This window comes from Mesorhizobium shangrilense, assembly GCF_028826155.1.
Lineage (GTDB): Bacteria > Pseudomonadota > Alphaproteobacteria > Rhizobiales > Rhizobiaceae > Arvimicrobium > Arvimicrobium flavum.
Window position 1 is genome coordinate 4527501 of the sequence record NZ_JAQGPN010000001.1, and the last position, 56707, is coordinate 4584207.

The window sequence follows — 56707 nt, forward strand, 5'->3', positions numbered from 1 at the left end:
CTCTCAAAAAACGTGTCCGCCAAAGTCTCGTTCGGACCCATCACTGCGAGGATTTGCATCCCCGCTCCGGGTCCAGCAGAACTCTGCCGCCCACGTTTCTCTTTCTTCAATATTCAATTGTCAAAGAACAGACACCGCTTCGCGCAATGTCGCAGCCCGTTTCGCGTCTTCGCTCCAGGGCCTGTTGAGGTCGCTCACGCGGCTCTCGAGATTTCGTCCAACTCAGCGATACTCAGAAGCGAACTTCTTTCTCGCCAGCAGCGTCGCCGCCGTCGTTGGTGAGGCGTATATAGGCCACGCCCCTTCCAAGTGTCAACAGACATTTCCCGCTTTTTTGAAGTTTTTGCGACAAGCCTCGCAACTCCAGGCAGACCCTGCGTCAACCGACGCAGCCCCAAATTTCAACGCCTCGCGCGCGCGCTCGTGCCTAATGTTGGCGGCAACTCAGGCGGATCTCAAGCACTGCGTCATCCCTCTCCCGCAAACGTCGAATGCCCACCACGAAGCCAATCAACCTGAACCGTGCGACCTGTGCTGAACTCCATATCCGAGGGCAGTCGACACCGGATCACGATGCTCAGCCTAACGGCTGGAGGCGGCTCACGAGCCCTATTGCCGCCTTATTGCCGTCGCATGCCGTTTGTGAGCCATGGGGATCGCCGGTTCGCCGGCGGTGGGTTCTTTTGAGGAGAGGTCGGCAGCCGTCCGTCGGATTCGTTGACTTCACGCGCCATGACAGGCAATTGTCGCGGCAATAAACAAAGTGCGGACCGGGGATGAAGTCGCCCGTTTAATGGACGATACCGAGGGAACCATAGCCGAACTGGGTCACGAGCCGCCGCTGATCGCGGACGGACGCTCGCGTCCGCCGGATCGCCGCGAGATTTCCGCGCGCTGGCTCTCCGGGACTTTCCTCACGGGCGTCACATCCAGCATATTGATGGGCGTCGCGCTGTTCGCGGCGCTGGACGGCCGCGAGCAGCTCGCCACGCCACCGGAGATCGCCGACATCGCCGCCGTCGGCCTCGCCAATGAAGGCGCGATCGCCAAGGCCGCACGCATCGCTCCGCCGCGCCAGATCGCCAAGGCGAGGGACCGGCGCAGGTTCGAAGTCTCGACAGTCAGCCGGGTCGGCGATCGCGACGTGATCCGCATGACGCCCTTCATCAATGTGAGCATGGCGCTCGCCGCCGGCCACACCACCAGCAAGAGCTATCCTCCCTTCGATCCTCTCGACGTCTTCTCCGAAGACGGCGTCGAGGCCGCCAACCCGCCCTCGTTGACGGGCCAGATCTACGGCGAGAAGGTGGAGAGCGAAGTCAGCCTGAAGAGCGTCGCCTTTCCCATCGCGACGGCCTCCTTCGACCAATCCAACATCCTGTCTACCGCCGACGTGGAGAAGGTGGTGCGCTCGACCAGCGCGGAGCTGAGCGACGGCGCCGTCCAGGTAGCGTCGCTACACTACGTCGACCCCGAACGTTTCGGCGATTCGCTGGCAGCGCAGGCGTTGACGGCGTCGCTCGGGGTGCGAATCGTCGAAGAAAATGTCTCCGTTGCTCCCCGCGAACTGGTTGACGACGACGCGATGTCCTACGCCGAGGACATCATTCCTTTCATGACCGAGCGCGACGTCGCCGAGGCCTTCGCCGAATCGGGCTACGATGGCGACGATGCCGTGCGCATGTCGCAAGCCATCGCCAAGCTGATGCATGCCGACAGGCTGAAAGCCGGGACCGTGTTGCGCGTCGGCCTCGAAGTGCGCGGCGACCGGGCCGAGATCAGGCGCGCCAGCGTCTACGACCGCGCCCGCCATCTGGTCACCATCGCCGTTGACGACAAGAGCCAGCTGGTGCCGGCGGCCGAACCTGAGCCCAGCCCGGATGTCGCCGCCGCCTTCGACGATCGACTGCCGGTGACCGTCCGCGGAAACCTGCCCAGCGTCTATGACGGCATCTACCGCGCCGCCTATTCCTACGGCGTGTCGAAGGACATGACGCGCCGCCTTGTCCGGCTGCTGGCTTCCGACGTGGATTTCCAGTCGCGCCTCAACCCGGCCGACCGCATCGAGGTCCTGTTCTCGCAGCCCGACGAAGACGATCGCGTGACCGAGGATTCCGAACTGCTCTACGTCTCGGCGACCCTCGGCGGCAACACGCGCACGCTCTACCGGTTCCAGATGGAAGACGGCGCCATCGACTATTTCGACAAGGATGGCCGCAGCGCCAAGCAGTTCCTGCTGCGCAACCCGGTTCCGAACGGACAGTTCAGCTCCGGGTTCGGCGCCCGACGCCATCCGATCCTCGGCTATTCGCGCATGCACACCGGCACCGACTGGCGGGCGCGCTCCGGGACGCCGATCATCGCGTCGGGCAACGGCGTCGTCGAGAAGGCCGGCTGGGCCAGCGGCTACGGCAAGCAGATCATGATCCGCCACGCCAACGGCTATCAGACCTCATACAATCACCAGAGCGCCTTTGCCAAGGGCATCAAGCCGGGCGTGCGCGTGCGGCAGGGCCAGGTGATCGGCTATGTCGGCTCGACCGGGCTGTCCACTGGCGCCCATCTCCACTACGAGCTCATCGTCAACGGCAACAAGGTCGATCCGATGCGGGTGCGCCTGCCGACCGGCAAAGTGCTCAAGGCGGTTGAACTCGAGGCGTTCCAGCTCGAACGCAATCGCATCGACGCGCTGCTCAAGGAGCAGGAGCGCAACGCGCTCACCATCGCCAGCGTCAAGGTTTCCGGCTGAGCGCGGCCGCGCTTGGGGACGCTCGTCGCCGGGGCCGTCGCGGAGACTAGTCCAAGAACTCGACCATCACGCCCGGCTTGACCAGCTTGGCGAGTTCGTGCGCGTCCCAGTTGGTGAGGCGCACGCAGCCGTGGCTCTCCGTCTTGCCGATCTTGGAAGGTTCCGGCGTGCCGTGGATGCCATAGGTCGGCTTGTCCAAGGCGATCCAGATCGAGCCGACCGGGCCGTTCGGCCCCGGCGGGATGGTGAGGACCTTGTCGTTGTTGCCCTGCTTGAAATTGATCTTCGGATTGTAGGTGTAGTTGGGATTGAAGGCGATGCGGCTCACCGCATGATTGCCGGTCGGCGACGGGTTGTCGGCCGACCCGATGGTCGCAGGATAGACCGCCACCATGCGGCCGTCCTCGCCATAGGCGCGCACCTGCTTCCTGGCCTTGTCGGCGACGATGCGCGCCACCGGCGTCGACACCAGCCGGCCGAAATTCGCCACCTTGACGATGGTACCGGGTCTGTTGAAGTTTGCGTCGGGGTTCAATCTCTTCAGATAGGCCTCGTCCATGTGGAAGCGCTCGGCCAGCATCTCGGTGACCGACGTGAAGCTCATCCGCTCGAGCCTGGCTTTCTCGCTGTAGTCCTCCGGCACCGATGCGACGTAGGGCCCGGCAGCGTCTTCCGCGGTGATGACATAGTCGGCGAAAGCATCGCCGCCGCTCTCTGCGAGTCGCCGCTTGATGCCTTCGACGTCGGTCGACTTCAGGTTGTCGCCCGACAACTCCCGGTAGGCAGCCAGCGCCTTGTCGACGTTCGAGCCGAACCGCCCGTCGATCACGCCCGGCGACGCGCCCATGCGGTCAAGCAGGATCTGAAGTTCGGCTACCTCCTTGCGGGCGCTGAAGGACGGCGTCGGCTCGATGCCTGCCGCCGGCGGGACGAACGCGTCTTCGGCCGGCGGGGTCGCCCCCGTGGAGAGCCCGCCTTCGGGCTCGACCGCCGCGGTCTCGGTGCCGTCGTCACGCATCGCCGGCGCCTCGCCGAGCGGCCTGCGCTCGACCGGCTGTCGCGTCACGACGGTCGGCTCCTCGCCTGCCCCGTCGCGCGGCGGCTCAGGAAATTCCTCGTAGGCTTCGCCCGGGTACTCCGGATAAACCTCGTCATAGCCGCCGCGTCGTTCGCGCAGCAACCGCGGCCGCTCCAGCACGACCCCGTCCTCGTAGCCGTCGTCCTGGAAGATCTGGCGCTCGCGCTGCATGCGGCGCCATTCGCCGCGGGTGAGACGCCGCGGCTCGACGGCGATCACCTGGCCGGTCTGCGGATCGACCAGCACCTCACGCCCATAGCGGTCGTAGTAGACCTCGACCTCGCGCATCTGTGCCATCTGGATGCCGGCAGGGGCCTTCGCCACATAGATGCGATCGGCTTGCATGTCGGGCACCGCCGCCACCGCCGCGCCGCTCAGCGAAGCAACCGCGAGCATTGCGACAGCGGGCAACATCAGGCGCTTGGCCAGCATTATCCATTTCTCCAGTCTGCGCTGCCGACGCCGACAGCCGCCGTCCATGACGGCATCCCACACGCGGGAAATGCCGATTCGAAGTTATTCGTTCCATTATGAACGGGGCGTGAAGATGGCCGAAAGCCTTGCCCGGGCGAAAGTCCGTCGCGTCGCACCGCAGGGTTGCGCTCACATCGCCGTGAGGCCGAGCGCGGTCCTTGCCTTGGCGGTGAGCTTGGCCGCCACCAGCCGGTGGCTTTCACGCAAATAGTCCCTCAGCGCCGCGCCGTCCATCGTTTCCGACGTTCGGCGCTGGATCCACTTCATGCCGCGCGAGGCCAGATAGGGCGCTGGCCGCAAACCGGGCTGATCCTTCAGAATGTCGTAAGCCGCGTCGGAAACCTTGAAGGTCACCGCGACCTCGCGGCCTTCATCCCAGCCGGCTATGGCAAAAACCTTGTCGCCGACCTTCCAGACATGTGCTCCTCCCCACTGCACGACATGCGAGGTTGCCGGGAGCGCGGCGCAGAAGCGGTTGTAGTCGTCGAGTGTCACTGGCTTCTTCGGGAGCGGTTTTGCTTTTCTTGGGCTTGGCTCGACGCGAAGGTGACCTTCGAAAAGGGGTTGGACCTTTCCGAAGGGCCGTCGCCAGATCAAGCCCTTATTTATCTTTTGGCACGGGGAGACGGCCAAGCATTCCGGTTCCCGGCGCGCCGCCCGCCAAATCGGCTATTGGGCTTCCTGGCACGCGCGCAGAGACTTGAACGCCGCGTCCGTTCCCTTGAGGCTCAGCACGATCGGCTCGCGGCCCTTGGGCGTGATGGTCAACGTGTTCTTCTTCGCCAGATCGTAGATGAAGTCGATATTGTTGACCGGGACAAAGGCTCCCCGGAAACCTTCCATGCGCTGACCGGTCGCATTTCCCGAAAACTGCTGGCCGTCGACGTCGAAGATCACGGAAAGCTTCTCGCCGGAAGCGACTGCTGCATCCTCCTTCGTGTACAGGGCGATGTAGCCGCGCAGATCGGCGGTCGCGTCGATGCCCATCACGACCTGGGCTTCGGGGGAGAGTTTGCGGGCGATCAGGCAACCAGGCCCCATGTCAGTATTGATGAATATGTCCCACCCGGCTTCAGAGCCGAATTTCTTGGTCTCGGCGCTCGCGCCGAACGTAACCGATGTCGCGACTGCCAAAACCGTCCCGAACCAAGCGAACGTCTTCATGTTTCTCTCCTCTCTTCTTGTCTATTCACCTTTCGAAATACGAGAGCCCGACGCGGTGCGAAGCACAGCGTCATCTGGAATTACTATGAGGATCCACGGAGATATCGACCGCCATCATGGCCGCAGCTGATCGTCATACGCGCTTCTAATCCTCGCATAGACCGCCCAGCCTTGATACTGTGCATATCATGTCTGGCGCTCGTGCTCCAGAACATCCCGGACTTACTTCGAAGACACTCGGGAAGATTTATCCGGCGACGGTCGTCATCCGCCACTGCATGTCACCATCAGGCGCGACCTCACCGATTTCCGTTCTGAAACGCCATTGCCTTTGCCTGTGAGGGAGAGACCCATGGACAAGCAGACCGTGAGGAACCTGTTCGCGCATCTCGAGCAAGGCGACGGGGCTGGTTTCTTCGAGCACGTCGCCGACGACGTCGACTGGACGGTGCAGGGCACGCACCCGCTTGCCGGCCGCTACCGTTCGAAACAGGATTTTCTGGCGGGCACCTTCGCGAAGCTGGCAAAGGTGTTGCCGCAGGGTGCACAACTGTCGACCGAAAACGTCCTCATGGATGGCGACTGGGCGATCGTCGACTCCGTTCGATGGCGACGGCGCGGAACGGCATGCGGTTCGACAACCGCTATTGCTGGCTGTGCCGCTTCGCGGATGAGCGAATCGTCGAAGTTCGCGCCTATCTGGATAGCTGGCTGGTCGGCGAACTGTTCCGGCAGAACCCGGTCTGACGGGGGCGCCGCATCTCATCGGCTTGTGAAGAACCTCTCCCCCGGTTGCGGGGGAGAGGAGATAGTGATCGCGACGCGTTACGCGGCTTCGGCTTCCCCGTCCTTCTCGACCGCAGCCTGCTTCGCACGGAAGTTCAGGCGGTCGGAACCGGCGGTGATCTTCACCGTCGCGCCATCCTTGACGTCGCCGAGCAGGATCTTTTCGGCGAGCGGATCCTGCAGTTCCTTCTGCAGCACGCGCTTCAGCGGGCGCGCGCCATAGGCGGGGTCGTAGCCCTTGGCGGCAAGCCACTCGATGGCGTCGTCGTCGAGCGCCAGGGTGATCTTGCGATCGACGAGCAGCTTCTCCAGCCGCCCGAGCTGGATGGTGACGATCTTGTCCATGTCCTGCCGGCGCAGCCGGTGGAACAGGATGATCTCGTCGATCCGGTTCAGGAACTCCGGCCGGAACGAAGCCCGCACCACGCCCATCACCTCGTCGCGCACGTCGTCGACGTCCTGGCCCTCGCCGAGATTCACGAGATACTCGGAACCCAGGTTCGAGGTCATGATGATCAGCGTGTTGCGGAAGTCGACGGTGCGGCCCTGGCCGTCGGTCAGGCGACCATCGTCCAGCACCTGCAGGAGCACGTTGAAGACATCCGGATGCGCCTTCTCGACCTCGTCGAACAGCACGACCTGGTAGGGCCGGCGGCGGACCGCCTCGGTGAGCGCGCCGCCCTCCTCGTAGCCGACATAGCCGGGAGGCGCGCCGATGAGGCGGGCGACCGAGTGCTTCTCCATGAACTCAGACATGTCGATGCGCACCATGGCGTGCTCGTCGTCGAACAGGAACTGGGCAAGCGCCTTGGTGAGTTCGGTCTTGCCGACGCCCGTGGGCCCGAGGAACATGAACGAGCCGAGCGGTCGATTGGGATCCTGGAGCCCGGCTCGCGCCCTTCGCACGGCCTTGGAAACCGCCTGCACGGCCTCGCCCTGGCCGACGACGCGCTTGCCGATCTCGTCTTCCATGCGCAACAGCTTCTCGCGTTGGCCCTCCAGCATCTTGTCGACCGGAATGCCTGTCCAGCGAGAGACCACATGGGCGATGTTGTCCGGCGTCACCGTCTCCTGCACCATGCCGCCCTTGCCGTCCTCGGCCTCGGCCTCCTTCAGCTTCTTCTCGAGTTCCGGGATCTTGCCGTAGGCAAGCTCGCCGGCGCGCTGGAACTCGCCCTTGCGCTGCGCGATGGCGAGCTGGTTGCGCGCCTCGTCGAGCTCCTTCTTGAGGTCCGCGGCCAGGCCGAGCTTGGCCTTCTCGGCCGCCCAGGCAGCCGACATCGCGGTCGATTCCTCCTCGAGCGAGGCAAGCTCCTTCTCCAGCCGGACCAGGCGATCCTTCGAAGCCTCGTCCTGCTCAAGCTTGAGCGCCTCACGCTCGATCTTCAGCTGCAGGATGCGACGGTCGATCTCGTCCAGCGCCTCAGGCTTGGAATCGACCTGCATGCGCAGCCGCGACGCCGCCTCGTCGACGAGGTCGATCGCCTTGTCGGGCAGGAAGCGGTCGGTAATGTATCGGTTGGAGAGCGTGGCGGCCGCAACGAGCGAAGAGTCCGAGATGCGCACCTTGTGATGCTGCTCGTACTTCTCCTTGATGCCGCGCAGGATCGAGATGGTGTCCTCCACCGTCGGCTCCTCGACGAAGACCGGCTGGAAGCGCCGTGCGAGCGCGGCGTCCTTCTCGACATGCTTGCGGTACTCGTCGAGCGTGGTGGCCCCGACGCAGTGCAGTTCGCCGCGCGCGAGCGCCGGTTTCAGCAGGTTGGACGCATCCATGGCGCCGTCGGCCTTGCCCGCGCCGACCAGCGTGTGCATCTCGTCGATGAACAGGATGATGCCGCCGGCGGCCGCGGTGACCTCGGACAGGACGGCCTTCAGCCGCTCCTCGAACTCGCCGCGATACTTCGCGCCGGCGATCAGCGCGCCCATGTCGAGCGCCATCAGCGTCTTGTCCTTGAGGCTCTCCGGCACGTCGCCATTGACGATGCGGAGCGCAAGGCCTTCGACGATGGCCGTCTTGCCGACGCCCGGCTCGCCGATCAGCACCGGATTGTTCTTGGTGCGGCGCGACAGCACCTGGATAGTGCGGCGGATCTCGTCGTCGCGGCCGATGACCGGATCGAGCTTGCCGCTGCGCGCCTCCGCCGTGAGGTCTCGAGCATATTTCTTCAGCGCGTCGTAGTTCTGCTCGGCGCCCGCCGAATCTGCGGTGCGTCCCTTGCGGATGTCATTGATGACCTGGTTCAACGCCTGCGGAGTGACGCCGGCCTTGGACATGATTTCCGACGACTTGGCGGATTTTTCCATCGCCAGCGCCTGCAGCAGGCGCTCGACCGTCACGAAACTGTCGCCCGCCTTCTTGGCGAGGTCCTCTGCCGTGGAAAAGACCTTTGCCAAAGGCTGGGCGAGGTAGAGCTGGCCGTTGCCGCCCTCGACGCGCGGCAATGCGCTGAGCGCAGATTCGACGCCCAGCCTCACGGCCTTCGAATCTCCGCCGGCGCGGTCGATGAGCGAAGCGGCAAACCCCTCCTCGTCATCGACGAGGACCTTCAGGATGTGCTCGGGGGTGAACTGTTGGTGGTTGCGCGAGAGCGCCATTGTCTGCGCAGACTGGATAAAGCCGCGCACGCGCTCGGAATACTTCTCGAGGTTCATATCTGTCTCCGTTCTGCAGACTGCCCGCTTTGCGGCACAGCCTAGCCAAGGGTGACGGGCCTGCTCATTGAGCCAGGTCCATTTCACGGCAGATATGGGATAGCGGGTCGCACCTCTCAAGACGCCGGAGGGCAGTGCCGGAAAAGAAAACGGCGGGACCGCAGGCCCCGCCGTCAATACTCTGTCAAGCGACCGAAAAAGGTCAGTTCTCGACGGTTTCCATCGCAGGCCCGTCGGACGCCGCTACCGGCGACGCCTCGGCCTCGCCCTGCTCGCCGGCGGCTTCGGCGCCCTCGCCACCCGCAGGACGGGCACGGCTGCGGCGCGGCCGGCGCGGACGCCGCGGCGCGGCTTCGCCTTCTGCCTCACTGGCCTGATGGGCGTCCTTGCCGTTCACGACCGGCTGCTCCTGCTCGCCGTCGTTGTTGCCGGCAACCTCGGCATTGAGAGCGACCTCGGCCGGGGTTCCTTCGATGACCGGCTGCGGACCCGATCCATCATCAACCACCTGCGGCTGTGGCGATTGCTGCTGCGGCTGCTGCCCGAGATTGCCGTTCTGCTGAACCGAGAACTCCTCGCCATCCTCATCGATCTCGTCGTCGAGATCATTGCGCTGCTGCTGGACGTTCTGGATCGGCATCTGCGCCTGGGCGGCCGCGATGATGCGGTTGTAGTGCTCGGCGTGCTGCAGGTAGTTCTCCGCCATCACGCGATCGCCGGAGCTTTGCGCGTCACGGGCGAGGGTCGTGTATTTTTCGGCGATCTGCTGCGCAGAGCCGCGAATCTTCACGTCCGGCCCGTTGCTCTCATAGGTACGGGTCAGGGGGTTCGGGCCGCGGCGGTTGTTGTTATTGTTGTTATTATTGTTGTTGTTGCGCCCGCGCATGCGCCTGTTCTGCTGTTGTGGCCTCATTCTTTTCTCTTCATTTGAAAGATTGCCGACAAACGGTCCCAGCGCCGTTTGAACCATTCCGGCGGTTTTGCCCGCCTCACTCGCGCTCGCGCGACGTGTCACCCAGTTCGGTTTCTATCTGTGCCCGGACACCCCGCACAAAGCACGAGCGTCAAATCGCCGAACCGCTATCTCTGTTCCAAGGGAACCGAATCGCCAGGGTTCATGCCTGCTTCGTTTCATCCGGTTGGCCGGACCCTAGCGACATTCATCCCTATTGCCAAGCGGTTTATTCACCGTTTCTGGCCCTCAAGCCTTGGAAAACACTAGCACACGCTGGTGTCCGCCAAGATCGACGCCGACCTCGTTCAACGCGTAGCCGGCGCGGAGAAACAGCCTTTCGATATCCAGTCTCTGGTCAAAGCCGATCTCAACCGCAACGCACCCGCCGTGCTCCAGATGACTTGCCGCCTGTGACGCGATTGTGCGGTAGGCATCCAGCCCATCCTCGCCGCCGTCCAGCGCACGCTCCGGATCGAAGCCCCGAACCTCACGCGACAGCGCATTCACCGCTTGGGTGCGTATATAGGGCGGGTTCGAGACGATTGCATGAAATTTTTCTGTAATCGCCGAAAACCAGTCGGAAGACCGCGCCTCGAAGCGGTCGGAAAGCCCCAGCGCCTCCGCATTTGCCTGCGCCGTCGCCAGCGCGTCGGACGAAACGTCGACGCCCACGGCGCTCGCCTCAGACACGGCGCTCAGCAGCGCAAGCGCGATCGCGCCGGTGCCCGTGCCGAGATCGAGTATGCGGGGGCGTTCGCCTGCTTTCACCTGCTCGCGCAGATACGGTAAGACCTTGTCGACCAGCGTTTCCGTGTCCGGGCGAGGCTCGAGCGTGCCGGCCGACAATTTCAGCTTGAGCCCGTAGAACTCCCTGTATCCAAGGATCCGATACGTTGGTTCGCCCGAAATGCGACGATCGAGCGCAGTCTCGACGGCGTCGACGGTGGCCTGATCCAGCGTGCGATCGGGGGAGAGAATCGCATCCGTGCGATTCGTGCCCGAAAAATGCTCGACCAGGATGCGGGCATCGAGATCCGGTGTCTCGACGCCGGCCCCGCGCAGGCGGGCGCGCGCACGGCGCAGGGTTTCGGCAAGTGTCATCGCGGGCTGCTGCGAGCAAACGGCATGCGGGACGGCGTGCGACGCGTCATCTCGCTCTAGCCATCGGCCACGTCCGCCAGGAGCTTCGACTGGTGGTCCGAGATCAGCGCATCGACGATTTCGTCGAGTTCACCCTCCATCACCCGGTCGAGCTTGTAGAGCGTCAGGTTGATCCGGTGGTCTGTCACCCTGCCCTGCGGGAAGTTGTAGGTCCGGATGCGCTCCGAACGATCGCCAGACCCCACCTGCAGCTTGCGCGACTCCGACCGCTCGTCGGCCATCCGGCTGCGCTCCATGTCGTAGAGGCGCGCGCGAAGAATCTGCATGGCGCGGGCACGGTTCTGGTGCTGCGACTTCTCCGCCTGCACCACGATGATGCCGGTCGGGATGTGAGTGATGCGAACCGCCGAGTCGGTGGTGTTGACGTGCTGGCCGCCAGCGCCTGACGCCCGCATGGTGTCGATGCGGATGTCCTCGTTCCGGATCTCGATGTCGACGTCTGCGGCTTCCGGCAGCACGGCCACGGTGGCGGCGGAGGTATGGATGCGGCCCTGCGCTTCGGTTTCCGGCACACGCTGCACACGATGCACGCCTGACTCGAACTTCAGCTTGGCGAAGACGCCCTTGCCGGAGACGGTCGCGATGATTTCCTTGAAGCCGCCGACCTCGCCCTCGCTGGTGGACGCCACCTCGACGCGCCAGCCCTGGCTTGCGGCGTAGCGCTCGTACATGCGGAAAAGGTCGCCGGCGAACAGCGACGCCTCGTCGCCGCCGGTGCCGGCGCGAATCTCGAGAATGGCGTTCTTTTCGTCGGCGGCGTCCTTCGGCAGCAGCAGGATCTGGATGTCGTGCTGCAAGGCCTCGATCCGCTCCTCGACGCCGGGGAGATCGGCTTCCGCCAATTCGCGCATTTCGTCGTCGGTCGCCTTGTCGTCCAGCATGGCGCCCAGGTCCGCGGCCTCGGCCTCGGCCGCACGCAGATCACGCACCTTGCCGACGATCTCCTGCAGGTCGGCATACTCGGACGCCATCTTCACATATGCGTCGGGCTCGGGACCGGCGGCCATCTGCGCTTCGAGCATGTCGAAACGCTTGACGACTTGATCCATTCGGTCGCGTGGGAGGTTTATCATGCTTGGCGCTCTCTATACCGGAGGGGAAATAACGGAGATCGCGTGAAAGCTCAACGCGAGGATCTTTCTCGGACGTCGCGATTTCGAGCGCCGTGACGATCTGACCGTCAGCCAGGAACGTCATGGGCGATCGGCGGCCGCGCCCGGCGCTCCAGGCTCACCAGCTTCGTCAATCATTCAACCAATTGGTTGACTCTCGTTTAGCACTCCCTTATATTCAACCACATGGTTGAATTACAAACACCTCAGCTGAACGCCGTCTTCCACGCCCTCGGCGACGCCACGCGGCGACGGATGCTGCGCGAGCTTGCCGGCGGCGAGCGCACGGTCGGCGCGCTTGCGGAACCATTTGCCATCTCGCTGGCGGCGGCATCCAAGCACATCAAGGTGCTAGAGAGCGCCGGACTGATCCGGCGCGAGGTACGTGGCCGCATGCATCTGTGCCGTCTCGAGCCCGGACCGCTCGCCAGCGCCCACGAATGGCTGGGCTTCTACGAGCGCTTCTGGAGCGGCCGCCTGGATGTGCTGGAAAGCCTTCTCCGCAAGGAAGACGAACGCCAACGCACCACCCCCAAGAAAGGAGACGACCGATGACCGAACTCTCCACCATCGACGCCTATGCCGTTCAGACCGAGCCCGCCACATTGAGGATCGAGCGCCTTCTGCCCGGCCCCATCGAGCGCGTGTGGGCATATCTCACCGACAGCGATCTGCGCCGGCAATGGCTGGCGTCCGGTCAGATGGACGCCAAGGTCGGCGCGCCTTTCGAGCTCGTCTGGCGGAACGACGAATTGACCGATCCGTCGGGCCAGCGGCCGGCCGGGTTCGCCGAAGAACACCGGATGGAAAGCCGCATTACGGTGTTCGATCCGTTCCGGAAGGTCGCCTTCACCTGGGGAGCCAGCGGTGAGGTTTCCTTCGAGCTCGAACCGACGGGCAAACAGGTGCTGCTCACCATCATCCATCGCCGCATCTCCGATCGCGCCAACATGCTGATGATCGGCGCCGGCTGGCATATGCATCTCGACATCCTCGTCGCCCGCGCGACAGGCAAGGAGCCCGAGCCGTTCTGGGACGGATGGAGCCGCCTGCGCGACGAATACGACCGGCGGATACCGGCCTGACGCAGCCTACCGCATCTAAGCGACATGGAGGGGAGAGCGATGCTCCTGGACGGAAAGACAGCGATCGTCTTCGGCGGCGGCGGGGCCATCGGCGGCGCAGTCGCCAAGGCCTTCGCCCGCGAAGGCGCAAGCGTGTTCCTCAGCGGACGCCATGCGGCATCCGTGGAGGCGGTCGCCGCCGACATCAGGGCGTCGGGCGGGAAGGCGCAGACGGCAGTCGTCGACGCACTCGACGAAACAGCCGTCGAGCGGCATACCGCGGAGGTCGCCGAACGATGGGGCGGCATCGACGTCATGCTCAACGCCATGGGCTTCCAGCCGGTGCAGGGCGTGCCGTTGATGGATCTCTCGCCGCGGGATTTTTCCTTCCCCATAGCGACGTGGACCAGCTCCCAGTTCCTCACCGCGCGAGCCGCGGGCCGCCACATGGTGAAAAAGGACTCAGGCGTGATCCTGACCCTCTCCGCCTCGCCGGCGCGGCTGGCGCTGGCGGGCACCGGCGGCTTCGGCGTCGCCTGCGCGGCGGTCGAAGGCCTGTCGCGCACGCTTGCCGCTGAGTTCGGCCCGCAGGGCGTGCGCGTCGTGTGCATTCGGCCGCAGCGCATCGGCGAGACAATGTCGGAAGCCGATTTCCCGGTGCCGCGCGACGAGTTCATCGGCGTCCTCGAAGGCATGACGCTGACAAAGAGGCTGCCGACGCTGGCCGACGTCGCCAACACGGCGGCGTTCCTCGCCTCGAACCAGGCCGCGGCAATGTCCGGCGCGGTGGCCAATCTCACATGCGGGATGAGCGTAGACTAGTCGGGCGTGTCAAAGTTTCAGGCGGCAGCGAGGCGCTTTGACGGTTTGCTGCCCCTGCCGACGCTCGCGTGTTCTCTTCGCTCGGAGCTGCGCCTTGTCAGATCGGGATGTTGTGGTCGGCTGCGAAGGTGTGCAGCAGCGCCCGCATCGGCAGCTGGGCGCTCGGGCCTTCCAGGTTGTCGTCGAAGAAGGTCTTCAGCTCCGAGATCGGCGTCTCGAGAAGCATTGCCTTGACCGGGCCGATCGACGCCGGCGACATCGAGATGGAACGGAAACCGACGCCGATCAGGGCGAGAGCCGAAATCGGCTTGCCGGCAAGCTCGCCGCACAGGGTGACCGGCGTTCCCGTCCGTGCGCCGGCCGCCGCGATCTGCTTCAGGACGCGCAGGAACGGCACCGACAGCGGGTCGAAGCGGTCGGAGAGCTGGGTGTTGCCGCGGTCCGTCGCCATGACGAACTGGAACAGGTCGTTGGAGCCGACGGAGACGAAGTCGACCGCCGCCATCAGTTCGTCGAGCTGCCACAGCAGCGACGGCACCTCCAGCATGGCGCCGACCTTCAAAATGTTCGGCAGGTCGTGGCCGAAGCGCGACAGATGGCGGACCTCGCGGTCGATCAATTCGCGGGCCTGCGCGATCTCGCCGAGTTCGGTGACCATCGGCAGCATCAGCCTGAGCTCGCGCCCGCCGGCGGCGCGCAACAGGGCGCGGACCTGGGTCCTGAGCAGGCCGGGACGGTCGAGGGTCAGCCGGATGGCGCGCCAGCCCAGCGCCGGATTCTCCTCGTGCGCCACAGTCTTGAAATAGGGCAGGACCTTGTCGCCGCCGATGTCGATGGTGCGGAACGTGACCGGCTTGCCGCGCGCGGCGTCGAGGACGTCGCGGTAGAGCCGCTCCTGCTGCTCGGCGCGCGGAAACGCGGCGGCGACCATGAACTGCAGTTCTGTGCGAAACAGGCCAATGCCCGCCGCCCCTGAGTCGGCAAGCTGCGGCAGATCCACCGCAAGCCCGGCGTTCATCAGCAGATCGACCTTGACGCCGTCCCTGGAAACCGACGGTTTTGAACGCAGCTCGCGGTAGACCTCCTGCCGGCGGGCGCGGAACCGCACCTTCTCCGAATAGGCCGCCTCAAGGTCGGGCTGGGGCCTCAGGTGGATGACGCCCTCTTCGCCGTCGACGATGATGGCGTCGCCGTTCTCCGCCATGGAGACGGCGCCCTTCATCTGGCCGGCGACGGGAATCCCCATGGCGCGCGCCACGATGACGACGTGGCTGGTCACCGCACCGTCCTCGAGCACTAGGCCGCGCAGCTTGTCGCGCGGATAGTCGAGCAGTTCGGCCGCGCCCATCGAGCGGGCGACGATGATGGCGTCCTTCGGCAGCGAGGCGGCCACATCCTCGGGGCCACGGCCCAGGAGCTGGCGCAGGAGCCGGTTCGCGAGATCGTCGAAGTCGCTCATGCGCTCGCGAAGATACGGGTCGGTCATGTGCAGCATGCGCGCGCGCATGTCGCTCTGCACCTTCTCGACCGCCGCCTCCGCGGTGAGGCCGTTGCGCACAGCCTCTTCCAGCCGTCGCACCCAGCCGCGGTCGTTGGCGAACATGCGATACGCCTCAAGGACGGCGCGATGCTCGCCCTCGAAGGCGACGTCGCGGCGCGACAGCATGTCGTCGATGGACAGGCGCAGCGAGCCCAGAGCCGTGTCGAGGCGCTCGACCTCCTGGTCGCTGTCCTCGTTGAACAGGTTGGTGACGACGATGCGCGGCTCGTGCAGGACGACGTGACCGAGGCCGATGCCTTCGTTGAAGGAAAGGCCGTCAATTGTGACGGGACGCGTCAGGTCGAGTTCGAGGCCCGGCCGCGTCAACCGCACGAGGTCGCCGGTGGCGATCATCTCGGCGATGACCATGGCCGTCGTCTCGAGGGCTTCAATCTCGTCCTCGCGATAGACGCGCTTGGTTCGGTTCTGGACGACGAGGACGCCGAGCGTGCGCCCCGCGCGCAGCACCGGCACGCCGAGGAAGGAGTTGTAGATCTCCTCGCCCGTCTCCGGCAGGTAGGTGAAGGCCGGGTGCTGCTGAGCGTCGGAGAGGTTCAGCGGCCGCGCGCTGGCGGCGATGGTGCCGACGAGGCCCTGCCCCAGCCGGAGCTGCGCCAAGTGGACGGCACCGGGGTTCAGACCCTCGGTGGCATAGAGTTCGAGGACGGAGTCGGCGCGCAGGATATAGAGCGAGCAGACCTCGGCGACCATGTTGGACGCGATCTCACGCACGATGCGATCGAGCCGCGCCTGCGGCTCGAGCGGCTCCGCCATGAGCTCGCGGAGCCTTTTCAGCAATACGCGTGGGCCGGCGGCCATATCACGCATTCAAGTCGTCTCTCCAACGGCTATGGCCGGAGAGCGCGCGGCCCACCGGCGAATCCGGGAAAATCAATACCAATCCGACTTAGTGCTTATCCAGACCATACACGGAATGCAAAGTCCGAACCGCAAGTTCCGTGTATGGACCGTCGATCAGTATCGAGATTTTGATCTCGGACGTGGTGATTGCACGGATATTGATCGATTTTTCGGCAAGGGCGCGGAAGGCCGTGGCGGCGACGCCGGCGTGGCTGCGCATCCCGATGCCGATGACCGACACCTTCGACATGCCTTCCTCGTGCTGGACGACGTCGAAGCCGACCGTGTCCTTCACGCGTTCCAGAACGGCCAGCGCCTTGGCGGTGTCGCCCGAAGGCACGGTAAACGTCATATCGGTCGACTTGCCGTCCTCGGAGATGTTCTGGACGATCATGTCAACATTGATGTTGGCCTCGGCCAGCGGCAGGAAGATGCCGGCGGCCACGCCCGGGCGGTCGGCGACGCGACGAAGCGAGATCTGCGCCTCGTCCTTGGCATAGGCGATACCGGTGACGACTTGCTGTTCCACGATTTCATCCTCGTCGCAAATAAGCGTTCCAGGCGGATTCAAGAGATCGCCCATGCCGGGCGCGTCCGGCTCCGCGAAGGAGGAGCGGACGAAGGTGCGCACCTTGTGCACCATGGCGAGCTCGACGGAGCGCACCTGAAGCACCTTGGCGCCGAGCGAGGCCATCTCGAGCATTTCCTCGAAAGTGATCTTGTCAAGGCGGCGCGCCTTGGGCTCGATGCGCGGGTCGGTGGTGTAGACGCCGTCGACGTCGGTGTAGATGTCGCAGCGGTCGGCCTTCACCGCGGCGGCGATCGCGACCGCGCTGGTGTCCGAGCCGCCGCGACCGAGCGTCGCGATGCGGTTGTCGGGCGCGATGCCCTGGAAGCCGGCGACCACGGCCACCTGACCCTCGCCGAAGCGCTTGATCAGGAAAGAGCCGTCGATGTCGGTGATGCGCGCGGCGCCATGGGCGCCGTCGGTCTTGATCGGGATCTGCCAACCCTGCCAGGAGCGGGCGTTGACGCCCATGTTCTGCAGCGTGATCGCCAGAAGGCCGGCGGTCACCTGCTCGCCGGAGGCGACCACGGCGTCATATTCGCGCGCGTCGTGCATCGGCGAGGCTTCGCGCGTCCAGGCGACCAGTTCGTTGGTCTTGCCCGCCATGGCCGAAACCACGACTGCGACTTCGTTGCCGGCGTCGACCTCACGTTTGACGTGGCGCGCCACATTACGGATGCGAGCGATGTCGGCGACCGAAGTCCCGCCGAATTTCATCACGATACGCGCCATGTGTCAGAACGCCCTGGAAAATCCGCCGAGGCGGTAAAACCAAACGAAAGCGCCTCGGTCGAGCCGAGGCGCGAAATGCGCGGCCTCCTTAGCCAAAACGACAAGCATCTGCAAGCTTTTGAGGCGAAGGCGCGACATCCGGCCCGCAGGTCTGCCGGACGGGGCGCGGCTAACCGGCCGGCATCGTCCCGACATAGGCCGCGGCAGGCCTGAGCAGACGGCCATTCTTCTGCTGTTCAAGCGCATGCGCGGTCCATCCGGCTGCGCGGGCGGCGGCGAAGATCGGCGTGAAGGCCTGGCGCGGGATGCCGAGAGCATCGAGCAGGATGGCGGTGTAGAACTCGACATTGGTATCCAGAGCCCGGTCTGGCTTGGCCCTGGCGAGCGCCTGGCGCGCATAGGCCTCCACCTCGGCCGCGAGGCCGAGCTCCGCCTCGCTCCTGCCGAGCAGACCGACCGCATGCTTCAGCACGTCCGCCCGGGGGTCGCGGACGCGGTAGACACGGTGGCCGAAGCCCATCAGCCGCTCGCCGCGGACAAGGGCGGCGTCGATCCATGGCGCGATGTTCTCGCGCCTGCCGATGGCATCGAGCATCTCCAGCACAGGCTCGGGCGCGCCGCCGTGCAGCGGCCCGGTAAGCGCACAGTAGCCTGCGGTGACCGCCATGAAGAGGCCGGCACCTGTCGAGGCGACGACGCGGGCGGCGAAGGTGGAGGCGTTCATGCTGTGGTCGGAGACGGTGACGAGATAGGTATCGAGCGCCTTGGCTTCTGCGTCCGAAGGCGCGACGCCCCGGATCATGCGCAGGGTATCGGCGGCGTGCGGGAGGTCCGCGGAGGGCGCAACCGGCTGTTCGCCCTGCCGGGCGCGGACGAGTGCCGCCGCAATGACCGGCATGGCCCCGACGATAGCGGCTTCGGGCGGAAGGTCCGGATCCGGCTGCAATGCCGCGACGGCAGCACGGAAAGCGGCGACGATCGGCATGCCTTCGGTGACGGCAAGCATGGCGGGCAGGCGGTCGAAGGCGCGCAGGCGCGCGGTCGCCAAGGCCGCGCCGACCGACGTGGCGTCGCGCTGCTGCGCGTCGGCAAGCGACCAAAGGCGTGCGGCGACCTCCTCGAAGCCGGCTTCCAGGGCCAGCCGCTCCACCGCCTCACCGGCGATGACCAGCACACCGCGCTCGCCGTCGATATGCGACAGGCGCGTCTCGGCCGCGGCGACGCCGTCGAGACCGATCAGGGACTTGGGGTGGTGTGTCATTGTCTTTCTCCATGTCTTTCCCCGCAAGATCATGGCTCTTTTCATATTGATCAATCTTGATTAGCTTGATCAATATGAAAAATCCCCGCGATCCGCTCTATCTCACTGCCCGCCAGGCGGCCGGCGAGCTGTCGGTCTCGCCTGCAACGCTCTACGCCTATGTCAGCCGCGGCCTGATCCGCTCGGAGCCTGCCGAGTCCTCGCGCGAGCGGCGCTATCGAGCAGAAGACGTGCGGGCGCTGAAGGGCCGACGCAGCATGCCGGCCGCACAGCGCAGCGACGTCGAGCAGCAGGCGATCGAAACCGCCGTCAGCACCATCGACGATGGCGGACAGATCTATCGCGGCGTGCGGGCCGTCCCCCTGGCAGCCGAGGCAAGCCTCGAACAGGCGGCGACGCTCCTGTGGGATGTCAGCGGCATCGATCCCTTCGAGCCTGGCAACCTGCCGGTGATGGACCAGGCCATGCGCGCGGTGATGGATGCCTGCGCGCAGGCGGATCCGCTGCCGCGCGCTATTGCCACGCTGGCATTGGCGACCAGCGCCGACGGCCAGGCCTTCAACCGCTCGGCGGAAGGCCGGGCGCGCATCGGCGCGCGCATTGTCAGGCTGGTCACGACGGCAATCCTCGGCACACCGGCGTCGGCCGATCCCGTCCATGTCCAGATCGCGCGGCAGTGGGCCGAAGGAGAGCGGCAGGCCGAAAGCCTGATCCGAAGGGCGCTGGTGCTGCTCGCCGACCATGAGTTCAATCCATCGACCTACACGTTGCGCTGCGCCGTCTCGACAGGGCTCTCGCTCTATGACGCGACCGTCGCAGGGCTCGTGGCGCTCAAGGGGCCGAAGCACGGCGGCGCCGCCCTGCTGGCGGCGCAGTTCGTCGGCGTCCTTGCGGTTGCGGAGGGTGACCTGGAGCAGGTCGTGCGCACGCATGTGACGCTCGGCGAGCAGATCCCGGGCTTTGGGCACAAGGTCTACCGCTCCAGCGACCCGCGCGCCGACGACCTGCTTGCCGCGCTGGTCCGCGCGGGCGCCGATCGGAGGCTTGCCGTCGAGGCGCCAGCCCTGATTTCGGACGCCACCGGGCTGTTCCCCAACATCGACTACGCCCTTGCCGTAATGGCGCGCACGCTCGGCCTCCCCCCGGGCGCGGAGATTGCCCTGTTTGCGATCGCACGCACCGCGGGCTGGATTGCCCATGGCGCGGAGCAACTGGCGAGCGGGAAGCTCATCCGGCCTGCGGCGCGCTATGTTGGGCTGCATGCGGGGCGGACCGGCCGCCATCCCGAATGAGGCCCGCCGGGCGGCACATCCCCGGCTTGCGCAACCGCACCTTCTCGGCGAGCATGACCAAACGGCAAGCGAACCCGGAGACGCCAGTGGTCGGAACAAGACGGAGAACGATGCGGCTCGGCGAGCATCATCTGGCGGCGGTCGCCAAGACCATCGCCGATCCCGGTCCGCACGTCTTCGTGGGCCGAACGCCCGCAACCGATGCGGACTACGAACGCGTGGTGGCCGAGATCCAGGCAGGCGCCCCGCCGGGTCCATTGTGGCTGTTCGCCTATGGGTCGCTGATCTGGAACCCCGAGTTCGAACACGACGAAGCCCGCATCGCGCGAGCGCGCGGCTGGCGACGCACCTTCTGCCTCGGCTGGGACTACCGGTTCCGCGGCAGCGTCGAGCGGCCCGGGCTGATGATGGCGCTTGATCGCGGCGGCCAGTGCACAGGAGTTGTCTACCGACTGCCGGAGGCCACGCGGAAGGCGAACCTCGACAGGCTGATCCGGCGCGAGATGAGTATGGTGCCCACCGCGTTTCCACCACGCTGGATCAAGGTGGAGACCGAAGACGGTCCGGTCCGCGCGCTGACATTCGTCATGGACCGCAACAGCGGCCGCTACCAGAACCTGGCTGACGACGCAGTCGCCGACGTGCTTGCGAAGGCCTGCGGGTTCCGCGGCTCGATGGCGCAATACCTTCACGCCACCGTGTTGAATCTCGAGGCCATGGGCATCCACGACCGCCATCTGTGGCGCATGCAGGAACTCGTCGCAGAGCGCATCGCGCGCGAACACAGCCTGCAGGATTAACGGCGCTCGGGGCATCGTTCAGCCGAGGGCGCGGGACGGACGCCTTATGGAATGGCGTAGACCTGGAACTCGCGCTCGATGCCGCGCAGCATCGCCGCGTGAACCTCGGGCTCCAGCGCCTTGCCGCGCAACAGCTCGGCCGTCCTGGCGTCGTCCACCACCGCCGCGGTGACGAAGATCGACTGCGAGTCAGCCAGGCCCTGCACGCGCGAGGCTATGTTGACGGTCTGGCCGAAATAGTCCTGCCGCTCGTTCATGGCCACCGCGATGCAGGGTCCCTCGTGGACGCCGATCTTCAGGAGCAGATCCTCGCTTCCGTTCTCCGCATTCAGCCGCCGCATCGCCTCGCGCATGCGCAACGCCGCGGCGACGGCGCGGTCCGGCGTCGGGAAGGTCGCCATCACCGCGTCGCCGATCGTCTTCACGACCGCGCCGGCCTCGGCTGCGACGATCTGGTTGAGCACGCGGAAATGCGCCTGCACGAGGTCGAACGCGACAAGGTCCCCTACCCGCTCGTAGAGCTCGGTCGAGCCGCGCAGGTCGGTGAAAAGGAAGGTCAGGCTGGTGATCTTGAGCCGCTGGTCGAGATCCAGCGTGTTGGTCCGGTAGAGATCGCGAAAGGTCTGGTTGGTGAGCAGGCGCTTGGCGGTCAGGAACGGCCGCCGGCTGCCCAGCATGTGGTGCAGCGCTTCGCCGGCGATGCAGATGCTGGGCAGCGCCCGACGGTCGGTCCGGTTCTCCAGCACCAGCCGGAGCGGGCCCGGCCGCATTTCGATGGTCTGGTTGTGCGTGTGCTCGCGGTCGAAGCTGAGCGACAGGGCCTGCCGCTCCCTGGTCGGCTCGCCCTTGACGTCCAGGAATTGCGCCGAATGCGTCACCGGCTCGAAGACGATGATGAACTCGGCCGGAAGCTGGAGGGACAGCACCGCCTTCTCGCCCGGCTCGAGCTCCACGTGATCGATGGTGAACTCATCGAAGAGCGCATCGTAGGACTCGTCGGGCACGTCGATGCCGGAACCCCAGTACATCTGTCGGTAGTATTCACCGAGCGGCAGCTCGTCCGGCATGTGGGCGGCGATCCTGCGCACGCGGTGACTGACGGTGAAAGTCACCTCCACCAGCTCGTCAAGCGTCGGCCTGTAGGTATCGGCGCAAAGCGCGCAGACGTATTCGTCCTTGCGGATCGTGCTCAGCGAGGCATTGGTGTCGAGCACGCCGCCGCAGCCGGGGCACAGCACGTTCCAGGAAATGTCGAACATGCCGATGCGCGCGGCATGCAGGAAGGCCGCGACCGACGCCTCCTCGTCAAGGCCGTTGCGCTCCGCAAAGGCGAGGACGTTGATACGCGAGAGTTGGTGGTCCTTGCCATGCTCGACGAGGTCCTTGATCGCGTCGACTACGGCCGGCTCGACAAACTGCCGCAGCAAAACCAACATGTCGCCGGCTTCGCTCATGGCTCTGCCTCGCTGATCTCACGGCCGGCATTCTACCCAATGCGGCGGGGATTTGGAAGCAATGGCTCTTGCCGCGGCCCATCACCGACGACCGCCCCGCCGGGCCTGGGACGATCCTCGGAAACTCACTGCTTCAGCTTGTAGCCGGTGCGGAAGATCCAGGAAACGACCGCGATGCAGACCGCCAGGAACGCGAAGGTCATGGCGAGGCTGACGCCGACGCCCACGTCGGCCGAGCCGAAGAAACTCCAGCGGAAACCGCTGACCAGGTAAACCACGGGATTGAAGTACGAGATCGTGTGCCAGAACGGCGGCAGCATGTCGATCGAGTAGAAGCTGCCGCCAAGGAAGGTCAACGGCGTGACGATGAGAAGCGGTATCAGTTGCAGCTTCTCGAAGCCGTCCGCCCAGATGCCGATGATGAAGCCGAACAGGCTGAAGGTCGTCGCCGTCAGGACGAGGAAAAGCAGCATGATGAAGGGATGTTCGATCCTGAGGGGCACGAACAGCGCGGCCGTGGCAAGAATGATGATCCCCAGCATCATCGACTTGGTCGCAGCCGCGCCGACATAAGCGATGACGATCTCCACATGGGAGACCGGCGCCGAGAGCAGCTCGTAGATGGTGCCGACGAATTTTGGGAAATAGATGCCGAAAGACGCGTTGGAGATGCTCTGGGTGAGCAGCGACAGCATGATCAGGCCCGGCACGATGAAGCTGCCGTAGCTGACGCCGTCGACCTCCTGGATGCGCGAGCCGATGGCGCCGCCGAAGACGACGAAATAGAGCGAGGTCGAGACGACCGGCGACACGATGCTCTGCAGCAGGGTGCGGAAGGCCCGCGCCATCTCGAAGGTATAGATCGCCTGAATCGCGCGCAGGTTCATTTGGGCTGCCTCACCAGGCTGACGAAGATCTCCTCAAGGGAGGTCTGCTCGGTCTTGAGATCGCGGATGCGTATGCCCGCTGCGGCGATGTCGCTGAGCAGCGCCGTCATGCCGGACCGCTCGGCCCGCGTGTCATAGGAGAAGACGAGCTCACGCCCTTCGTCGCGCAACTCCAGCTGGTACTTCGCCAGCTGCTCCGGAATAGCCGGCAAGGCCTCGTGCAGTTCGAGCGTCAGGTGCTTCCGGCCGAACTGGCGCATCAGGGCCGACTTCTCCTCCACCAGCATCAGCTCGCCACGGCTGATGACGCCGACGCGGTCGGCCATCTCCTCGGCCTCCTCGATGTAATGGGTGGTGAGGATGATGGTGACGCCGGTGTTGCGCAGCGTCCTCACGAGGTTCCACATGTCGCGCCTGAGCTCGACGTCGACGCCGGCGGTCGGCTCGTCCAGGAAAAGCAGCTGCGGCTCGTGGGACAGGGCCTTGGCGATCATCAGGCGGCGCTTCATGCCGCCCGACAGCGTCATGATCTTGTTGTCCTTCTTGTCCCACAGAGAGAGGTCGCGAAGGACTTTTTCGACGAATTGCGGATTCCTCGGCTTGTTGAAGAGCCCACGGCTGTAGGTGACGGTCGCCCAGACTGTCTCGAAGGCGTCGGTGGTGAGTTCCTGAGGCACCAGCCCGATCATCGAGCGCGCCTCGCGATAGTTGCTGATGATGTCGTAACCGTCCACGGTCACGCTGCCCGAGGTCGGATTGACGATGCCGCAGACGATGCTGATCAGCGTCGTCTTGCCGGCGCCGTTGGGCCCGAGCAACGCCAGGATCTCGCCCTTGCGCACGTCCAGACTGACGCGGCTCAGGGCGCTGAAACCGTTGGCATAGGTTTTCGAAAGGTCGCGGATGGACAGAATCGGCTGCATGAAAAATGTTTTGGCGGGGAAACGATGACCATGCATATAGGCAAGATGCGGCGAACCGCAATGCGCCCGCCTGCCTTCCAAAAGATCGTCCTGACATTGTATGACAAGCGGGCAGATGGTGCGACGTTTTCGGGCGGCCGGACCAAGAGAGAGCCGCTGACAAGTCGCCGCCCGTGAGCCGGGTTCCGGCCCGCCGTTCAAAATTGTTGCCTTGACATTCCCTGCCGCGCGCCCGACTTCATACCGCTCGATATGGAGACCGCGCCGATGCCGGAAGCCCGACGAACCACGATCGACGCCAGCGAAGTAGAGCGTTTCTCGGCCCTCGCCGCCGAATGGTGGAACCCGAACGGCAAGTTCCGCCCGCTTCACAAGTTCAATCCGATTCGGCTCGCCTACATCCGCGACCAGATCGCGGAGCGCTTCGGGCGCGATCCCAGAGCAGCGCGGCCGCTGGAAGGACTGCGCATCCTGGACATCGGCTGCGGCGGCGGTCTGCTCTGCGAGCCGATGGCGCGGCTGGGCGCCGAGGTCGTTGGCGCCGACGCCTCGGAGACCAACATCGAGGTCGCCAAGCTCCACGCGGCCGAATCCCAGGTAAAGATCGACTACCGCGCCACGACCGCCGAGGCGCTCGCCGAAGCCGGCGAGCAGTTCGACGTGATCCTCAACATGGAGGTGGTCGAGCATGTGTCTGACGTCGACCTCTTCGTCGGCAAATGCAGCGAGATGGTGAAGCCCGGCGGCCTGATGTTCGTGGCGACCATCAACCGGACGCTGAAAGCGCTGGCGCTCGCCATCGTCGGCGCGGAATATGTGCTGCGCTGGCTTCCCCGCGGCACCCATCAGTTCGGCAAGCTGGTTCGGCCCGAAGAACTGGAGAAGGCGCTGGGCACAGCAAGTATGTCGGTCATCGACCGGACCGGCGTGATCTACAATCCGCTGGGCGACCGTTGGCAGAAGTCCAAGGACATGGACGTCAACTACATGGTGCTGGCGGAGAAAATCTCGGCCGCCTGACGCAAGCCCAGGCGCTGCCGCCGTCTCACGCCTTCACAGGCCGCCGATGGCTGCGAAGCGCGCTCCACGCTTCGATGCAGGATGTTTCGAGGCCAATCAGCCGGTGTGACTGCCATCCGAGCACGATTCCGGCGGCCTTGTGCCCGGCAACGCCCATCTTCGTGGTAGCAATCGAACCGACCAGCCGTTCGGCGACAGCGACGTCGTTGAAAACCCCGAGCTGCTCCTGCAGGTGAGAGAGGCTTTTGGCGAAGCGTTTGAGCCGCTTGCGCTGCTCGAACAGCGGCAGGAGGAAATCGGCGGCATAGCGCAGTTTCTTGACTGCAATGCGCAGCCGGTGCCGCTCTTCCGGCGAAAGGCGTTCAAACCGACGGCCGCGCCGAAGCACTTTCCGGTGGAGCCTGGACAAGGTGTCTGCCGCGAACGCCCGGGCAGGCGCATCCAGCAGCTCTCGCGCGACCTCCGAGCCGGCGTCGCGCCACCCCCGCCTTTCGATCCACAGACCGAGCGCGATCTGGAAACGCGCGTTTCGAGCGTCCGCGATGGACGCACGCACCTGCCGGTAGGCTATGGACCGCGCCCCGCTCGCGGCCTTTTCAAGCGCGTCGAAGCCGCCCAGGTGGCCACAATTCTCCCACACTGCGGGCAGGACCGTGCCCAGGAACACGTCCCAGTCCCGGGCGTCATTGAGGGCCGACATCAGCCATTTGGCATCGTCACCGAGTTCATCCAGTTGCGGCGAACTCCCCAGAGGCCGCAGCAGTGCAAACAGCGCCCTCAGCCGGCGCAGCGCTATCCTGTATTGATGAAGCCCTTCGGGATCACGTCCGTCCTCGGCAGCGGGCTGGTTCTCCAGCAAGAACCGCAACGAAGCGTGGCAAATCGTTGCGACGACGTCGTCGAGCGTCTCTTCGCCGTCAAACTCCAGCTTGGGCGCCTTGGAGACTGGCGGCGACGCGCCAGCGGCGAGATCGAATCCGCGCGCCGACTTGCTCCTGACGGTAGGGCGCAGAGGAAACTGCCGAACGAGCTTGTCCGCAAGTTCGAAAAGCGCCTGCACTTTCCCTTCGACAAGCTCGAGTTCCACTTCGCACAGCATCTCGGTGCGTTCTCCGGCAAGAATCGCGCCCTGGTCGACAGCCACTTCCACAACGGAGCCAGAGAGGTCGAGAACATGCACCTGACGCCGGACCTCGGTCCGGAAGACGGGAATCAAAGGATCGTCGCGCAATGCCGACCATGCCTCGCCCGACAGTATCCGGGGCAAGGCGGAACGTTCAGGCTCCGGAGACTGAACGCCCACTTCCCGTTCGCTTCGCTCGAGCGCCTTGCCGCTCTCGGCCCCATTGGTCTTGGCCGTCATCACGAAGCGGTCGCCGTCGGTGCGCACGCGCAGGACGGTGTTCGACTTGAGCAGATCGTGACCCGGCGTGTCGTAGTATATCGCCGTGAGGGTCAGATCCCTTGCCTCGTCTTGCCGTCCTTCCGCCAGCACAGGGGAGTTGGCCACCGCCTCGGCCCACTTCGGCTCGCAGGCAAGCTTGAGTTCGATTTCCCTGTCTTTGATTACCTTCTGCGGGGCGGCTGCCCGGAGAGCGCCACCACCCCTTACGCCGGCATTTTCGATGTCCAGTCGACGTTCTCCAAAACGAACGCTGTCAGACTCCTCACTCATCGACGCCGATCGTTTCGTTGGAAGGTTCCGCATGCTAGCATCGCGTGACGGGATCGAAAATCAGGAAATGATGGTGGAGGCAGCAATGCGCCTCATGCTGCTTCGGCACGCCAAGTCGAAACGCCCCGCCGGCGTCGAGGATCATGACCGTCCCCTCTCCCGCCGTGGGCGGCAAGCCAGCGAACAAATGGGCAAATACATGGCGGAGACCGGGCTGGTTCCCGATCAGGCCGTCGTATCCACCGCGCGCCGCACACAGGAAACCTGGCAGCTTGCGCGTCCGGCATTCGAGCATGAGATCGCCTGTCATTGGGAAGGTCGCCTGTACGACGCTTCGCCCGCGACGATTCTCGAGATCATCCGCCAGACCGGCGAGGACATCAAAAGCCAGGCGCTTGTGGGACACAATCCGGGACTGCAGGATCTGGCGCTCAGCCTGATCGGCAAGGGCGACCCCGACGCCCTGGCAAGACTCAGGCGCAAGCTGCCCACGGCCGGCCTGGTCGTCATCGATTTCAAGGCTGGAAGCTGGGGCGAGCTGGCAGAGCGAACCGGCGACCTGGAGCGTTTCGTCGCGCCGAGTACGATTGCGCCCTAGACATGGTCGACCGGCCCGCGCCAGCGTTGCGGCCGGCGCTCGCCCGCGGGGACAAATGGGGCTAGTTGTGATCGTCCGGAAAGACCGGGATCGGCAGGAACTCCACGCCGTCCTCGATCAGGCCGCGCGCCTCGTCGGGCGTCGCCTCGCCGTAGATGCCACGCGCTTCCGATTCCCCGAAATGGATCTTCCGCGCTTCGTCGGCGAACTTGTCGCCGACATAGTCGGCGTTCTCGCGCAGCTTCTCCGAAAGCTCCTTCAGCTGCGCCATCGCCTGCTTCTGGCGCTCGCCCATGGCCAGCGAGATCTTCTCCTGCTTGCGCGCCGTCGACACTGCCGGAGCCATCAAGGCCTTTTCCACCTTGTTGGAGCCGCATGCCGGGCATTCGACGAGACCGCGCGCGTTCTGGACGTCGAAGTCGTCGTTGCTGCGGAACCAACCTTCGAACTCATGCGCATCATCGCAGTGAAGCGAAAAACGGATCACGATGCGGCCCTCAATGCCGAAGCCGGCTGCTGCGCGGCGACCACCTCGAAATCGCGGGCATTCTTGAGGTTGGGTATCTTCGCCCGCGCCGCGCCGGAGAGCGATGTATCGATCTCGGCAAAGATGATTCCGGGCGCGTTGCCGTCTGCCTCCGCCACCACCTTCCCCCAGGGATCGACAATGAGGGAGTGTCCATAGGTCTCGCGGCCGTCTTCGTGCGTACCGCCCTGCGCGGCAGCGATGACCCAGGCGCCGTTCTCTATGGCGCGAGCGCGCAGCAGAACGTGCCAATGAGCTTCGCCGGTCTGGCGCGTGAACGCCGCGGGCACGGTGAGAACCTGCGCTCCGGCAAGCGCCTCGGCACGGAAAAGCTGAGGGAAGCGAAGGTCATAGCAAACGGCAAAGCCGAGACGAGCGAAAGGCAGGTCCGCCACCGACGCATTGTTTCCCGGCTCATAGGTGGCCGATTCACGCCAGCTCTCGCCATTGTCGAGGTCAACGTCGAACATGTGGATCTTGTCGTAGGTGACAAGTAGCGCGCCGGACGGATCGAACAGGAAGGCGCGATTGGCCACCTTGCCGTCCGGCCGAGCGATCGCCGTGGAGCCGACATGCAGGTAGACGCCAAGGTCGGCTGCGAGGCGGCGCGCGGTGGCCGCCACCACGTCCTCGTCCTGCGGCTTCAGCGAGGCGCGCAGCTCTTCCTTGCTGCGCATCAGAGCGCCGGTCATTTCCGGGGTCTGGATATAGGTCGCGCCGCCGGCGGCGGCTTCGCGGACCATCTCCGCCATCGCCCTGGCGTTGCGTTCCACATTCATGCCGGAACGCATCTGGACGGCTGCCGCCTTGAAAACACCCATGCCTACCCCTCAACCTCCATTGGCCAGCAGCGGATCAAGCCTCCCCTGCCGCTCAAGCTCATGCAGATCGTCCGAACCACCGACATGGAAATCGCCGATGAATATCTGCGGAAAGGTCGCACGGCCGTTGGCGCGTGCGATCATTTCCTGCCGCAGCTCGGGCGAAAAACTCGCATCGTGTTCGGTGTAGGCGACGCCCTTTCGATCGAGCAGGCGCTTCGCCGCCGCGCAGTAGCCGCACATCATGCGGGTATAAATCGTAACGTCGACCATGACCGGGTCCATTTGCCTGTCCCGGCTATATAAGGTCCTGATCGCCCAACAGGAAGTCCCCCGGCAGCACGCGCGCGAAGGTGAGCACGTCGACGCGGGCTGCACCCGCCCTCTTCAGCGCCTTCGATGCGGAGGAAACGGTGGCCCCGGTCGTGTAGACGTCGTCGACGAGCAGAACCGGTGCACCGGCAATGGCGGCCCTCGCCGCGTCGGGGACCTGAAAGGCCGCGCGCACATTCTCGGTCCGCTCGCGCCTGCCCAGCCCGACCTGCTGGCGCGTCAGCTTTACACGTCTCAGCGCTTCAGGAGCGAAGGCGAGCCCCTTCATGCGCGCCAGCGCGCGCGCAAGCTCGGCCGACTGGTTGAAGCGACGACTGATGAAGCGGCGCCAATGCAACGGCACGGGCACCACCAACTGCCCAGGCGAGAAGAGTTCCTCGCCCGGCCTGAGCATCCATCTCGCCATCCACGGAGCCAGGTCGGTGCGGTCGCCATATTTCAGCTCCTGCACGAGCTGCCGGGCTATGCCGCCATACGCAACCGCGGCGCGGGCGCGATCGAAGGCCGGCGGATCTGCGATGGCGGCCGGCGACAGAGCCCCCTCGCCCGGATCGTGGTCGAAGGGCGTGCCCAGCGCCTCGCACCAGGGCCGCTCGAGAAACCTGAGCCGCGGCCAGCAGGCACCGCACAGGGTGGCGGGTCGGGAGACGCGCAGCCGGCAACCGGGACAGGCCGGCGGGAACAGGATGTTCGCCGCCCAGTCCAATCCGAGTGCGGCGACGGTCTTGATCTTGATATCCCGATCGTCCACGAGAGGTCTTCATGCGCACTGCACGCGGTCATTTCACCGGATCGCGAGGCGCGCGGCCATAGCGCGGAAACGCAATTGCAAACGCTGATCGACACCCGACTCGTTCTCCGGCACCGCCTGCGGGCGCTGAACGACCCGGATTCTTCCGCCCTGTTCCTGATGCGACGGGTGGCCGAAGACCTCGCCGAACGCCTGGCGACGGTCGAACGCCGCTTCGGCCGTGCGGCGACGCTGCACTGCTTCACCGGCCATGCACGCGACGCCATCCTCGCCAGCGGCCGGGCGAACGAGGTCATCCGCATCGAGCCGGATGCGGCATTCCTCGGTTCCGACGCCGGCCTGGTCGCAGACGCGGAACGCGTGCCGCTGGACGAGGCGAGCATCGAGTTTGCCGCGTCGCTGCTTTCGCTGCACGAAGCCAATGATATTCCGGGCCTGCTGGTGCAGGTCCGACGCGCGCTGCGGCCGGACGGGCTCTTCCTTGCAGCCTTCCCGGGTTCCGGGACACTCACTGAACTGCGGGAAAGCCTTCTCGCGGCGGAAACGGAGATGCTTGGAGGGGCGAGCCCCCGGGTGATGCCGTTCACCGACGTGCGCGACGCCGGCGGGCTGCTGCAGCGCGCCGGATTCGCGCTGCCGGTCGCCGACGTCGAGACGCTGACGGTCCGCTATGACACCATGTTCGACCTGATGCGCGACCTGCGCGCAATGGGCGCCACCAATGCGCTGGTCGACCGGACGCGCCGACCGGCCACGCGGCGCTTCTTCCAGCGGGCCGCCGAGATCTATGCGGAACGCTTCTCCGACGCCGACGGCCGGGTGCGCGCGACCTTCTCGATCGTCTGGCTCTCGGGCTGGGCGCCGGACCAGTCGCAGCAGAAGCCGCTCAGACCCGGCTCCGGAAAAGTGTCGCTGAAATCGGTGCTGGGCGGAAAGTAGCCGCTATATCCGCCGGCTCGTCCAGGCCTCGTGGACAGCCTCGCCCTGGCTGCTGAAGTTGGTCTCCACGGAGTTTGCCAGAGCGGTCACCCCGATGAGGGTCGCCAGGGAAATGAACGTCGCGATCAGCGCGTACTCGATGGATGTTGCCGCGGTGTCGTCGGCGATGAAACGAGTGATCAAGGCTGGCATGTCCGCATTGTCTCCCTGTCGGACCACGCCTACCAGAAAGAGATTAATAGAGGCTCAGGCGACAGCATTAACCATGCGTTTAAACCATGCCTCAAATCGGCCAGTCGCTACCGGCGACAGAAGCTCGGCGGGTCAGCACTCGCCGCTGCGCGTCCCGTCGGGGCGGATGACGCACACGGCCTCCGGCGAGCTCTGCAGCACGCTCTTGCGAACGATGTAGGTCTTCGGTTGACCGATCGATCCGGTGGTGATGGCGTCCAGCCCCAGCGGAAGGGCTTGGGCGGAGCGGCTCTGGCTGCTCCGGTCCAGATAGGAAACGGCTACCAGGGCAAGGGCGATGGCCGCCGTGCCGAAGAGCAGCGCGGCGCGCAATGGGCTGATCGCCGGCGCGCCACGATTCGCGCGCGGCCGCAGTGCCTCCCAGTCGTCCTGCTGCTGCATCCGAACCTCCCAGACTGCCGATCATGATCGGCAAGGCCCAGTCATGGGTGCATCTTCCCAGCTTTGGCTGAAGGCTTTCTTAACGATGACTCCAAACGGCCGGTGGGGTCAGAGCAGGTCGATGAGGAAAGGAATCAGCGGCTCGTCGGCCGGCGGCATCGGATAGTTGCGCATGTCGCGCGGGCGCACCCATTTCAGCGCCTGGCCTTCGAGGGGGCGCGGCGTACCCTCGAAGCGCCGGCAGACGTAGAGCGGCATCAAGAGGTGGAACGTCTCGTAGGTGTGGCTGGCGAAGGTGAGCGGAGCGAGGCAGGCGACCTTGGTCTCGATGCCAATCTCTTCGCGCAGCTCGCGGATGAGCGTTTCTTCCGGAGTCTCGCCCGGCTCCACCTTGCCGCCGGGGAACTCCCACATGCCAGCGAGCTGCTTGCCCGGCGGGCGCTGCGCAAGCAGAACGCGCCCATCGGCGTCGACCAGAGCGCATGCAGCAACCAGGAGGAGCTTGCGTTCAGCCCTCATGTCTCGGCCGGCTGGCGATAGTGGTAGCGGTAGAGCTCGGTGAAGCCGAGCGACGCATAGAGCGAACGGGCCCGCTCGTTGCTCGCTTCAACCTGCAGCCACGCGATGCGCGCGCCCCTCAGCCGCGCCCATTTCAGAGCGGAAAGGACGATCCTGCGGGCATAACCCTTGCCGCGCTCGGCTTCGGCGGTGGCAATCTCGAAGAGACCGGCAAGATCGCCGTCCTGAACACAGATGGCGGTGGCCAGGGGTTCGTCATCTTCGCGCTCCAGCGCAAAGAGGCCGGCCTCGGGCTGGATCGCCGTGAGGATGTCGGTGAGGGCCGGCCGCAATATGTTGCTGGCGCCCTGCGCCTTGATCGCCGCCCCGACGAAGCGGGGCACATCCTTCATCGGGATCTGGTCAATGGCCCCGCCGATGAGGCGATCGTCGAGCGGCCGGTGCATGACGAGGGACTCTGCAAGCCAATGCCAGCCGGCGCGGTCGAAATGCACGCTCATGGCATCGCCCGACAGCGGCGACATACGGAAAGTGAGCGTCCTTCCGACGGCGGCGAACTCGCGGCCGGCCCTCTCGATGCGGTCTTCCAGATGGTGCACGTCGCCCGGATCGAGCGGATTGACCGAGTTCAGACGCCGGGCCGGATGTGCCGGCGTCAGGCGAGTCAGCCAGGTTCCGTCGTAGTGGACGTTCGCCGCGGGCCAGGCGCGGAAGCCCGCCGCCTCGAAACGGCGGACGGAGGCAAGTTCCGGCTGTGCAAGCTGGCTAGCCAAACTCAGCTCCGGTAGTCGCCGTTGATCTCGACATAGGCCTTGGTGAGATCGCAGGTCCACACCGTGGCCTTGCCGCGGCCGAGGCCGATATCGGCGCGGATGACGATCTCGTCGCCCTTCATGTATGCGGATGTCGCTTCTTCGGAATAGTCCGGGTCCCGCTCGCCGTCCTTGGCCACACGGATGTCGCCGAACCAGACCGACAGCAGGTCGCGGTCGGCGGGCTCGCCAGCCTTGCCGACCGCCATGACGACGCGGCCCCAGTTGGCGTCCTCGCCAGCGACGGCGGTCTTTACGAGCGGCGAGTTGGCGATCGACAGCGCGATCTTCTTGGCCGAACGGGCGGATTTCGCGCCGGTCACCGTCACCTCGACCTGCTTGCGGGCGCCCTCACCGTCGCGCACGACCTGCAGGGCGAGGTTCTTCAGGATGCGGTTGAGCGCCCGGCGGAACTGCGCGAGCCGCGGGTCCTTCGGATCGGTGATCTTGGCAACGCCGCGCTTCGACGCCGCACCGGTGGCGAAGACCAGCAGCGTGTCGCTGGTCGACGTATCGCTATCGACGGTCACCGCGTTGAACGTGTTCTTGGTGCCGGCGGACAGCATCTGCTGAAGCACCGGAGCGGCGATCGGCGCATCGGTCGCGACGAAGGAGAGCATGGTCGCCATGTCGGGCGCGATCATGCCGGCGCCCTTGGCGATGCCGTTGATGGTCACGTCGGCGTCGCCGAGCTTCACCGTAGCGGTGGCGTATTTGGGATAGGTGTCGGTGGTCATAATGGCCTTTCCGGCCTCACCCCACATCCCTGCATCAGCGGTCTTCGCCATATCCTTCAGCAGATGCGAGAACTTGCCCGCGTCGAGCGGTTCGCCGATGACGCCGGTGGATGCGAGAAACACCTCGCCGGCGTCGCACCCGGCTGCCGCCGCGGCCGCCTTGGCCGTCATCGACGTCGTCTCGCGGCCTTTCTTGCCGGTGAAGGCGTTGGCGTTGCCGGAATTGACGACCAGCATCCGCGCCTTGCCGCCGGACAAGTTCTCCCGGCAGAGATCGACCGGCGCCGAGGGGCATTTCGAGCGCGTGAACACTCCGGCGACCTCGGTGCCCTCGTCGAACACCATCACCAGGAGATCGGTGCGGTTGCGGTACTTGATCCCGGCTTCGGCGGTGGCGATGCGGACGCCGTCCAGCGGCGGGAGCTTTGCGTGTTTCTTCGGCGCGAGCGGGGAGATGGTGGCGGACATGCGGGCCTCGAGGCATTGGGCAGGCTGGATAAGGTCGTTTGCCCGAACGCAGCGAGGCACGCAAGGCACCTCCATCGTTTCCGTGAGACCGGGACACACAAAATGACTGCGCCTCCCCCACCCGGACCTGCGGGTCGGATAAAGAGCTAGCCCGACCGGTGCTTGCCGATCCGATGGATCGCCAGGCCCGTCAACGACCGCGCAATCACTCCCGGCGATCACTCATCGTCGCCAAAAAACGCGAGTACATGCGGGATTTCACCCTGCGCCGGAACGGCAGCGGGCCGGCGTCTCCGCCGGCCCGCATGATTTTCTCTTGTCCGCGGCGCCCAGGAATGGCGCCAGCAAGCGGACTTACTGCTGCGGCTGCTGCGGCTGTTCCTGCTCCACCGCATCAAGCGACTTCTTCAGCTCGGGATCGGTGATGTCGACTTTCGCCGCGGCGCGGAGCTGCTTGGCCAGCGCAAAATACTTCTCGCGCACTAGGGCCCCACGGAACTGCTCCTTCACCTGTTCGAAGGCCGGCGGCTGCTTGGCGCGCTTGTCCTCGACCAGGATGATGTGAAAGCCGAACTGCGACTGCACCGGCTCCTTCGTATAGGAGCCGACTTCGAGCGCGAAGGCAGCCTTCTCGAATTCCGGCACCATCTGGCCCTGACCGAAATAGCCGAGGTCGCCGCCCTGCGCACCCGAACCCGGGTCCGTCGACTTCTCCTTGGCGATGTCCTCGAACTTGGCGCCGCCGTCCAGCTGCTTGACGATCGCGTCCGCCTCTTCCTTCGTCTTCACCAGGATATGACGTGCCTTCACCTCGTTGGCAGGCGGCGTCGCCGCGATCTGCTGGTCATAGAGCGCGCGGATATCCTCGTCGGTGATCTTGGCGGTGATCTCCTTGTCGACCACCTCGCCATGCAGGGCGCGCTCGTTGAGGAGCGCCAGGCGCTTCTGGAACTCCGGATCCTTGTCCAACCCCTTGGCAATCGCCTCGGCGGACATCAGGCGCAGCTCGATGAGAGCCGACAGCGCCGCGGTGCGCCTCTGCTCCTCGGGGAGCTGTGCGAACTGGGGATCGAGCTCGGCCGCGGCCCGCGTGAGGTCGGACTCAGTGATGTTCTGGCCGTTGATGGTGGCGACGACCTTGTCTTCCTGCGCTGCGACGGCATGAAGAGCGGCCAGCGAAAGTCCGAGAGCAAGGCCGAGCGGCCTCAGATGACGCGTTACGAAGGACATGAATGGTCTCCGGTGGGAACTTCAGGCAGCCTTGAAGCATGCCGAAATGTGGCGAAATTCCGCGTTCAACCGCGTGTTCACGCGGCGTTGACATCGGTTCGGGCCCCTCTTATCTGTCCTTCGACTTTGCGTCCAGAAACTATTTCCGGGCGCCTTTGTCGTTCTCTGTCCGCCTCTGGATGCGCTTGGCGGGTTTGGCCGGCGTTCGCGGTCGGCCCTCATTGGGATGAAAGGACCACTGGATGGTCAGCTTCGGCGTTCTTGCTCGCAAAATCTTCGGTTCATCCAACGATCGGCGGGTGAAGGGCATGCGCCCCCGCGTCGAGGCCATCAACGCACTTGAAAGCGAACTCTCGGCGCTGTCCGACGAGCAGTTGAAGGCACGCACCGCGCAATTCCGCGAACAACTCGCCAACGGCACCGAACTCGAGGACCTGTTGATACCCGCCTTCGCCACCGTGCGCGAAGCTTCCAAGCGCGTGCTCGGGCTGAGGCCCTTCGACGTCCAATTGATCGGCGGCATGGTGCTGGACAGCGGCGGCATCGCCGAGATGCGCACCGGCGAGGGCAAGACGCTGGTCGCCACCCTCCCCGTCTATCTCAATGCGCTGACGGCCAACGGCGTGCATGTCGTCACGGTCAACGACTACCTTGCCAAGCGCGACTCCGAGTGGATGGGCCGCCTCTACAGGTTCCTGGGCCTGACGGTCGGCGTCATCGTGCACGGCCTGGACGACGACGAGCGCCGGGCCGCCTACGCCTGCGACGTCACCTACGGCACCAACAACGAGTTCGGCTTCGACTACCTGCGCGACAACATGAAGTATGAGCGCGCGCAGATGGTGCAGCGCGGACACAATTTCGCGATCGTGGACGAGGTCGACTCGATCCTGGTCGACGAGGCGCGCACGCCGCTCATCATTTCCGGCCCGCTCGAGGACCGCTCGGAGATGTACAACACGGTCGACGCCTTCATCACCAAGATCGGGCCGGCCGACTTCGAGGTGGACGAGAAGCAGCGCACCGCGATCTTTACCGAGGAAGGCACGGAAAACGTCGAGAACATGCTGCGTGCGGCCGGGCTGCTGAAGGGCGAGTCGCTCTACGACGTCGAGAACGTCGCCATGGTCCACCACGTCAACAACGCGCTCAAGGCGCACCGCCTGTTCCAGCGCGACAAGGACTACATCGTCAGGAACGGCGAGATCGTCATCATCGACGAGTTCACCGGCCGCATGATGCCGGGACGTCGCTTCTCCGAAGGGCTACACCAGGCGCTCGAGGCCAAGGAGCACGTGCAGATCCAGCCCGAGAACCAGACGCTCGCCTCGATCACCTTCCAGAACTATTTCCGTATGTACAAGAAGCTGGCCGGCATGACCGGCACGGCGGCGACAGAAGCGGAGGAATTCGGCAACATCTACGGCCTCGATGTCACCGAGGTGCCGACCAACCTGCCGGTGCAGCGCATCGACGAGGACGACGAGGTCTATCGCACGGTCGAGGAAAAGTACCGCGCCATCGTCAAGGAGATCCGCGAGGCGCGCGAGAAGGGCCAGCCGATCCTGGTGGGCACCACCTCGATCGAGAAATCCGAGCAGTTGGCCGAGCGCCTGCGCACCGAAGGCTTCTCAGAATTCCAGGTGCTGAACGCCCGCCATCACGAGCAGGAAGCGTCGATCGTAGCGCAGGCCGGCAAGCCGGGCGCCATCACCATCGCCACCAACATGGCCGGCCGCGGCACCGACATCCAGCTCGGCGGCAACGCCGACATGCGCATCGCCGAGGAACTGGCCGAGGTGGAGCCCGGGCCGGAGCGCGACGCGAAGGAACGCGCCATTCGCGAGGACGTCGCGAAACTCAAGGAAAGGGCGCTGGCCGCCGGCGGCCTCTACGTGCTGGCCACCGAGCGCCACGAGTCGCGCCGCATCGACAACCAGCTCCGCGGCCGCTCCGGCCGCCAGGGCGACCCCGGCCGCTCGAAATTCTTCCTGTCGCTGCAGGACGACCTGATGCGCATCTTCGGCTCCGACCGCATGGACGGCATGCTGCAGAAGCTAGGCCTCAAGGAAGACGAGGCGATCACGCACCCGTGGATCAACAAAGCGCTCGAGAAGGCGCAGAAGAAGGTCGAGGCCCGCAACTTCGACATCCGCAAGAACCTGCTGAAGTTCGACGACGTGATGAACGACCAGCGCAAGGTCGTTTTCGAGCAGCGTCTCGACCTGATGGACGGCGAGAGCCTCACCGAGACGGTGACGGAGATGCGCCACGACGTCATCGAGGAGATAGTCGCCAAGCGCATCCCCGAGACGGCCTATGCCGAGCAGTGGGACACCGCGGGGCTGAAGGAGGACGTGCGCAACTTCCTCAATGTGGACCTTCCGATCGAGGAATGGGCAAAGGAAGAGGGCATCGCCGACGAGGAGGTTCGCGACCGCCTGCTGAAGATTTCGGACGATGCGGCGCAGCAGCGCGCCGAGCGCTTCGGGCCGGAGGTGATGGCGTATGTGGAGCGCTCAGTCGTCCTGCAGACGCTGGATCACCTGTGGCGGGAGCATCTGGTCAATCTCGACCACCTGCGTTCTGTCGTCGGCTTCCGCGGCTATGCGCAGCGCGACCCGCTGCAGGAATACAAGCAGGAGGGCTTCGAGCTCTTCCAGGCGATGCTGGTCAACCTGCGCCAGGCGGTGACCTCGCAGCTGATGCGGGTCGAGCTGGTGCGCGAGGCGGCCGACGCGCCGCCGCCGCAGGCGCCGCAGACCTTCGGCCACCATGTCGACGCCACCACCGGCGAGGACGACTTCGGAGAAGGTTTTGGCGACGCCGCGGTGATGACGCGCATCACCGCCGATCACGTCGTTGCGCCCGAGGACCGGGACCCTGCGAACCCGCAGACCTGGGGCAAGGTCGGCCGCAACGAGGCCTGCCCCTGCGGCTCGGGCAAGAAGTTCAAGCACTGCCACGGCGCCTTCGCCTAGCCGCAAAGCTTCCCCCGGCTGGGGCGCAATGCCGCCCCTCCCCGCGCAAATGGCGACGGCTGCCGCGGAAGCAGGCGTGCTGCTCGATCATCCCGACCCAGTCGTTGAGACCGGTCCGGCCTGCGCCGCGCGCCAGAATTTCCGCGCCCGGAACGCGGACGGCGCACTGCAGCCGGCCGAAGGTCCGGAGGCCCTGCCTACACGCCACCGTTTCTTAAAGACTCTCCGATAGGTGAGGCGGGAACAGGGAGTGTATTGCGTGCGATTTTCGGCGGCGACCATGGCCGAGCGCCTCCTGCCGCAGCGCCTGGCGCTGAAGGCCAGGCCGCTTCTCGACAGGGTGGACGCCGTACTGTTCGCCGCCGACGAGCGCGGCGAGGCGGGCCGCTTCTCGGTTATCGCATTCGTCATACGTGTGGTCAGCGCCGTGATCGCCTTCGTGTCGCAGGTGCTCCTGGCGCGCTGGATGGGCAGTTTCGAATACGGCATCTTCGTCCTGGTCTGGACGACGCTGATCATCGCGGGAAATCTCTCCTGCCTCGGCTTCCACACCACGGTCATCCGCTTCATCCCCGAGTTTCGGGCCAAGCGCATGATGGCGGAGCTGCGCGGCGTCATGCTCGCAAGCCGCATGTTCGTGCTGATCGCCTCAACGCTGATTGCGGGCGCCGGCGCGCTCGCCATCTGGCTGCTCGCGCCACGCATCGAGAGCTACTATGTCGTGCCCTTCATCCTGGGCGTCGTCTGCCTGCCGATGATCGCGCTGTCGGACCTGCTGCAGGGCATATCGCGGGCAAACGCCTGGGTCTTCTCGGCGCTGTCGCCGACCTACATCACGCGGCCGCTGCTGATCCTCGCCTTCATGGCGATGGCGCTGATCCTGGGCTACGAGGCAAATGCAGTGACCGCCGTGATCGCCGCCATCCTCGCCACCTATGCTACGACGCTCGTGCAACTGGCGAGCGTCACGTCACGCGTCGACGGCAAGGTGCCGCCGGGTCCGGTGCGTATGGATGTACGCGGCTGGATCGTCGTCTCGCTGCCGATCTTCCTCGTCGAGGGCTTCTTCTTCCTGCTCACCAATGCCGACGTGCTGATGGTCGGCGCCTTCCTGGATCCGGATCGCGTCGCCGTCTACTTCGCCGCGGTCAAGACGCTGGCGCTCGTCCATTTCGTCTATTTCGCGGTGAAGGCGGGCGTCGCCCAACGCTACGCCGCGTTCAGCCACGGCGACCCGGAAGGCCTTGCCGTCTTCGCCCGGGAGACGGTCTCCTGGACCTTCTGGCCGTCGCTTCTCATGGCGGTCGTGGTGATCGTCCTGGGCGAGCCAATGCTGGCGCTGTTCGGCCCCGAGTTCACCGAGGGCTATCCGCTGCTTTTCCTGCTCGTCTGCGGCGTCGTCGCGCGCTCGGCCGTCGGTCCGGCGGAGAGCCTGCTCACCATGAGCGGCCACCAGAACGTCTGCGCCGGCGTCTATGCGCTGACGCTCGCGCTCAACGTGCTGCTGTCGGTGCTGCTGATCCCAGTCCTTGGCCTGTGGGGCGCTGCCATCGCCACCACCGCCTCGATGATCTTCGAGGCGGCCGCCCTTTCCTTCACCGTATGGCGAAAGCTTGGAATAACCATGGTGATCTTCGTCCCGACACCGGCGGCGCGGGAGGCCTGCTGATGGCGGCCATTCCGATCCTTGAAGAATCGAGCGGCAGCGCTTCCGGCGCCATGATCGCCGGGCTTGCGGGGCTGCCCGCCGAGCCGCTCGATCCCGCTCATGTCGAAGTGCTGGAGAGCCGCCAGCCCGAGCGCAAGCTCGCAATCTATGCCGCTTCGGCCGGCTTCGAGCTCGTCGAGGAGCTGGACTATCTGTGCGCGCGCACGATCGAGCCGAACGTGTTCTTCAACCTGCGCTTCCTCGCGCCCGCCATGCCGCGCCTCGAGGACCGCGAGGTGAGGCTTGCGGTCATCCGCGACGGGGACGAGTTCAAGAGCCGGCTGCGCCTGCTTGTGCCCTTCTCCATCGAGCGCCCGGCGATTCCGCTCGGGCAGCCCATCATCCGCGCATGGTCGAGCCCGTTCGGACCGCTCGGCACACCGCTGCTTGACCGCGACGATCCCGACGGCGTCGTCGAAAGCCTCTTCGCGATGATGTCGCGGCCGCACCTCAAATTCCCGAAGATCTTCGTGTTCCCCGACGTCAGGCTGGACGGCGCCGTCGCATCGGTCATCACCATGGCGGCCGAGGCGCGCGGCCTGCCTCTGATCACCACGGGGCGCTTCGAGCGGCCGTTCCTCGAAAGCGGCCTCGACGGGGACGCGTACCTGAAGAACGCGCTGAAAGCTCATCACTACCGCGAGTTCAATCGCCTCAAGCGCCGGCTGGAGGAACGCGGCAAGCTGGAATACCGGATCGACCGGGCGACGGACGACGTGCGGGGCGGCCTGGAGAGCTTCCTCAGCCTGGAGGCGGCCGGCTGGAAAGGCCGGCAGCGCACGGCAATGGCGATCGACCGATACCGCGCGGCATTCGCGCGAGAAGCCGTCCACAGGCTGTCGGAGTACGACCTCTGCCGCGTGCATTCGCTGACCCTGGACGGCAAGGTGATCGCCTCGCTGATCGTCTTCATCGAGGCCGGCGTCGCCTACACCTGGAAGACGGCCTATGATGAGTCGCTTGCCGAGTTCTCGCCGGGCACGCTGCTGATGATCGAGGTCACCAAGCAGCACCTGGACGACCCCAACATCATCACGACCGATTCCTGCGCAGTGCCCGACCATCCGGTGATGAGCCGGTTGTGGGCGGAGCGCCGGCCGATGGGGACCCTGGTGGTCGGCATGACGCCCGACAGCGACCGCGCGGCACGGCAGGCGGCATCGCAGCTTCACCTTTATCGCGAAACCCGAAACATCGCGCGTATCGTACGCAACCGGGTGAAGGGCCTGCTGAGGCGGAAATAGGACGGCTCAGCGCCGTCCGGCCTCCAGCTTCGCCCTGTCCCTGAAAATGCGGCGGATGACCTTGCCCGTCGTGGTCAGGGGCATCGATTCCACGAACTCCACCTCGCGCGGATACTCGTGCGCCGAAAGGCGCTCGCGCACCCACAGCCGGATCTCCTCGGCCAGCCGCTCATCCGGCGCGACGCCATCCTTCAGCACCACGTAGGCCTTGACGATTTCGGTGCGCATCGGATCGGGCTTGCCGACGGCCGCGGCCAGCGCCACCGCGGGATGCCCGGTCAGGCAGTCCTCGATCTCACTCGGCCCGATGCGGAAGCCGGCCGAGGTGATGACGTCGTCGTCGCGGCCGAAGAAATGGACATAGCCGTCCCCATCCTCGACGCCCTGGTCGCCGGTCGTCATCCAGTCGCCGATGAATTTTCGCTCCGTCGCTTCGGGATTCTGCCAGTACCCCAGGAACATCACCGGGTCAGGCCGCGCTATCGCGATCTGGCCGGGCGTACCCTTGGGCGCCGGGTTGCCCCCTTCATCGATGACGGCGACCCGGTGGCCCGGCACCGGAAGCCCGATGGCGCCGGCGCGGGCTAGGCCGAGCGCCCCCATGGACGACAGGACGAGGTTGCACTCGGTCTGGCCGTAGAACTCGTTGATGGTGAGGCCGAGCTCATGCCTGGCCCACTCGAAGGTCTCGCGGCCGAGCGACTCGCCGCCGGAGCCCACCGTGCGCAGGTCGAGGCGAAAGCGGCGGGGGATGTCCGGCACGGTCTTCAGCATGCGCAGAGCTGTCGGCGGGATGAAGGCATTGCGCACCTTCATCTTCTCGGCAAGCAGCAGCGCCGCCTCCGGGTCGAATTTCTCGAAGCGGCCGGCAACCACGGGAACGCCGAGATAAAGGCCCGGCAGCAGCAGGTTGAGCAGGCCACCGGCCCAGGCCCAGTCGGCCGGCGTCCACATGAGATCGCCCGGCTGCGGCAGGAATTCATGGTGCATCTCGACGCCCGGCAGATGACCGAGCAGCACTCGGTGACCGTGCAGCGCACCCTTGGGCGGCCCCGTGGTGCCCGAGGTGAAGATCATCAGGGCCGGATCGTCGGCGGCGGTGTCTTCCGCCTCGAAGGCTGCCGAGCTGTCCGCGATCATCCGGTGGAAGTCCAGCGCCTGGCCCGAAGCGCCGTCGACACAAACGATCAGCGACAGTTCCGGTAACCGCGCGGCCACCGTGCGCACCTTCTCCAACCCGGATTCCGTCGTGATCACCACCTTGGCGGCGGCAAAATGCATGCGGTATTCGATCGCCTCGACGCCGAAGAGCAGGGCCAACGGCACGGCGATGGCCCCCAGCTTGTAAATCGCCGCGTGGGCGATGACGACCTCAAAACCTTGCGGCAGGAGCAATGCGACGCGGTCGCCGCGGCCGACGCCCCTTGCGCGCAGCGCGTTGGCGAAGGCGTTGGACCGGGCGGCGAGTTCGCCGTAGGTCAACGTCCGCGGCGCGCCCTCTGGGGCATATTCGAGCAGCGCAATGCGGTCAGGGTCGCGCGCCGCCCAGGCATCGGCGATGGCCGTTCCGATGTTGAAACGGGCAGGTATGCGCCAGCCAAAATCGCGGCGGAGCGCTGCATAGCTCTCGCGACGCTGCAGCATCGGCAGTCCAGGAATCCCGTGCATCAGGTTCGACGCCATGGCAACCGCACTACGTTGCGCGGCAAGGCCAGTCAACGGTGCCGGATGTGCTATCACTCTCGGAATATCGCTTGCAATTTTTTGCAATCAATATTACGTATCCGTTCATCAGCCAAGGCCGCTCACGCGACCGACGTTTTTCCGCAGGGCCAAGAGGGACACTCATGACGCAAAAACCGGAAGTCACCGGCTTCTTCGACCCGCGCACCTCCTCCGCGCAATATGTCGTGGCCGATCCTGGGACGAAGAAATGCGCCATCATCGATCCGGTCTACGACTTCGACGAGAAATCCGGTCAGACCGCATCGGGCAATGCCGACCGCATCCTCGAGTTCGTCAACGCCAATGGCTACGAGGTCGAGTGGATCCTCGACACGCATCCCCATGCCGACCATTTCTCGGCCGCCCAGTACCTGAAGCAAAAGACCGGCGCTCCGACTGCCATCGGCGCGAAGGTGGTCGAGGTGCAGAAGCTCTGGAAGGATTTCTATAACTGGCCCGACTTCCCGGCCGACGGTTCGCAGTGGGATCGGCTGTTTGCCGACGGCGACACGTTCAGGATCGGCGACATCGACGCCCGCGTGATGTTCTCGCCCGGCCACACGCTCGCATCGATCACCTACGTGATCGGCGACGCCGCATTTGTGCACGACACCCTCTTCATGCCCGATGGCGGCACCGCGCGCGCCGACTTCCCGGGCGGCAGCGCAACGGCCCTCTGGAGTTCGATCCAGCGCATCCTGGCGCTGCCCGACGAGACCCGGATCTTCACCGGTCACGACTACCAGCCCGGCGGGCGCGAGCCGCTGTGGGAATCGACGGTCGCCGAACAGAAGGCCAAGAACATCCACATCGCCAACAAGAGCGAGGCGGAGTTCATCCAGCTGCGTGAGGCGCGCGACCGCACGCTCGCTATGCCGAAGCTGATCCTGCATTCGCTGCAGATCAACACCAATGGCGGCCGCCTGCCGCAGCCGGAAGCGAACGGCCGGCGCTATCTCAAGATCCCGCTGGACCTCCTGTCCGGCGCACCGTGGGGGTGAGGAAATGATCGACAAGCTGTCCTGCGAAGCGGCCAACATGAAGGCCCATGTCGATGAGGCATCGGCCTTCCTGAAGAAGCTTTCGAACCCTGACCGCCTGCTGGTCTGCTGCGCGCTGGTCGACGGCGAACGCTCGGTGCGCGAACTGGAGGACCTTCTTGGCATCCGCCAGCCGGGCCTCTCGCAGCAGCTCGCCGAACTCAGGGCGGCCGACCTCATCGTCGGGCGCAAGGACGGCAAGCAGGTCTTCTACCGACTTGCCGACCCGCGCATCGAGGTCTTCATCTCCACCATGCACAGGCTCTTCTGCGCTCCCGCACCCTGCGAAAAAGCGATCTGACCCATGACCGAATTCACACCTCTCACATCGCTTCTTGGCGGTGGCCTGATCGGCGTCGCCGCGGTGCTGCTGATGGCCCTTAACGGCCGCGTGGCTGGCCTGTCCGGAATCCTTGGCGGGCTCGTGCCGCCGGCAGCGCCGGACTGGGTCTGGCGCGCCGCCTTCCTGGCCGGCGCGGTCGTCGCGCCGGGGCTGATCCTGGCGTTCACCGGCTTCACCATTTCATTCGACAGTCCGGTTCCGACGCCATGGCTGATAGTCGGCGGCCTCATCGTCGGCGTCGGGGTGACGCTCGGATCGGGCTGCTCCTCCGGTCACGGCGTCTGCGGCATGGCTCGGCTTTCAGGCCGATCGATCGCGGCGACGATCAGCTTCATGATCGCCACCGCGGCTACCGTCTTCATCATCCGCCATGTCCTGGGGGGCTTCTGAATGCCACGCATCCTGTCCGCTCTCGTCGCCGGTCTCATCTTCGGCGCCGGCATCGCCGTCTCGGGCATGATCAACCCAGCGAAGGTGCTGAACTTCTTCGACATTGCCGAAACCTGGGACCCCTCGCTCGCCTTCGTCATGGGCGGCGCACTGGCGGTGACCGCGCTCGGCTATTTCCTTGTCCTCAAGCGGCCGACTCCCGCTTTCGAGAAGCGGTTCCACCTGCCCACCAAGAAGCGCCTCGACCTGCCGCTCATCGGCGGTTCAGCGCTGTTCGGAATCGGCTGGGGGATCGCCGGCTTCTGCCCCGGCGGATCGATCCCGGCGCTCGGGCTCGGGCAATCCAGCGCCTTCGTCTTCGTGGCCGCAATGATCGCCGGGATGTTCGCCGTGAAGCTGGTGCGCAGTGCAATGCTTGTCCGCGCGGTACGCGGCAGGGCCTGATCGACCGACCCGACATACAGCAATCACAGCCTAGCAAGATTCCTGCCCATCCTCGAATGGGGGAAGGCCTACGCCCGCGGGACACTGGCCAGCGACCTGACGGCGGCGGTGATCGTGACGGATGCGGGCATCGTCTTCCACCTGTCCGAGGTCAAGGGTCCCGTGATGGACCGGCTGAAGCGCGCGCATTTCCTCGAACACTTGACGGGCAAGGTGTTTCTGAGCCAGTTCGAGGCCGTTTCGACGCTGGCATCCGGAGCGGCGCCGTCGCCTGGCTCCTGCGTCGTTCCACACCTGCCTGACGAGCGGACCGCAGCTGACCCGCGGCTTTTTATTCAAATCCACATGTGGATGTTTGCATTCCGTTTGCTTCGGCGGAGTAGAGCGAGATTGGGCGGTCAATCTGGGAACACGATTTGAAAAGCGATCTTTTTGCCGCGCGTCAGCATCTGGAAAAAGCCTTCGACTGCCTTTCAGGTGACGACGAGCTCGGCCGGCGGGCGCGCGAGGCGCTCGGCATTATTCTCGACGCCATTGCCGTGGTCGAGCACCGCCGTCCCACAGCCGAGATCATAGCGTTCCCGCAGGCGGCAAGCGTGTTAGCCACGCGCGGCCTCGGCTCGTCCGAGCGCTGATCCGAAAACCGGATCGACACGTCGGCTGGGCGGGACCTTCCATCGGCGAGCGGCTGGGCAATCAGGCCCGGAAGACTATGGCGATAAGGTCGTAGCCCCGCATGTGGCGGTGCAGCCATTCCAGCCGGGAGCCAGCACCTTGAAGCCGTCAACGGCGCCGCCGAAGGCTGCCCCGGGCTTACTCGACAGGGCCTTCCGGAACAGGCCGTCGTCCGAGAACACATAGAGGGTGTCGGGGTCCAGAGCGCCGCTGGTCACAGCCGCCAACACTTCCGCCCGTTCCGCTTCGAGCGCCTCGGGATCATGCCGCGCAAGATAGGCGACGTTGATGGCAAGCCCATTCTCCGCCGCGAGCATCGCCATCGGCAGATACACAGGGCCCTCGCTGTCTGCCGGCACCAGGGCTATCCGCCTGTAGTTCCTCACGGCCTCCGACCAGAAGCCGGATTGAGCCGGGTTCTGCCAAGTCGCGGAGAAGGTAGTCCGGAAGAACGACATGGCCGGCTGCAGGTCGAACACCTGGAGAGCGACCGCAGCCAGCAGGACCGCCACGCCCTGCCGGGGCTTTGGCCACCGTGCAGCCGAGACGACGAGAAGCAGCATGATGAGGTAGGCCGGCACCCATATGAAGCGACCAGACGCGCGGAATGCGACGAGGAGCGGATCGAGCAGGCTGGGCAACGGGATCGTCAACACGGTTGTGTCGAGGACACCCACCCTGTTCGACAAAGCAAAGAGCGAGAACAACACGGCGAGCGCCGCCAGCGCGCGATACCGCGCAGAAAACCCGAACCGACGCGCACCGAGCCAGGAGGCCACGGCAGGGACAATGAGGGCGAGGACACCCAATCCCAGGTAGGCAAAGCCGGCATCGCCGCCAATACCGTCCGGCACGTCGGGCAGCGCCCCGCTCCATATCTCGTCGGGGTCGACGAGGGCCAGCAGCTCGGCCCGGTAGAGGCCGAAGCCCGCGCCCCAGGCGGTGAGGCCGATCGCCGACGGCGCCATGAAGTAGCCCACCGCCCACGCCACAAGCGGGCAAACGACGAGGGGCGCAACGACAGCGGCCAGGCGCGGCCGCCGTTCGCCATGCCAGCCCAGCCATCGCCCGCATAGATCGGCAAACCAGATGCCGCCAACCATGGCGAACAGGTAGGCGTGCACAAGCACCGCGGCCACCAGGAGAGCCAGCCATGCACCACCCCGCCATCTGGGCTCCAGATACAGGGACACACCGGCAAGCAACAGCCAATGGGCCAGAAGGGCCTCGTGGCCGTGCAGCCGCCACAGCATGATGGGGGACAGCACAAACAGGACCGCGCCGACACCCGCGGCGACAACGGGCACATCCAGCTGCCGGAGTATCCTGAGCGCAAAGTACGCCTGCATGCAGAGGCAGAATGCGATCCACAGGCCGAAATACTGGAAGGGATGCGGGAGAAGCGGACTGACCAGCTTGAACGGCAGGGCGAAGAGCGGGATGGAGTCGGAGAACACTATGGAGCTGGCGATCTTGTCCCCGAACAGGGGGGTCGCGCCGAGAGGAAACTGGAAAAGCGGAGTGTCTCGGAAGAACGCCCACCCCATGTAGTGCTGGCTGGGGTCGTGGCGCATGAGCCAGGACGTGTTGGTGGGAACGATGCTGGAGGCTCCGCCGAACAGCAGGAAAACGGCTGCCCCAACTGCCAGCGCGAACAACCACGGCGCTACGTCGGCATCCTTGCCGTAGAACACCCACTTCCGGTTGATGAAATAGGTGACCAACGGGGTGACGCCGATCATCGGCACGATCGCGAAGCCCGCAGCGATCTTGAGAACGTCGGCCACGAGGTAGACGAAGAAGGCGTTGATCAGGTAGCCGAGCAGGGCGGCGACGACCAGACGCCAACTCGACGCCGTCAGGTCCCGCTTGCCCTCTGCACGGAAGGTGAAGTGGTGGTGCCCGAGGATCGAGATCCCGAGGGCGCTTACGAAGCCGGCCACGTTCGCGAGTTGCGGGTCCATGCCTACCTGAAGGAGCATCAAGTAGACCGCTGCATGGACCAGGGTCGCCAGACCGCCCACAGCAGCGAACCGCGCGAATTCCGGAACCCGACCTCGCAGCAGGGCGACGAGGCCGCTATTCACGATGTCCGGCCACCTGGCGGCGATGCTCCGCGTCCGCACCCAGGTTGGTCGTCTCCCGGACGATGTACAAGGGGCGCTGCTTCACCTCCACGAAGATGCGCGCGATATACTCGCCCAGAACGCCTATGCTCAGCAGGATCAGCCCGCTGAAGAAGAGCATCACCACCAAGAGGGATGCGTAGCCCGGAAGATCGATTCCGAAGATGAGCGTGCGCACAACGATGAAGGTCATGTAGACCAGCCCCAGGGCGGCAGCCAGCGCTCCGACGACCGACCATATCCGCAAGGGAAGGGAGGTAAAGGACACGATCCCGTCGACGGCCAGCCTGATGAGCTTCCCGAGTTTCTGTTGCGGTTCGCCGGCCAGGCGCCTCTCCCGCTTGAAGTAGATCGTCGTGGTCCGGAAGCCTACCCAGGCGAAGACGCCCTTCATGAAGCGGGTACGTTCCGGCATCAGCTTCAGGGTTTCCACGACGCGACGGTCCATGAGCCGGAAGTCGCCGGTCTGGGGCGGAATTTCCACGTCAGACAGCCGGAGCATGGTCCGATAGAACAGAGAAGCGGTCACCCGCTTGAACCACGTGTCGCTGGACCGGTCGTTCCGGGACGCCAGCACCACGTCATACCCCTGCCGCCAGCGCGCAAGCATCTCAGGGATGAGTTCCGGCGGGTCCTGAAGGTCCACGTCGATCGGAATCACGGCATTGCCCGCAGCGTGGTCTATGCCTGCCGTAAGGGCGGCCTCCTTGCCGAAGTTTCGCGAGAGGTCGATGATCCTGATCCGAGAGTCCGCACGGGCCTCCGCCTCGAGTCTGCTCAGCGTCGCATCCCGGGAACCGTCGTTGACGAAGATGATCTCGTAGCCACTCAGGCCCTGAGCATCGAGGATCGGACGGACACGGGACAGGAACGCTTCAATGCTGGCCTCCTCGTTGAAGACCGGCACGACGACACTCAGAATGGACATGGACGGCGCCAGCCTGGAGACCATCTGGCGGGCCCTGCCGGCATCGAACCGGCACTCCCGAAGGAACTCGATATTGAGTCGGTCGTTTTCAGCGGCGCCACTCTACAATTTCAATAATTTAAGGGGATACGCTCGTGGCGTGGGCCACTGGATCAGAGCACCTGGGCGGGACAATAGCCAAGATAAACCACGACGCCCACGGCGATCAGGTCACCTGTTGAAGCTGAGCCGATCACGCAGGCGGGCTAGTCTTGACGGTTGCATGGGGCCTCCTATAGAGACCCATCTTAGTGCCCCCTTGGCGGAATTGGTAGACGCGCCGCACTCAAAATGCGGTTCCTAACGGAGTGCTGGTTCGATCCCGGCAGGGGGCACCATTCCCACATATTCCGCGAGTTCGCTTCGCTAACCGCTCCGATTGGGCAGCCTGAGCGGCCGACGCGCCGCGACGTCTGCCTGGTCGCGACCTCCGAACAGCGACGATCACGGCTTTGGCATTTTCCCCCGATTGTGCCAGACACCGATTCTTTCTAGACAGGCAGCCTCGCAACGGGGGATCGGATGCTTCGGGGACTCTACGACTGGACGATGTCGCTTGCTGCGCGCAAGTCCGCCGAATGGTGGCTGGCGATCATCGCCTTCATCGAGAGTTCGGTGTTCCTCGTGCCCGCCGACGTGCTCTACGTGCCAATGGCGATCGCCCGGCCCGACCGCGCCTACCGCTACGCACTCGTGGCCACCGTGGCCTCGGTGCTGGGCGGCATCGCCGGGTGGCTGCTTGGCCATTTCGCCTATGAAACGATCGCCAAGCCGGTGCTGGAGTTCTATGGCAAACTCGACGAGTTCGAGGCGCTGATACCGACCGAAGGCACGGCGACCGGCTTCATCCTCCTGATGCTGGTCACCTCCGGCCTCGCCCACCTGCCGCCGATCAAGGTCGTCACCATCCTGTCCGGCGTCATCGGCGTGAACATCTGGGTGTTCATAATCTCGGCGATCATCGCCCGCGGCGCCCGTTTCTGGTTCCTCGCCTGGCTCTTGCGCCGCTACGGGGAGCCTATTCGCCACTTCATCGAGAAGCGCCTGGGCCTGATCGCCGCAGCGGGCGCCGCCGCCCTCATTCTGCTTTACATTCTCTACAAGCTGCTGACGTAGCGAGACTTTCAGACGCCTGTCCGGCCGGACCGATACCGATATGACCCCACTGCTTTCCCCGACAAGCCGGCTGCAGGCTGCGACCGCCCTCTTCCTGGCGCTCGCGATGGCTGCGACCGTCGGCTCCGCCCTGGGCTTCCAGCACATCGGCGGCTACATCCCGTGCAAGCTCTGCTACGAGCAGCGCATGCCCTACTATGTGGGCGCGCCCCTCATGCTCCTGGCATTCGTCTCCTCGACGCTGCGCTGGCCGCCGCTGCTGACGCGCGGCCTGCTCTTCGTGGGCGGACTGCTGATGACCTATGGGCTCTATCTCGGCGTTTTCCACTCGGGCGTCGAATGGGGATGGTGGCCAGGCCCGACCGACTGCGGGATCGCAGTGGAGGGACCGTCCGGCAGCGGCAACGGCGTGCTCGACATGCTGAACGACGTCATGCCGCCCTCCTGCGACGAGGCCGCCCTGCGCATCCTGGGCCTGTCCATGGCCGGCTGGAACGCCGTGGCGAGCCTGATACTGGCTGCGGTGGCTTTCCGCGGGGCGTTTTCGCGGCGCTGAGCCGCAGGCTCCGGCGGGCCAGCGCAGCTACGCCGCATTCCTCTGAGTCAGCAATCCCGGCAGTTCGGTGACCGAGTGCAGTATCGCATCGGCCAGCGGGGTCAGGCTGGCCCTGGTGCCCGTGCCGGAGAGCACGCCAACCGCGAGACCGGCTCCGCCGGCCCGCGCCATTTCCAGGTCGTGGCGGTTGTCGCCCACCATCGCGATTTCCGACGGCTTCAAGCCGGTCAGGTCGCAGAAGGCTAAGACGGCGTCGGGCGCAGGCTTGGGATTGGCAACCGCGTCATAGCCGTAGACGGCATCGAACATCTGGGCGACGCCAAGCGCCAGCAGCGTTTTTTCGGCGCCGCCGGTCGAATCGTTGGTGCAGAGTCCGAGCCGATAGCCGGCCGCATGAAGCGCGGCGAGCGTCTCCTTGATGCCCTCGAGCGCGATCGCCTGCAGGGCGCCCTCCTCAGCGGTGGCGGTGTCGAAGCGTCGGACCATGTCGGCGCGGGCGTGGACCTCGAGATGCGGATACCACAGCGAGACGATGTCGGCGTTGGTTCCAGCCGCGAAGACCGAATCGGCCCGGAAACCGGCAGCGTCGAAATCGTAGCCGGCGTCGGTCAGCAGCGTGTTTGCCCGCAGCCGATCACCATCCGCCGCCTCCAGCGCCATCCGGTCGCCGATGGCGAACCAGGTGCGCTGGAAGTCCACCAATGTCCCATCCTTGTCGAACAGGATGCCCTTTATCGTCGCCAAGCCGTCACGTCCCTTGTCGTTGCAGGGCGTGAATATGGCCGACGAGGCCCGATGTCGAGACATCGCCCGCGTCATCGGCTTTGCCTTCCACGACTGGCAGCAGGTTGGTGGCGAGTTCCTTGCCGAGTTCGACGCCCCACTGGTCGAAGGAATTGATGTTGAACAGAACGCCTTCGACGAACACGCGGTGCTCGTAGAGAGCAATCAGCCGGCCGAGCGTGAACGGATTGAGCAGGCGGTGGACGATCGTCAACGACGGCCGGTTGCCGGAGAAGACGCGGTGCGGCGCGATCTCCTCCACCTCGGAGGCCTTCATGCCCTTCGCCAGCATCTGCGCCTTCGCCTCCTCCAGCGTGCGCCCCTTCATCAGCGCCTGCGACTGCGCCAGGCAGTTGGCGACCAGAAGGTCGTGATGCACCTTCAGGTCAGGCTCATGCCCCGTCGCAGCGACGATGAACTCGACGGGAATGACGTCTGTACCCTGGTGCAGAAGCTGGAAGAAGGCATGCTGGCCGTTGGTGCCAGGCTCCCCCCAGACGAGCGGACCCGTCGGCGTCGCCGGCACGCCGCCGTCGAGCGTCACGCTCTTGCCGTTCGACTCCATGTCGAGCTGCTGCAGGTATGCCGGCAGCCGCGCAAGGCGCTGGTCGTATGGGATGACGGCCCGCGAGGGGTATTCGCAGATGGCGCGGTGCCAGAACCCGATGAGGCCAAGGATCATGGGAACGTTCTCGAGGATCGGCGCCGTGGCGAAGTGCTGGTCCATGGCATGCGCACCGTCCAGGAAGTCGCGAAAGTTCCGCGGACCGACGGCCAGCATGATCGGCAGGCCGATGGCCGACCAGAGCGAGTACCGGCCGCCGACCCAATCCCAGAAGCCAAACACGCGGTCTGGCGCAATGCCGAAGGCGGCGACCTTGTCCAGCGCGGTGGAGACTGCGCTGAAGTGCCTGCCCACCGCATCCGTGCCCAGCGCCTTCTCGACCCAGCGTTTCGCGGTCTCGGCGTTGGTCATGGTCTCGATGGTGGTGAAGGTTTTCGACGCGATGACGAAGAGCGTCGTCTCGGGCGAGAGCCCCTTCAGCGTGTCAGCGATGTGGGCGCCGTCGACATTCGACACGAAATGGGTGCGCGGACCGTCGTGATAGGGCGAGAGCGCCAGCGTCGCCATGACCGGGCCCAGGTCCGACCCGCCGATGCCGATGTTGACGACGTCGGTGATCCTGCTGCCCGTCGCACCGGCCGCTTCGCCGGTGCGCACGGCCTCGGCAAAACGCGCCATTGCGCCGAGCACGGCGTGGACCTCCGGCACCACGTTAACGCCGTCGACCTCGATGACGGCGCCTTCCGGCGCGCGCAGCGCCGTGTGCAGGACGGCGCGGTCCTCGGTCGTGTTGATCTTCTCGCCGGCCAGCATTTCGTCGCGCCGCTGCTCCACCCCCGCAGCAAGCGCGAATTCGGCCAGGAGCCGCATGGTCTCCTCGCTGACCGCGCATTTGGACCAATCGAGTAGTAGATCGTCGAACGTCAGCGAGAACCGCGCAAAGCGCTCGGCATCGCCTTCGAACTGCTTGCGGATGTCGGCAGGACGCACGTCGCGATGCGCGTTGAGTTCGGCGAGGGCCGTGGCGAAGGCGGTGCTGGTCACGTTTACGCTCCGGATGGTCGTTCGAAGCGCACCTTAGCAGACCTTTGCGACAATAAGGGGCGCTCGACGGCTTCCTCCGACGCATTTTTTTCAATCGATTTAGAATCAACGGCGACGTCGAAGCGTGTCGATCGATCACTGGCATAAATAGCAAAGATCAGAAAAATTAACTGGTGCAAGGCTTTGGCCCAGGACTACAAACTCATGGTCCAGGCTTTGGGAATCGAGGAAGCCACGGGAGACAGACATGCCGCAGCGTAATGACGTCGCCATCTGGTCCGGTCTCTTCCGGATCTCGCCGGAATCGGGGCAGACGCTGCAAGCGCAGATCCGCCAGGCGATCGTGGCCGCCATCCTCGACCGACAGATCGCCGCATCGATGCCCCTGCCCTCATGCCGCATCCTTGCAGAGAAGCTGGGAGTTGCGCGCGGCACCGTGGTTCTCGCCTTCCAGCAACTCGTCGACCAGGGGTTCCTGGTGGCGCGCGAGCGACGCGGGCATTTCGTCAATCCGGACGTGCTCGCCACCCCGGCCAAGCCGCAGCGCAAGCCGCCGGACGCCGCCAACTCGATCGATTGGAAGGCGCGCCGCCAGATCGCCGCGAGCGAGATGCCGCCGTCGGCCAATTATCGCAACTGGATCAAGTCGTCCTATCCGTTCGTCTACGGCCAGTTCGACCCGGCGCTGTTCCCGACGGCCGAATGGCGCGAATGCAACCGCATGGCGCTCGCCGTGCTCGAGATCCGCAACTGGGCGGCCGACATGGTGGACCGCGACGATCCACTGCTGATCGAGCAGATACAGGCGCGGCTGCTGCCGCGCCGGGGCATCTTCGCCAATCCGGACGAGATCATCGTCACGCTCGGCGCGCAGAACGCGCTCTACATGCTCGCCACGCTGCTGATGACCAAGGGCAGCAAGGTCGCCATGGAAGATCCGGGCTATCCCGACGCTCGTTCGATCTTCCGGCTGGCCGGCGCCGACATCGCGCCGGTGCCGGTCGACAGTTCGGGCATCGTTACGTCGGCCATCCCGTCGGACGCGGGCTTCGTGTTCGTCACGCCCAGCCACCACTGCCCGACCATGGTGCCGCTCAGCGCGGATCGCAGGCAAGACCTGCTGGCGCGGGCGGCGCGCGACAACCAGGTGATCATCGAGGACGGCTATGACAGCCAGCTCTTCGACGACGCCCCGCAGCAGGCCCTGAAGAGCCTCGATCGCACCGGACGCGTGGTCTATGTCGGATCGATGTCGAAGACGTTGGCTCCCGGCCTGCGCATCGGCTACATCGTGGCGTCCGCCGACCTCATTGCGGAACTGCGGGCATTGAGGCGCTTCATGCTCCGCCATCCGCCGGCCAACAACCAGCGGGCGATCGCGCTGTTCCTGTCGCTCGGCCACCATGACGCACTCGTTCGCCGGCTATCGACCGCCTTCGAGGAACGACGCAAACGTTTGATCCAGGCGATCTCCGCGTTCCTCCCCGAATGGCGTCCGACAGATTCGGCTGGCGGCACCTCGATCTGGCTCGAAGGGCCGCATGGCACCGACGCGCGCTCCATCGCCGAGGCGGCGGCGGCGCGCAGCGTCATCATCGAGCCGGGGGACCGCTTCTTCGACCAGGTCGACAAGCCGAGCAGGTTCATGCGGCTCGGCTTCTCCTCGATTGCCCTTCAGCACATCGAGCCCGGCATACGCGAACTGGCGACGGCGGCAGGCAGGAGACCGGCGGCGGCATAGCGGTTTCGACCGAAGCGCACCCTCCCAAGCGCGCACAGAATGGCCGGCATCGCCGGCCATTCTGGCATAAACAGCCGATACTCCTGGCCCACCCGCAGCTTCCTGCGCGGTTCGATACTCGTCGGAACTACAAGGGGAAAAGCCAGGCTCGCCTTCCTCCGGAACCGCGGCCTTCGGCAGAAAGGTGGCGTGTGGCGATGTCAGGCACGCTGGATATTCAGGCGCAGGCGACCGAGAGAGTGGGCAGGCGCTCGGGCGGGCGGGAGGCGCGACGGGCGTTGAGAGCGGCTCCGCTGGCCGAAGACATTCGTCCAGTCCGCGCCGGCCTCGAAGGCGGGCGCTACAAGCCGCTGGACGAAAACGACCTCTCGCGCATCCATGAGGCGGTGTTGACCGTACTGGAGACGGTCGGCTTCGCCAATGCCATTCCCTCCTGCATCGAGGCGCTGACCGGCGCCGGGGCGAGCCATGACGCAGACGGCCGCATCCGCTTCCCGCGCCGGCTGGTGCTGGACACGATCCGCAACGCGGCGCGCAACTTCACGCTCTGCGGCCAGGATCCCAAGCACGACATGGTCATCCAGGGCAAGCGCGTCCACTTCGGCACGGCGGGTGCGGCGGTGCACCTGATCGACGTCGAGAAGCGCGAGTACCGCGAGAGCCTGCTGCAGGACATCTATGATGCGGCCCGCCTGGTCGACGGGCTGGACAACATCCACTTCTTCCAGCGACCGATGGTGCCGCGCGACATCCCCGATCCGCTGGCGATGGATTTCAACACGCTCTACGCCTGCCTGATGGGCACGTCGAAGCATGTCGGCACTTCGTTCACGGTGCGCGAGAACGTGGCGCCCGCGCTGGAGATGCTCCACGCCATCGCCGGCGGCGAGGCGAATTTTCGGGCGCGTCCCTTCGTCTCCAATTCCAATTGCTTCGTCGTACCGCCGATGAAGTTTGCCGAGGACGCGTGCGGCGTGCTGGAAGCCTGCGTGGCTGGCGGCATCCCGATCCTGCTGCTTTCGGCCGGACAAGCCGGCGCGACGGCGCCCGCGGCGATCGCCGGAGCGGTGGTGCAGGCAGTGGCCGAGGTGCTCGCAGGCCTCGTCTATGTCAACGCGCTGAAACCCGGGCACCCGGCGATCTTCGGAGCCTGGCCGTTCGTCTCCGACCTGAGGACGGGGGCCATGTCCGGCGGTTCGGCCGAACAAGCGCTGCTGACAGCCGCCTGCGCGCAGATGGCGCAATATTACGACCTGCCCGGCGGTTCCGCCGCCGGTATGGCGGACTCGAAGCTACCGGACATCCAGTCGGGCTACGAGAAAGGCATCACCAACGTCATGGCGGGCCTCTCGGGCCTCAATCTCGTCTACGAGTCGGCCGGCATGCACGCTTCGCTGCTCGGCTTCTGCCTGGAAAGCCTGATCATCGACAACGACATGCTCGGACACTGCCTGCGCTGCGTGCGCGGCATCGCGGTCACCGACGCGGCGCTCTCGATCGATACCATCGCCGAGGTGTGCATGAGCGGGCCGGGCCACTATCTCGGCAACGAGCAGACGCTGAGGCTGATGCAGACCGAGTATTTCTATCCTGCAGTCGGCGACCGCCTCTCGCCCAAGGAGTGGAACGAGAAGGGAAAGCCCGACATCCTCATGAGAGCCATCGCCGAGAAGAAGCGGGTGCTGGCGACGCGCTTTCCCCGACACGTGCCGAAGTCGACCGACGACCGGTTGCGCGCCCGCTTCGGCGACCTGATCGCCCTGCCCCGCGCGACCATGGGCGGGTAGGCCGGAGAACCAGCGCAGCCCAGCCGCTCCCCCGTCGGCAAGTCCGCAGGCCAGGAAATTTCCGTATCGCCT

50 protein-coding genes, 1 tRNA gene and 2 pseudogenes are annotated in these 56707 nt (G+C 65.3%); 24 read left to right on the forward strand and 29 right to left on the reverse strand.

All coding sequences use genetic code 11. From position 1 onward, the window contains the following. The first annotated feature begins 793 nt into the window (after positions 1-793). Positions 794-2749 (forward strand): M23 family metallopeptidase, encoded by a 1956-nt coding sequence (locus PD284_RS21845; RefSeq protein ID WP_274630221.1) that lies wholly within the window; start codon positions 794-796, stop codon positions 2747-2749. 46 nt (positions 2750-2795) lie between these two features. On the opposite strand, the gene PD284_RS21850 is transcribed toward PD284_RS21845, so the two are convergent. The 3 genes from PD284_RS21850 to PD284_RS21860 form a co-directional block, all read right to left on the reverse strand. Further along, positions 2796-4259 (reverse strand): L,D-transpeptidase family protein, encoded by a 1464-nt coding sequence (locus PD284_RS21850; RefSeq protein WP_274630222.1) that lies wholly within the window; start codon positions 4257-4259, stop codon positions 2796-2798. Positions 4260-4430: 171 nt separating this feature from the next. After that, positions 4431-4796 (reverse strand): MmcQ/YjbR family DNA-binding protein, encoded by a 366-nt coding sequence (locus PD284_RS21855; protein ID WP_274630223.1) that lies wholly within the window; start codon positions 4794-4796, stop codon positions 4431-4433. A 174-nt stretch (positions 4797-4970) separates the two neighbouring features. Further along, positions 4971-5465 carry a hypothetical protein gene (locus PD284_RS21860; RefSeq protein WP_274630224.1) on the reverse strand — a complete coding sequence of 165 codons (495 nt, stop codon included), beginning with the start codon at positions 5463-5465 and terminating at the stop codon, positions 4971-4973. A gap of 352 nt (positions 5466-5817) precedes the next feature. Between PD284_RS21860 and PD284_RS26955 the strand changes: the two are divergent. Next, positions 5818-6069: pseudogene (locus tag PD284_RS26955) on the forward strand (nuclear transport factor 2 family protein); the annotation flags it as partial. Positions 6070-6071: 2 nt separating this feature from the next. Further along, the gene (locus PD284_RS21865; RefSeq protein WP_274630225.1) at positions 6072-6212 is read left to right on the forward strand and encodes a nuclear transport factor 2 family protein; all 141 of its coding nucleotides are present in this window, start codon (positions 6072-6074) and stop codon (positions 6210-6212) included. Positions 6213-6290: 78 nt separating this feature from the next. On the opposite strand, the gene clpB is transcribed toward PD284_RS21865, so the two are convergent. The 4 genes and pseudogenes from clpB to prfA form a co-directional block, all read right to left on the reverse strand. Continuing rightward, entirely contained in the window at positions 6291-8906 is a 2616-nt protein-coding gene (gene clpB, locus PD284_RS21870; protein ID WP_274630226.1) for an ATP-dependent chaperone ClpB, read from the reverse strand. Positions 8907-9474: 568 nt separating this feature from the next. Further along, positions 9475-9819 (reverse strand): annotated as a pseudogene (locus PD284_RS21875) (DUF4167 domain-containing protein); the annotation flags it as partial. Positions 9820-10107: 288 nt separating this feature from the next. After that, a complete protein-coding gene (gene prmC / locus PD284_RS21880) occupies positions 10108-10962 on the reverse strand; it encodes a peptide chain release factor N(5)-glutamine methyltransferase (protein WP_274630227.1) in 855 nt (284 codons plus the stop codon). Positions 10963-11018: 56 nt separating this feature from the next. Next, positions 11019-12095, reverse strand: a complete 1077-nt coding sequence (gene prfA, locus PD284_RS21885; protein WP_274630228.1) for a peptide chain release factor 1 — start codon at positions 12093-12095, stop codon at positions 11019-11021. 225 nt (positions 12096-12320) lie between these two features. Here prfA and PD284_RS21890 point away from each other — a divergent pair, with 225 nt between their 5' ends. From PD284_RS21890 to PD284_RS21900, 3 genes are read left to right on the forward strand one after another with little or no spacing between them, the layout of a single operon-like run. Beyond that, positions 12321-12689, forward strand: a complete 369-nt coding sequence (locus tag PD284_RS21890) for an ArsR/SmtB family transcription factor (RefSeq protein ID WP_274630229.1) — start codon at positions 12321-12323, stop codon at positions 12687-12689. Continuing rightward, positions 12686-13219, forward strand: a complete 534-nt coding sequence (locus PD284_RS21895; protein WP_274630230.1) for an SRPBCC family protein — start codon at positions 12686-12688, stop codon at positions 13217-13219. Before PD284_RS21890 ends, PD284_RS21895 begins: the two co-directional genes overlap by 4 nt. Before the next feature lie 39 nt (positions 13220-13258). Beyond that, positions 13259-14020, forward strand: coding sequence for an SDR family NAD(P)-dependent oxidoreductase (locus PD284_RS21900; protein ID WP_274630231.1), 762 nt, complete (start codon positions 13259-13261; stop codon positions 14018-14020). A 97-nt stretch (positions 14021-14117) separates the two neighbouring features. Here the strand turns inward: PD284_RS21900 and ptsP are convergent, their stop codons facing one another. The 3 genes from ptsP to PD284_RS21915 all read right to left on the reverse strand — a co-directional run bounded on the left by ptsP (position 14118) and on the right by PD284_RS21915 (position 18982). Then, entirely contained in the window at positions 14118-16388 is a 2271-nt protein-coding gene (ptsP, locus tag PD284_RS21905; protein WP_274630232.1) for a phosphoenolpyruvate--protein phosphotransferase, read from the reverse strand. A 79-nt stretch (positions 16389-16467) separates the two neighbouring features. Continuing rightward, a complete protein-coding gene (locus tag PD284_RS21910; protein ID WP_274630233.1) occupies positions 16468-17721 on the reverse strand; it encodes an aspartate kinase in 1254 nt (417 codons plus the stop codon). A 169-nt stretch (positions 17722-17890) separates the two neighbouring features. After that, a complete protein-coding gene (locus tag PD284_RS21915) occupies positions 17891-18982 on the reverse strand; it encodes a citrate synthase (RefSeq protein ID WP_274630234.1) in 1092 nt (363 codons plus the stop codon). Positions 18983-19056: 74 nt separating this feature from the next. On the opposite strand from PD284_RS21915, the gene PD284_RS21920 reads away from it, so the two are divergent. After that, positions 19057-20274, forward strand: a complete 1218-nt coding sequence (locus PD284_RS21920) for a citrate synthase family protein (RefSeq protein WP_274630235.1) — start codon at positions 19057-19059, stop codon at positions 20272-20274. 110 nt (positions 20275-20384) lie between these two features. After that, a complete protein-coding gene (locus tag PD284_RS21925) occupies positions 20385-21074 on the forward strand; it encodes a gamma-glutamylcyclotransferase (RefSeq protein ID WP_274630236.1) in 690 nt (229 codons plus the stop codon). Positions 21075-21118: 44 nt separating this feature from the next. Here the strand turns inward: PD284_RS21925 and PD284_RS21930 are convergent, their stop codons facing one another. The 3 genes from PD284_RS21930 to PD284_RS21940 all read right to left on the reverse strand — a co-directional run bounded on the left by PD284_RS21930 (position 21119) and on the right by PD284_RS21940 (position 24338). Continuing rightward, complete coding sequence (locus tag PD284_RS21930; protein ID WP_274630237.1) at positions 21119-22528, reverse strand: adenylate/guanylate cyclase domain-containing protein; 1410 nt, start codon at positions 22526-22528, stop codon at positions 21119-21121. A gap of 125 nt (positions 22529-22653) precedes the next feature. Then, positions 22654-23415 (reverse strand): ABC transporter permease, encoded by a 762-nt coding sequence (locus tag PD284_RS21935; protein WP_274630238.1) that lies wholly within the window; start codon positions 23413-23415, stop codon positions 22654-22656. Then, the gene (locus PD284_RS21940; RefSeq protein ID WP_274630239.1) at positions 23412-24338 is read right to left on the reverse strand and encodes an ABC transporter ATP-binding protein; all 927 of its coding nucleotides are present in this window, start codon (positions 24336-24338) and stop codon (positions 23412-23414) included. The genes PD284_RS21935 and PD284_RS21940 overlap by 4 nt, the downstream gene beginning before the upstream one ends. Positions 24339-24605: 267 nt before the next feature. Here PD284_RS21940 and ubiG point away from each other — a divergent pair, with 267 nt between their 5' ends. Further along, complete coding sequence (gene ubiG / locus PD284_RS21945) at positions 24606-25358, forward strand: bifunctional 2-polyprenyl-6-hydroxyphenol methylase/3-demethylubiquinol 3-O-methyltransferase UbiG (RefSeq protein WP_274630240.1); 753 nt, start codon at positions 24606-24608, stop codon at positions 25356-25358. A gap of 25 nt (positions 25359-25383) precedes the next feature. Here the strand turns inward: ubiG and PD284_RS21950 are convergent, their stop codons facing one another. After that, on the reverse strand, positions 25384-27066 hold the full coding sequence (locus PD284_RS21950) for a CYTH and CHAD domain-containing protein (RefSeq protein WP_274630241.1): 1683 nt from the start codon (positions 27064-27066) through the stop codon (positions 25384-25386). On the opposite strand from PD284_RS21950, the gene PD284_RS21955 reads away from it, so the two are divergent. After that, complete coding sequence (locus tag PD284_RS21955) at positions 27065-27631, forward strand: SixA phosphatase family protein (RefSeq protein WP_274630242.1); 567 nt, start codon at positions 27065-27067, stop codon at positions 27629-27631. The genes PD284_RS21950 and PD284_RS21955 overlap by 2 nt on opposite strands. Positions 27632-27692: 61 nt before the next feature. Here the strand turns inward: PD284_RS21955 and PD284_RS21960 are convergent, their stop codons facing one another. From PD284_RS21960 to PD284_RS21975, 4 genes are read right to left on the reverse strand one after another with little or no spacing between them, the layout of a single operon-like run. Next, positions 27693-28118, reverse strand: coding sequence for a DUF1178 family protein (locus PD284_RS21960; RefSeq protein ID WP_274630243.1), 426 nt, complete (start codon positions 28116-28118; stop codon positions 27693-27695). Then, positions 28115-28978, reverse strand: a complete 864-nt coding sequence (locus PD284_RS21965) for a carbon-nitrogen hydrolase family protein (protein WP_274630244.1) — start codon at positions 28976-28978, stop codon at positions 28115-28117. The genes PD284_RS21960 and PD284_RS21965 overlap by 4 nt, the downstream gene beginning before the upstream one ends. Positions 28979-28987: 9 nt before the next feature. Continuing rightward, entirely contained in the window at positions 28988-29251 is a 264-nt protein-coding gene (grxC, locus tag PD284_RS21970) for a glutaredoxin 3 (protein ID WP_274630728.1), read from the reverse strand. Between the two features lie 25 nt (positions 29252-29276). Beyond that, positions 29277-30062 (reverse strand): ComF family protein, encoded by a 786-nt coding sequence (locus PD284_RS21975; protein WP_274630245.1) that lies wholly within the window; start codon positions 30060-30062, stop codon positions 29277-29279. 75 nt (positions 30063-30137) lie between these two features. On the opposite strand from PD284_RS21975, the gene PD284_RS21980 reads away from it, so the two are divergent. After that, positions 30138-31001, forward strand: coding sequence for a methyltransferase domain-containing protein (locus PD284_RS21980; protein ID WP_274630246.1), 864 nt, complete (start codon positions 30138-30140; stop codon positions 30999-31001). A 3-nt stretch (positions 31002-31004) separates the two neighbouring features. Here the strand turns inward: PD284_RS21980 and PD284_RS21985 are convergent, their stop codons facing one another. The 6 genes from PD284_RS21985 to PD284_RS22010 form a co-directional block, all read right to left on the reverse strand. Beyond that, the gene (locus tag PD284_RS21985) at positions 31005-31193 is read right to left on the reverse strand and encodes a Flp family type IVb pilin (RefSeq protein ID WP_274630247.1); all 189 of its coding nucleotides are present in this window, start codon (positions 31191-31193) and stop codon (positions 31005-31007) included. Between the two features lie 132 nt (positions 31194-31325). Then, positions 31326-31634, reverse strand: a complete 309-nt coding sequence (locus PD284_RS21990; RefSeq protein WP_274630248.1) for a hypothetical protein — start codon at positions 31632-31634, stop codon at positions 31326-31328. Between the two features lie 108 nt (positions 31635-31742). Beyond that, positions 31743-32153, reverse strand: a complete 411-nt coding sequence (locus PD284_RS21995; protein ID WP_274630249.1) for a (deoxy)nucleoside triphosphate pyrophosphohydrolase — start codon at positions 32151-32153, stop codon at positions 31743-31745. After that, complete coding sequence (locus PD284_RS22000; RefSeq protein WP_274630250.1) at positions 32150-32926, reverse strand: GNAT family N-acetyltransferase; 777 nt, start codon at positions 32924-32926, stop codon at positions 32150-32152. The genes PD284_RS21995 and PD284_RS22000 overlap by 4 nt, the downstream gene beginning before the upstream one ends. Positions 32927-32928: 2 nt before the next feature. Further along, positions 32929-34170, reverse strand: coding sequence for a bifunctional glutamate N-acetyltransferase/amino-acid acetyltransferase ArgJ (argJ, locus tag PD284_RS22005; protein ID WP_274630251.1), 1242 nt, complete (start codon positions 34168-34170; stop codon positions 32929-32931). 354 nt (positions 34171-34524) lie between these two features. Then, a complete protein-coding gene (locus PD284_RS22010) occupies positions 34525-35400 on the reverse strand; it encodes a peptidylprolyl isomerase (RefSeq protein WP_274630252.1) in 876 nt (291 codons plus the stop codon). A gap of 242 nt (positions 35401-35642) precedes the next feature. Between PD284_RS22010 and secA the strand changes: the two genes are divergently transcribed. The 3 genes from secA (at position 35643) to PD284_RS22025 (ending at position 41333) form a co-directional block, all read left to right on the forward strand. Beyond that, positions 35643-38381, forward strand: coding sequence for a preprotein translocase subunit SecA (gene secA, locus PD284_RS22015; protein ID WP_274630253.1), 2739 nt, complete (start codon positions 35643-35645; stop codon positions 38379-38381). A 259-nt stretch (positions 38382-38640) separates the two neighbouring features. Beyond that, positions 38641-40050 carry an oligosaccharide flippase family protein gene (locus PD284_RS22020; RefSeq protein WP_274630254.1) on the forward strand — a complete coding sequence of 470 codons (1410 nt, stop codon included), beginning with the start codon at positions 38641-38643 and terminating at the stop codon, positions 40048-40050. After that, positions 40050-41333, forward strand: a complete 1284-nt coding sequence (locus PD284_RS22025; RefSeq protein WP_274630255.1) for a GNAT family N-acetyltransferase — start codon at positions 40050-40052, stop codon at positions 41331-41333. The genes PD284_RS22020 and PD284_RS22025 overlap by 1 nt, the downstream gene beginning before the upstream one ends. 6 nt (positions 41334-41339) lie before the next feature. On the opposite strand, the gene PD284_RS22030 is transcribed toward PD284_RS22025, so the two are convergent. Then, positions 41340-42977 carry an AMP-binding protein gene (locus PD284_RS22030; RefSeq protein ID WP_274630729.1) on the reverse strand — a complete coding sequence of 546 codons (1638 nt, stop codon included), beginning with the start codon at positions 42975-42977 and terminating at the stop codon, positions 41340-41342. 203 nt (positions 42978-43180) lie between these two features. Between PD284_RS22030 and PD284_RS22035 the strand changes: the two genes are divergently transcribed. From PD284_RS22035 to PD284_RS22055, 5 genes are all read left to right on the forward strand, one after another. Next, the gene (locus PD284_RS22035; protein WP_274630256.1) at positions 43181-44059 is read left to right on the forward strand and encodes an MBL fold metallo-hydrolase; all 879 of its coding nucleotides are present in this window, start codon (positions 43181-43183) and stop codon (positions 44057-44059) included. Between the two features lie 4 nt (positions 44060-44063). After that, a complete protein-coding gene (locus tag PD284_RS22040) occupies positions 44064-44399 on the forward strand; it encodes an ArsR/SmtB family transcription factor (protein WP_274630257.1) in 336 nt (111 codons plus the stop codon). A 3-nt stretch (positions 44400-44402) separates the two neighbouring features. Next, positions 44403-44831, forward strand: a complete 429-nt coding sequence (locus tag PD284_RS22045) for a YeeE/YedE family protein (RefSeq protein ID WP_274630258.1) — start codon at positions 44403-44405, stop codon at positions 44829-44831. Continuing rightward, positions 44832-45275: a YeeE/YedE family protein gene (locus tag PD284_RS22050; RefSeq protein ID WP_274630259.1), complete on the forward strand. Its 444-nt coding sequence runs from the start codon at positions 44832-44834 to the stop codon at positions 45273-45275. A 416-nt stretch (positions 45276-45691) separates the two neighbouring features. Next, positions 45692-45910: a hypothetical protein gene (locus PD284_RS22055; protein WP_274630260.1), complete on the forward strand. Its 219-nt coding sequence runs from the start codon at positions 45692-45694 to the stop codon at positions 45908-45910. Positions 45911-45985: 75 nt separating this feature from the next. Here the strand turns inward: PD284_RS22055 and PD284_RS22060 are convergent, their stop codons facing one another. Both PD284_RS22060 and PD284_RS22065 read right to left on the reverse strand, forming a co-directional pair. Beyond that, a complete protein-coding gene (locus tag PD284_RS22060) occupies positions 45986-48037 on the reverse strand; it encodes a DUF6311 domain-containing protein (protein ID WP_274630261.1) in 2052 nt (683 codons plus the stop codon). Next, complete coding sequence (locus PD284_RS22065; protein WP_274630262.1) at positions 48030-49004, reverse strand: glycosyltransferase family 2 protein; 975 nt, start codon at positions 49002-49004, stop codon at positions 48030-48032. Before PD284_RS22065 ends, PD284_RS22060 begins: the two co-directional genes overlap by 8 nt. Positions 49005-49296: 292 nt before the next feature. Between PD284_RS22065 and PD284_RS22070 the strand changes: the two genes are divergently transcribed. The 3 genes from PD284_RS22070 to PD284_RS22080 all read left to right on the forward strand — a co-directional run bounded on the left by PD284_RS22070 (position 49297) and on the right by PD284_RS22080 (position 50715). Continuing rightward, positions 49297-49381, forward strand: a tRNA-Leu gene (locus PD284_RS22070). Positions 49382-49565: 184 nt separating this feature from the next. After that, positions 49566-50159 carry a YqaA family protein gene (locus tag PD284_RS22075; protein WP_274630263.1) on the forward strand — a complete coding sequence of 198 codons (594 nt, stop codon included), beginning with the start codon at positions 49566-49568 and terminating at the stop codon, positions 50157-50159. A 40-nt stretch (positions 50160-50199) separates the two neighbouring features. Continuing rightward, positions 50200-50715, forward strand: a complete 516-nt coding sequence (locus PD284_RS22080; RefSeq protein ID WP_274630264.1) for a disulfide bond formation protein B — start codon at positions 50200-50202, stop codon at positions 50713-50715. A 27-nt stretch (positions 50716-50742) separates the two neighbouring features. Here PD284_RS22080 and PD284_RS22085 read toward each other — a convergent pair whose 3' ends face one another. Together PD284_RS22085 and pgi are read right to left on the reverse strand one after the other, a co-directional pair. Beyond that, positions 50743-51459 carry an HAD family hydrolase gene (locus PD284_RS22085; protein WP_274630265.1) on the reverse strand — a complete coding sequence of 239 codons (717 nt, stop codon included), beginning with the start codon at positions 51457-51459 and terminating at the stop codon, positions 50743-50745. Positions 51460-51463: 4 nt separating this feature from the next. Next, entirely contained in the window at positions 51464-53107 is a 1644-nt protein-coding gene (gene pgi / locus PD284_RS22090; RefSeq protein WP_274630266.1) for a glucose-6-phosphate isomerase, read from the reverse strand. 247 nt (positions 53108-53354) lie between these two features. Between pgi and pdxR the strand changes: the two genes are divergently transcribed. After that, on the forward strand, positions 53355-54848 hold the full coding sequence (gene pdxR / locus PD284_RS22095; protein WP_274630267.1) for a MocR-like pyridoxine biosynthesis transcription factor PdxR: 1494 nt from the start codon (positions 53355-53357) through the stop codon (positions 54846-54848). Positions 54849-55045: 197 nt separating this feature from the next. After that, on the forward strand, positions 55046-56635 hold the full coding sequence (locus PD284_RS22100; protein WP_274630268.1) for a trimethylamine methyltransferase family protein: 1590 nt from the start codon (positions 55046-55048) through the stop codon (positions 56633-56635). Positions 56636-56707 lie beyond the last annotated feature (72 nt).

Coding starts and splice junctions, on each gene's coding strand:
- PD284_RS21865 (WP_274630225.1), top strand. CDS start 6,072: ATGGCGACGGCGCGGAACGGCATGCGGTTCGACAACCGCTATTGCTGG.
- PD284_RS21900 (WP_274630231.1), top strand. CDS start 13,259: ATGCTCCTGGACGGAAAGACAGCGATCGTCTTCGGCGGCGGCGGGGCC.
- PD284_RS21910 (WP_274630233.1), bottom strand. CDS start 17,721: ATGGCGCGTATCGTGATGAAATTCGGCGGGACTTCGGTCGCCGACATC.
- PD284_RS21850 (WP_274630222.1), bottom strand. CDS start 4,259: ATGCTGGCCAAGCGCCTGATGTTGCCCGCTGTCGCAATGCTCGCGGTT.
- PD284_RS21995 (WP_274630249.1), bottom strand. CDS start 32,153: ATGAGGGCTGAACGCAAGCTCCTCCTGGTTGCTGCATGCGCTCTGGTC.
- PD284_RS21920 (WP_274630235.1), top strand. CDS start 19,057: ATGAAAAATCCCCGCGATCCGCTCTATCTCACTGCCCGCCAGGCGGCC.
- prmC (WP_274630227.1), bottom strand. CDS start 10,962: ATGACACTTGCCGAAACCCTGCGCCGTGCGCGCGCCCGCCTGCGCGGG.
- PD284_RS21895 (WP_274630230.1), top strand. CDS start 12,686: ATGACCGAACTCTCCACCATCGACGCCTATGCCGTTCAGACCGAGCCC.
- PD284_RS21950 (WP_274630241.1), bottom strand. CDS start 27,066: ATGCGGAACCTTCCAACGAAACGATCGGCGTCGATGAGTGAGGAGTCT.
- PD284_RS22080 (WP_274630264.1), top strand. CDS start 50,200: ATGACCCCACTGCTTTCCCCGACAAGCCGGCTGCAGGCTGCGACCGCC.
- prfA (WP_274630228.1), bottom strand. CDS start 12,095: ATGATAAACCTCCCACGCGACCGAATGGATCAAGTCGTCAAGCGTTTC.
- PD284_RS22045 (WP_274630258.1), top strand. CDS start 44,403: ATGACCGAATTCACACCTCTCACATCGCTTCTTGGCGGTGGCCTGATC.
- PD284_RS21935 (WP_274630238.1), bottom strand. CDS start 23,415: ATGAACCTGCGCGCGATTCAGGCGATCTATACCTTCGAGATGGCGCGG.
- argJ (WP_274630251.1), bottom strand. CDS start 34,170: ATGTCCGCCACCATCTCCCCGCTCGCGCCGAAGAAACACGCAAAGCTC.
- PD284_RS21955 (WP_274630242.1), top strand. CDS start 27,065: ATGCTAGCATCGCGTGACGGGATCGAAAATCAGGAAATGATGGTGGAG.
- PD284_RS22100 (WP_274630268.1), top strand. CDS start 55,046: ATGTCAGGCACGCTGGATATTCAGGCGCAGGCGACCGAGAGAGTGGGC.
- PD284_RS21890 (WP_274630229.1), top strand. CDS start 12,321: ATGGTTGAATTACAAACACCTCAGCTGAACGCCGTCTTCCACGCCCTC.
- PD284_RS21965 (WP_274630244.1), bottom strand. CDS start 28,978: ATGGGTGTTTTCAAGGCGGCAGCCGTCCAGATGCGTTCCGGCATGAAT.
- PD284_RS22065 (WP_274630262.1), bottom strand. CDS start 49,004: ATGTCCATTCTGAGTGTCGTCGTGCCGGTCTTCAACGAGGAGGCCAGC.
- grxC (WP_274630728.1), bottom strand. CDS start 29,251: ATGGTCGACGTTACGATTTATACCCGCATGATGTGCGGCTACTGCGCG.
- PD284_RS22010 (WP_274630252.1), bottom strand. CDS start 35,400: ATGTCCTTCGTAACGCGTCATCTGAGGCCGCTCGGCCTTGCTCTCGGA.
- ubiG (WP_274630240.1), top strand. CDS start 24,606: ATGCCGGAAGCCCGACGAACCACGATCGACGCCAGCGAAGTAGAGCGT.
- secA (WP_274630253.1), top strand. CDS start 35,643: ATGGTCAGCTTCGGCGTTCTTGCTCGCAAAATCTTCGGTTCATCCAAC.
- PD284_RS21940 (WP_274630239.1), bottom strand. CDS start 24,338: ATGCAGCCGATTCTGTCCATCCGCGACCTTTCGAAAACCTATGCCAAC.
- PD284_RS22030 (WP_274630729.1), bottom strand. CDS start 42,977: ATGCTGCAGCGTCGCGAGAGCTATGCAGCGCTCCGCCGCGATTTTGGC.
- PD284_RS21925 (WP_274630236.1), top strand. CDS start 20,385: ATGCGGCTCGGCGAGCATCATCTGGCGGCGGTCGCCAAGACCATCGCC.
- ptsP (WP_274630232.1), bottom strand. CDS start 16,388: ATGCGTGATATGGCCGCCGGCCCACGCGTATTGCTGAAAAGGCTCCGC.
- PD284_RS21985 (WP_274630247.1), bottom strand. CDS start 31,193: ATGCCAGCCTTGATCACTCGTTTCATCGCCGACGACACCGCGGCAACA.
- PD284_RS21915 (WP_274630234.1), bottom strand. CDS start 18,982: ATGACACACCACCCCAAGTCCCTGATCGGTCTCGACGGCGTCGCCGCG.
- PD284_RS22025 (WP_274630255.1), top strand. CDS start 40,050: ATGGCGGCCATTCCGATCCTTGAAGAATCGAGCGGCAGCGCTTCCGGC.
- PD284_RS22050 (WP_274630259.1), top strand. CDS start 44,832: ATGCCACGCATCCTGTCCGCTCTCGTCGCCGGTCTCATCTTCGGCGCC.
- PD284_RS22040 (WP_274630257.1), top strand. CDS start 44,064: ATGATCGACAAGCTGTCCTGCGAAGCGGCCAACATGAAGGCCCATGTC.
- PD284_RS21860 (WP_274630224.1), bottom strand. CDS start 5,465: ATGAAGACGTTCGCTTGGTTCGGGACGGTTTTGGCAGTCGCGACATCG.
- PD284_RS21930 (WP_274630237.1), bottom strand. CDS start 22,528: ATGAGCGAAGCCGGCGACATGTTGGTTTTGCTGCGGCAGTTTGTCGAG.
- PD284_RS21990 (WP_274630248.1), bottom strand. CDS start 31,634: ATGCAGCAGCAGGACGACTGGGAGGCACTGCGGCCGCGCGCGAATCGT.
- clpB (WP_274630226.1), bottom strand. CDS start 8,906: ATGAACCTCGAGAAGTATTCCGAGCGCGTGCGCGGCTTTATCCAGTCT.
- PD284_RS22075 (WP_274630263.1), top strand. CDS start 49,566: ATGCTTCGGGGACTCTACGACTGGACGATGTCGCTTGCTGCGCGCAAG.
- PD284_RS21845 (WP_274630221.1), top strand. CDS start 794: ATGGACGATACCGAGGGAACCATAGCCGAACTGGGTCACGAGCCGCCG.
- PD284_RS22035 (WP_274630256.1), top strand. CDS start 43,181: ATGACGCAAAAACCGGAAGTCACCGGCTTCTTCGACCCGCGCACCTCC.
- pdxR (WP_274630267.1), top strand. CDS start 53,355: ATGCCGCAGCGTAATGACGTCGCCATCTGGTCCGGTCTCTTCCGGATC.